The following is a 57,671-nucleotide window of genomic DNA, read 5'->3' on the forward strand; positions in this document are numbered from 1 at the left end:
ATAACAATGGCGGAGTTTGTATCAAAAGCACTTGATGACGAGCTCCATCCCAAGACAACTATCAAGGAGGAAAAATATATGGGAAATATGCGTACAATGGCTTTTCAGGTCCCGGAGGACCTCTTTAATCAGATCAAAGACTACCTTGAGAGACACAACATGACACAGAAGCAGTTCGTCCTCGGTCTTATTCAGGATGAGCTTGACCGTGATTACGAGGAACAGCAGGCAATGGCTGAAAAGCAGCAGTCCGAAAACGAGCCTGACGAAGATGAGGAAGAAGCTCTCGATGAAGACGAGGACGAAGACTTGTCCGAGGATGACGATGAGGATCTCGACGAGGATGAAGAAGAATCCGAAGATATTGAAGAATCTGAGGAAGATGAGATGTCTATGGAAATGTGAGGTGGTTGCATGAAAGGATTTCCTTCCAGAGAACAGGTTGAACGGCTGAGACAGCAGTACCCGAAAGGAACAAAGATATGCTGCGACAGCATGAACGAAGATCCCAGACCTATCCCTCCCGGTACTATCGGAGAAGTTATAGGAGTGGATGACGCCGGACAGGTCATGACGAGATGGAGCAACGGCAGTTCTCTTTCTATAATCCCAGGCGTTGACAGTTTTCATGTAGTTCAGCAGGCTGAGGACGAAGAACCTGAGATAGAAGAATCTCAGGGAATGTCGATTGACTTATAATGCCTGATATGGTATAATATAGCTCGCAGTAATATCAGAGAGTCCCACGGTAAAATGTCAATAGACAAAAAGTAGAAAAAACAGTGAGGAAACCGTATACTCTGCCTAAAAAGAGACAAAAAAGGCATCTCCTACTAAAGCCCGCACCGAAAAAATTTTTCGGCGGGCTGGAGTTGCCGGATTAATATTCCTCCGGCGGGATATACAGGCGGTTAGTCTTCAGCAGTGTATGCTCTGACCGAGATAATGGTATGCGGCGAATGTGGCTCAGCATATAGGCGGCAGACATGGAACATACACGGAAGAAAATGTCCTGTATGGCGATGTGTGAGTAGGTTCGACAACGGTAACCGTTACTGCAAGCAATCACCGTCGATTCATGAAGATAAGCTTCATAAAGCGATACTGTCAGCAATTAATGAGTACTATGACTGCAAGGATAATATAAAGGAGCTTCTGAAAAGCAATGTGGAACAAGCAATGGCAGGGGTAAGCATGAAAGAAACAAAAGAGATCCAAAAAAGGCTTCGGGAGATCGATGATGCCAGAAATGACTACATCTCCCTTATAGCAGCCGGTACTATGGATGAAGAAGCACTGGATGAGCAGTTCCAAAAGCTGTATACTGAGGAACAGGAACTTAATTCAAGACTGAAGGCTCTGGAAGAAAACAATAATATCGACAATAATAAGAGGTCTCGGATAACTCAGGCGCTCCAGAATATAGAAAGTAGCTCCTGTGAGTTGACAGAATACAATGATATGCTGGTCAGAAAGCTGATAGAGTGCATAAAGGTCAACAGTAAGACTGAAATAACGATAATATTCAAAGGTGGGATAGAGGCTACAGTAGAAGTAGAGAAATAATAACGCATAAGCCACTGACAGACGTATGTAATAGAAACCATATGGCTGTTGGTGGCTTTTCGATTTGTTTAGCGTTTTTTCTTGAAATAATAATAAATATAGTGTATAATGAAACAAATAGTGTATGAATCGACCTTATATTCCTGATTTATTTCTGAGGAAGTGACTAAATATGAATAAGCAAGAAGCCTTTATAGAGATTAATAAGCTGCAAGATGAATATGTTGACGAACTAATCGGACTGATAAATAGTCCTGCGTATTCTTCTATGAAAGCTATCAACTTTACATCGCCAACAGGAACCGGCAAGACAAAAATGATGGGTAAGCTTATTGATCGCCTTCCGAAATACTACTACATTATTACAACTCTTTCAAAAGGTCAATTGAACAGACAGGTAAGAGATAATCTGATGAAAGATTGTAATAATGACAATTTCATAGTATATGGAAGTGCAGATTATAGAATTAACAGCAGGCTTGAGGCAGATGATATATTAAATCGCATTCCCAAAGGAAATGAATGTATCTGGCTGCGGGATGAAGGACATATAAGAACAAATCGCTTTGAAGAATTGCTTGCAGATCGTTGCTACAAAGTGATAAACTTCTCGGCTACAAATACTCATAGTGATATTCAGTGTAATTTTACTCAGACTATGATGCTGAGAACGGTTAATCAGACAACAGGCACACCTGAACAAGCTATAAGGAAACTCATAGAGATAAAGAAAAAACATAAGAACGTTTTCAACTACAATCCATGTGCTATCTTCAGATGTGTTGGTAATGATGATAAACTTCTTGAAATCATCATTAAGCTCTGCAAAAAGAATAATTTGAAGTATATTGATATAACTAACGAAGACTTTATTATGGCTGAACTTTGTGAAGATGATAATGAGTATGATGTTATAATTAATAAGTTCAAGCTTATAGAAGGAATAGACATACGCAGAGCCCATGTGCTTTATATGGATAATCAACCGTCAAACAATGCTACGATTATTCAAGCAATAGGAAGATGCAGAAGAAATGCCTTGCTGTATCGTGATGATATTGATATCCTTGCACCTGAAAATGACGAATTGTTAAAAGCTACAAGAGAGTGCTATGTTTATTATAATGTTGAGAAGATGAAAGTTGCTACAGATGAAAACGGCGAGCTTCAATATGCTTTTTGCAACTATGTATCCTGTCAGGAATTAAAAGCGGATACAACAATAGATGTAATAAATGGACAGCTTTCAAATGGACTGTATGTAATAGAATTAGAAGGAAAAACAGGCAGCTATAGTATAAAAGTTGATGAGCAAACAGGATTCAATGCTATTGAGCCAGCAACAGAATTCTACGACACAGTTATCCAAGAAGTAGATAATAACTATATTTATATCGGCGGATATCCAATAATGAAGAAACTTCATACCGAAAAAATAAAATTCTTCCCGATAAAGACTACAGAACGAAGGTATGATAGAGAAACAGACAGTTTTAGTATTGTTGATTGTGAGCCGTACTATTCTATTTGTGAAAACTATGATCAGTACAATGTGTCTTGTGATATTTCCGATAGTGCTTTAAAACTTTTTAAAACTTTGGTTGAGAAATACGATAGAGAATATGTATATTCTAAAATCGCAAATAATTGTATTGACATCCTTTACCCCAACTACACTGAGCATGATACTGAGTCTTTAAAAAAAGAAATATCAGCCTATATTTCTGAAAACAGTGATAAAACCGGATTAAAGAAATTCTGCCAGATGTTGCCGGATATTCAAAACCAAAGGATTGATGTCTTCGGCATTACATACTCAATCAATGAAATCTGTTCTGAGAAGGACCTCTTACTAATACAATCGCATTGCATTAGTAAGAAAAACTCAAAAATGTCTAATGATGATATAGTAGAGTATGTAAAGCAATCTGTAAAAGTCAGATGTGCATATTACCGATACAAATATTACTCAAGGCAGCATGTCTCTTTAGTTTTGGGGAACGAAGCTGAAATGCCGGTTTCTATGAATGAAATGAGCGAGTACGTTTCTGCATATAAACGTAATAATCCGCGAAACGAAAATGATGCATTAAACATAATTATCTATAGTATAGACAATAAGTTTACTCAGGATTATCCATATTTTCAATTAAAACAATGTTGCACCAGAGACGAGCTGTTGTCGATTCAATACTTATGTGTTAAATCAAAAGACAAAAATGGAGCCGCAGATTTAATGATGAATAGTCTCCATGATATTGTTAATCTAAAGAAGCACTTTTATAGTTCAAATTATGGAAAAGAAAGCGAAATAATCATCGATTTGATTTTAGATAATAGTATACAAAGATTGTTTTCCGGAATCAATCCAGGACAATTATCATTAGAGTTAACATATCCTGAGAAGGCTATTATCAACGATGATTATATCCGCAAATATTTTGAAAGATTTGATGCGAAGCTCGATCTAATAAGTAACTCAAGAGACTATTTTATGTGCTTTGATGATGTGATGCGCTCAATTATTAATAGCATGAACTCCACTAAAGAAAACCTGACAAATGGACAAATCTATCATTTGAAGTATTCGTTTGAGCCTTTGTTTGAAACGACATCCGATGCTGAAGGGTTCCTGATACGCAACAACTATATCAGAAGAATTAGTAAGATATCTAAGAGGGCTTTTGAAGAATTGGTTTTGTATACTCCGTATAAAAAGGTAGTGAACGATAGAGAGAGCGCCATTATCGGAGTGGATCTAATGAAACAAATCAGCCTGGATAATACTACGATATGGATTGAATCTTCAAATGTTAGTTCGAAGATTGAAAGCTACAACAAGTTCAATTCTTTTCTGACTACAAGGTATAAACGAGAGTTAGAACAAGCCAAATACCAGTGCTTCAAAGGAAAAAATAATTTTGCCCTTGATAAAAAGTGTAACTCTATTGTAGGATATTGCGTTGAGTATTATTCCAAGTATTTAGTATATGGCGAATCGTATCTAGGTCATTTTATAAAACAGGCACAAGAAGAAGCGGGCTCCGAAACTATAAATGACTGTATAATTATCAGAGCTTGTATGCTCAAGTACAAGGAATTGATGATTCGAAGCTATGGAAAAGCCGTATCTAAGCTGATCAATGTAATATCCGCACAGCAAATCGTCCAGGAAAAGTACAGCTACTTCGTGAAACTGGTTGTTGAACTTGGCTCCAGAACTGCAAGTTTTGTAAAGAAAGAATTGTATAATAATGTTAAACCAGTTAATAATTATGATCCTGATTTATCTATAGAACACATCTCTGGATTGGCAGACTACATAACTGCAGATACAATATTAGATGTCAAAGTTCGTAATTATATCGATGAGAAATGCGTTCGCCAGGTTCTTGCTTATCATTACCTATCAACCAAACGCTCAGATTTAAATATAAAAAGAGTAATTGTATATGATGCAACAAGCGATAGAGCTGTTGAAGTCAATATACAGCAATAAGAAGTATTATATGAAATGCATAGTTCCTTCAGTACTTAAGTATGATTGAGGTGTATAGAAGAAGCTCCATGTATCGTAAGATGCATGGAGCAAGTATACATATTTGTTAACTGAAAAATATTTCTATGAATATTGTTTTTCTCTTGACAAAAACAATATAATATGCTATACTATATACAAGAAAAGAATAGCGCGCAGGCGCTTTAAAAAATGGTGATATTAAAATCTGCGGAAAATTGCGGAAAATCGAATGTCATCAATTTTGTTATGCCCTGCCATATCGTCATGACTAAATGTATGACAATGCAGAAATAGCCCGAAATATCGGGCTTTTTTGCTACCCGAATTTCAGAAAAGTTATTGAAAAAATGAGGGATGACATTGGGGGGTTTTAAGGCTTTTTAGGGAGTTGAACCCCCACAAAGGTAGTTTTGGAGCTCTTCAAAGGTCGATATACCAGCTAATCTCAGATTTTTCAGCTAAAAATAGTACACAAAGTTTCGGACTCGGTTTTAGTGGTTTTCACGAAATGTGAAAACGCTGGAATCGAGTCCTTTTTTATTTTCCTCCAAAAACAAATGATAGAAGGTCTACCAGTGATTTGTGAGCCTTTTTCGACGGCATCGGCAGCAGGTCGAGAAACTACACCAACGATGACAGTAAAAGGCACTGTGAACGATTTGTGAGCCTCCTGTGGCAGATACATAGAAAGCAGATCACGCCTGCTGTCTATGGAATAATAATGTCAGGAGGAAAAGATATGAATAACTACTTTATGAGCGGTAAGCTCATGCATAAGGCTTCCGACCACAACACCAAACGCTGTGAGGTTGAGAAATGGGTATTCCTGCCTCACTCAGACTTTGAAAGGCTGAAAGCAAACCCATATCAGGAGCATGAAGCGATAACTGCTGCCAGAGACCTTATGTACGAAGACAAGAATGCCTACCATTGCATAATGCTGCTTGATGAGTACGGCGAAGACGGACTGCTCATCGAAGCTGAAGGATTTGATTATCTGTACTTTCGGACAGTTCCTTGAGGGCGAGGATCGCACCACAGGCGATCAGAAATACAAGTCCGATATACAAACCTAAGAAGGTCACGATCGCACCAAGACCGACGGCACTTTCATAGATCTCCTTCTTGGTGTTAATGGAACCAATGAAATCCTCATCCGGATGCTCCTTTTCCCATTTCTCAACAGCCTGATGAAATCTTGTGCGCATTTCTGCTTCAACAGAAATCACTTCCTCATCGGTATCGGCAGTGTAATTGCCAGCCAGATATTCCATATACCTGTAGTTCGGGTCGATCATATCATCCGGCACAACAAATATGCCGAAATTCAAAGCCTGCGCTCCGATCATGATATAACCGTCCTGACACCTGTCATAACGTGCGTGCAGTGTTTTGCCGAAAATCGTCATATCCGGACTGTTTGCAAGTGCCTTATCAAACAATTGTCGCTGGTTGTTGAAATTGCAAAGAAGTACATATTCTCCGTCATCCAGTGCAATCGTATCTTTTCCATAGAGTTGGCAGAGCGCATTATAATCGCTGATCCTGATAATTTCCTGCCATGCATTGCCTTTCAGCATGGGATCCTGTTCCAATGCCTGATTTAATATATCCCCCATTACACTGCTCAGTGTAAAAGACGGGTCTGCATAGGTGATAAAATGCACATACTCCCGGAATCCGTCAGTAAGCGACAGATCCGCTGCGGCATACAGGTTGGAAAGTGCATAATCACCGTTCTCACTGTCGCACTCCATGGTGACGATCTCACAGTCAGCGGTGCAGTATTCTTTCAGGTTACTGTTGAGAGAATTGCGAATGGAAAATGCGGATGCCAGTGTACAGATCGTAACGAATAACATCAGGCAGATAATGGTCATAGACAATACCATTGTGTTGATCTTACTGCTTATCTGGCGAAACGTAAACGCATTCAGACTGCGGTAAAACAAGTTCTTCATGCTCATTACGATGCGCAGGAGCATTCCGGATACCGACCAGAAGATGAAAAATGTTGCAGCACATCCCAGTACAATGCAGAGTGTGAACCTCGCCTGGTCTAACTGTACTAAGTGCCAGCCAACCTGAATATAGGCATATGTCAGTGCTGCTGCGGAAACCAGAAAAATCAGAACACATAGCACAGGGTTTTTCAGCTTGATCTTTTCGGTTTTCTTACCGGACTGCAACAGGTCAATCAGCTTCATGCGAGTGATGACGGCACTGTTGAACAGCATTACCACAAGATACATCACTGCAAAATATACAACAGTCTTGACGATTGCTTCGCTTGAAATGGTGAATTGATAGGCAGTCATGTCTACTTCAAACAAACTCGCAGTCAATGCACTCATAAGTTGTGAAAGTCCGATACCGATCAACAATCCGACAAACAGGGAACCAATGCCAATGAGAATGGTTTCTGTCAGAAGAATAGCAGATATTTTACTCTTGCTCATTCCAAGTGTCATGTACAGAGCAAATTCCTTGTTGCGTCGTTTCATCAGAAAACGGCTTGCATATACAATGAGCAGACCAAGCACACACGCTACAAAAATACTGACACCCGAAAGCAGCGATTCCAGCAGTCGGATGATCTCATACTGGCTTTCGGAAAGTTTCAGCATTGCCGCCTGACCACCAATCGCATTAAACACATAGAACACCGAAACGCCGATGATCAGCGTAAAAAAATAGATCGCATAGTTACGCAGACTTTTGCGGATATTACTGAGGGAGAGCTTAAAGAGCATCGCTCACGTCACCTCCCAGAAGCGTCACCACGTCAATGATCTTGTCGAAAAACTGCTTGCGGCTGTCTGTTCCACGGCCGATCTCGTGGAAGATCCTGCCGTCCTTGATGAAGATGACACGTCCCGCATAGCTTGCGGTGAAGCTGTCATGCGTGACCATCATAATGGTCGCACCGCATTCCTGATTCAGATAGCGGAAGCGTTCCAGCAGCATTTTCGCCGCCTTGGAATCGAGCGCACCTGTCGGCTCGTCTGCAAGCACAAGCTTCGGGTTTGTAACGATGGCACGAGCCGAAGCGACACGCTGTTTCTGACCGCCGGACATCTGATAGGGATACTTCTGCAAGACCTCCGTGATGCCGAGCTGCTCGGCTACATTTCGGACTGCCGTGTCGATCTCACCGGCAGACTTTTTCTGTATGGAGAGTGCCAGCGCAATATTCTCGTAGGCGGTCAGCGTATCCAGCAGGTTGAAGTCCTGAAAAATGAAACCCAGCTTTTCACGCCGGAATTTGTTCAAAGCCTTGCCTTTGAGAGCAGTAATGTCCGTGTTTTCGAGGAAGATATGCCCTGCGGTCACACAATCAATGGTGGAGATGCAGTTGAGCAAGGTGGTCTTTCCGCTGCCCGAAGCACCCATAATGGCAACAAATTCGCCCCTATCCACCGAAAAAGAAATATCATCAATGGCTTTCGTCAGGCTCGACTTGTTCCCGTAATATTTTTCAATTTGCTGTATGTTCAGAAGTTCCATGTTAACAGCTCCTTTCTGTATTCTATCATACAGCATTTTTTCGTTTCTGTCGCTGTTTTAATCTTACAGGACATTACAATTTTGTAATGTCACTCACCGTACATCATGTATATCATTCTTGCCGAATGTGATGATGATCTCGGTAAACTCCCTCTGCACTGATTTTGCTGCAACACTGTGACCGAGCTTGTCACACAGCTTTTTGACGATATAAAGCCCCATTCCCGTAGACTTCCTGTGCGTCCGTCCATTCTCGCCGGTGAAGGATTTTTCAAAGATATACGGCATATCATGTTCGGGAATGCCACAGCCGTTGTCACGAAAATGCAGGACGGTCTTGTCGGGAAAGCCCTCTGCTGTGACGGTAATTTCACTCGCTTCATATTTCATACTGTTGCCCATGATCTGTCCGAGGATAAATCCCAGCCACTTACCGTCCGTCATGACATCCATATCAAGATCTTCGGTATGGAGCGTGATATTCCGTTCCTGCAATTCCTCACGGTTTTTGACCGCAATATCCGCAAAGGCACGTTTGAGCGAAACGGGCTTTATGATGTAGTCCTTTTCGGCATTTCTGCTTCGGGCGTAGTAGAGAACATTCTCGATGTAATTATCGATGCGCTTTAACTGTTCTGCGTATTTGGTGTTACCGTCATTATGGCACATGAGCTGCACACTCGCAACGGGAAGCTTGATCTCATGCACCCAAAGTTCGATATATTCCCGAAATTCCTTGTTTTCACGGCGATGCCCAGCGATATGCTCACACATGGATTTGTTGGTTTCCTGCATGACCTCGTATAAAATGCGTCCGTCCAGAAAGTCAGGATTTTCTGTCATTTCGGAGAGCAGATATTTCTTGTCCAGCTCGTCCAGACAGTGCAGGAGTTTATCATAATAGCTCTTTTTGCGGAAATATCCCCACACTTCCGCAAAAATGATCGAAAGCAGAAGTATCAGGCTGACGATCACGATCGCCTGAAAAGATATGCGGAACGCCGCCATAAAGATCTGCACAAGCAACCAAGAAATGCCGTAGATCAGGTATGCCGTGAGCCTGTCCTTCAAGTAGTCTGTCAGCTTCATTTCAGCACATACCCCTGTTTCTTGCGTGTTTCAATGGCTTCGGGGAGTCCCAGTTCTGCAAGCTTGCCCCGTAGGCGGCTGACATTGACCGAGAGCGCATTGTCATTGACAAATTCGTCATTGTCCCAAAGTGCGGTCATCAGCTCATCACGGGTAACGATCTCGCCCTGACGGTCAAGCAATTGCTGAAAGATAATCATTTCATTTTTGGTGAGTATCTGCTCCGAGCCGTTTCGTGTCAGACTACCTTTGACAGTGCTGACCTCCACATCATGGTATTTCTGTACTGCACCGACCTTTGCTGAACGTTTCAATACCGCCGAGATACGCAGAAGCAGGATCGTCGGATTGTAGGGCTTTGTGATATAATCATCTGCACCGTAGCTCATGGACAATACCTCATCTATCTCGGTGGTACGGCTCGTAAGCATAATGACGGGTGTATCGCTGCTCTTGCGGAAGTCCTGCAAAAGTGTTTCGCCGTTCACGTTCGGGAGATTGATGTCAAGCAGTATCAGGTCAGAATTGGCGGACTTCATCTGCTCCGATACATTAGAATAGTCTGTCACAGCGATAGGCTCATAGCCTGCATTTTTCAGCAAGACAGACAGCTCATCACGCAGGGTTGTTTCATCTTCTATTATCATGATTCGTTTCATTTCTTTTGCTCCTGTTCCGTGGGATACTATTATCATAGCATATACTGGGGAGTAAATCAAGTTTCAGATTTGTAACCTTGACTCCAGTACCGGAATCAAAGTCCACACTATTTCTTCCTCGGCTTCTTAATCTTAGCCACAGCCGTCACATCGAACCCATACTTATCAAAGTCCGAGAACGAACTGCTTGCTTTCAAAAATATCTTTAATGACTGGTACGCCCATGATTGCAGTAAGAAAATTCGTGCGGTATTCAGGGCAAAAGGACAGTCAGGCAAGCACCTGTGTCCGCCCGTGTATGGCTACAAGAAGTCGGATACCGACAAGAATTTGTGGGTAATTGACGAGCCTGCCGCTGAGGTGGTACGCAAGATTTTCAAGCTCTGCATTGACGGCTACGGTCCGGTGCAGATTGCCCGTATCTTAACGGATGTAAGCATTTCATATGGAGACCCAAGCCTAAAGCAGCTATTTTTCAATATATAATTGCATTTATAACAATATCGTAGTTGAAAAATTGGAGGTAACCCATATGTTAGCTATACCTGAATTAGGAATGCCACAAAGCCAAACGGTAACTACCGTGTACAACGGCAAGCGTGAGGTCTGGATGGACTACGAACAGGCAAAGGCGTATTTCCTTGAACTCATGATGTCCACTGACGGCGAGGAGCATGAACGTGCTGAATGTGTTTATATTCAGCTCTTGCATGGGCTTGACAAGTGCAGTGATGAGGACGAATAAACAAAGAAAAGAGCGAGTTGTCAGAATGTAATGACAACTCGCTTTGTTTATGTTTGAGAAAGATCGTATTTAAGCAAATCCGAATGATTCTACCGATAGTATTCAGCAGGTAAAGGCACTGCCGGGCTGTGAATAGGTGACTGCTCCCGTATATTCAAATGCGTCTTTGATAGTATTCCGAAACACAGGTGTCTGCTGCGGCGGTAAAATGTGTAAGGAACGGCAGAGACACAAGCATATTACCCTCGTGATCTTGTATTGTGATCATGAACCGACCTCCCTATTACTTACCACTTCAAATCTCCGTCACCGCCCATAGCTCTTGTCATTTCCTCGATCTTTTCTAGCGGAAAAGGCGGTGTGGCAAGCGGCTTCATGGCGATCGACATCAGCTTCATAGGGTTATCATCAGCGGCGATGCGGTTTGAGTTGAGCGCTCCACATATCCTGCACCGATGAATGATCGCCCATTCGCCGTTTTTTCTGACCCAAACGCTGACAGGCTCCATAATGCCGCCGCAGTCCGCTGATCGGTCTCCCGGCTCATTATCTAAATGCTGACTTGACAAGCAGTATGGGCAATGATTTCGGTGATCGCTGCCTGCACCTGTCGGCACGACAGTTTTGCCGCAAAACTTGCAAATAAACGTATCATTGCATGGGTGTGTTTTATAATAACCTTTTTCAAATAGTCTTTTCTTATGTTCCCTGTTCATGGGGATACCTCCTGAAAGTGTGATATATCCATACTTCCGGGAGGCTTGTGAGCTTGCAGCAAACCTCCCGGTTACACTGCAAGCTCCGTTTTTCTGTTTTTAGTCAAAAGTCATTTCTCCTTAAGATCATGTTATTACCGCTTTTTGTAAATTACAAGCTCGGGATTTTCACCACCTTTATCATAAGTGCAGACCAGGATAAACTCCATATTCGCCAGCACACCAAAGCAGCGCTCACCGCCAAATTCACATTCGAGCTGATTGCCAAGATAGGTCGTGTTGTCGTCAAGGAATTTCACAGCGTTTCCGTTTGGCAGTCTGTACGGCAGATTTACATAGCTTCCCACAAGGGCACCCAGTTTATCCAACTTCGGCATACCCTTAATCTGCAATGCATTGATCTCAGCGATCAGCGTTTGCTTGAACTTCTCAAACTCTCCGCCGTCCGAAAGCTGTTCGTATCGCTTCCAGTAGTCAAGCTGCGGCAGAGCCGACCTCAGATATTCTCTGACTTCGCTCTCGGGGTGTTCGGCACTCACCATATTTTTCACACATATTTCGATCAGATCGTCCATATTGCTGTACATATATTCACCGTCGGCATAGCACCATTTGCAGTAGTCCTCGTTGAGAGTGCCGTCTGCTTCGTGGCTTATGATACTGTCATCAAGCGGCATACCGCAGCACTGACAGATCAGCTTTCTTGGAGCGCCTAATAGTGTATTTATCGACACATCGAAAAATTCGGACAGCAATTTCAGGGTTTCCGTGTTCGGTGCGGTCTCGCCTGTCTCCCAACGGCTTACTGCCTGCCTTGTGACAAAAATCTTGCCCGCAAGCTCCTCCTGCGACATATCGTGCTTTATCCTAAGTTCCTGAATGATGTTTTTAGTTTCCATAATATCACCTCACCTATATCATAGCATATATCAAGGCATACTGCAAGCAACTGTCTGTTGCATTAAACGCTGTGTACCCTGAAAACCAGTATTCCCTTGACAATAAGCAGCAGAAACACGATCGTCACCGCATATGGCAGTCTTGCAGCGGTCAGAAATAGCACGGCAATAATGCTCAGCACAAAGGAAGCAACGGTCACTGCGCTGCGTCCCTTTTCGATATGCCTGTATTGCATCAGCACCTTGACTGCACCTACTGTGATCAGCAATATCATCAAGCCCCAACAGACACAAGCGAACGGCAATGCAATTTGTGTATACCGCAGTAAACTGACCGCTGTAAATGTGCCGCCCAGCTTCTCCGGGTAAAGTGGCAGGAGGAGCATCATCAACGCCATGATGTCGGTGCAGCCCGTCAGCAAGTCGAGCAGATCGGCAATATTTTTACGGTTATCGTCCTGTGCGGCGGTGATGAGTTCCTCCGAGGACAACAGTTCGTCGATCGTGACAGAAAAATACTTTGATATTTCTTTCAAGGAGTCAATGCTCGGGTAACCCTTGCCGGATTCCCATTTTGAGATCGCTGTGCGTGATACGAAAAGTGCCTGCGCAAGCTCTTCCTGTGTCAGACCCTTCTTCTTTCTCAAGGTCTGTAGTTTTTCGCTGAATTCCATTTGTGTTCCTCCGTCAGTCTGACAGTGCCGTGATACAGCAGATACAGCCCTGCACTCAGCAGCAATGCCCCGATAATATCCGTCAGCCAGTGTACGCCCGATACAGTCCGTCCAATGACCATAAAGAGCGTGAAAACAGCAGTGCAAGAATATACGGCCTTTCTTACAACACTGTTCTGCACCCTTCGTCGCACTTGAAAGGCAAGCGTCGGCATCACACTGACTACAAGCAGCGTTGTCGAGGACGGATAAGAGGCTTCCATTCGCCCCTCAATGAGAATCGGGCGGTAGTTGATTGGTATCATCTCAAAGATCAGATAGCCTGCGATCACAAGGATATAATATACCCCAAGCAGCAGGATATCGCTGTCTACCTTGAACAGATTTTTTCTTCTGACAAGCTGAATAAATCCGAGCACGCCAAATCCCATACAGACGGCTATCGGCACAAGTCCCAACCAATCAGTGACAGTGTAGAGTACCATATGTACGCCTGTCAACTTATGAAACCACTGATTCAGTCCAGCAAAGCCGATGTTTGTTCCGTTCTGTCCGACAGGCTGCACGTCAACAGTCTGTATCAGCATCGTCCAGACGATGAAAGCCGCCATCATCCCCAAGCCTGCAAGTAGCAGTTTTCTTCCATTCTTTTCCACTGCATCAGATCCTTTCGTTCATTGCCTTTCGGCTGATCTCAGGATACCATGGAACTGTGAAAATGTAAAGAACCGCTGCGTCACATTGGCGACACGGAGAGTGTCATCATCGGAATATCGGCGTTTTTTTGATGATACGTCTATCATCGTCCTTTACGTTTTTTCGGTGGGGTTACAATCTCTGCATTGTTGCCGAACATCTTACAAAGGTTTTTTATGATGATCGTAATTTGCCGATTTCTTCTTCCAGATTTCTTAAAAATGCACCTGCATGAGCGCCGTCCATTTGTGTGTGATGAAACTGAAATGAAAAGGGCAGTAAAGCTTTGTCACCATCAAGCCTGTATCGCCCCCAAATCATAAACGGATTATTGAAAATACCGCTGTACATTCCGACTGCACCGTCAATTTCGGTCTCTACAATGGCAGAGGTTCCGATCACCATGTAGTTTTCCGATAGATCATGATCCGAACAGGTGTCATGAACTTGTTTCGTATATTGCAAATAATCCGCATTAAACTGTTCGAGGTCATCGGTGTAAGCAATGTCACAGGAACTCACTTCGCCCTCTTTGTTTTTTACGATCGTATTGACGGCGATCTTATCGTACTGCATCAGCTTATCGCCAACAGGCATAATATAAAACTCTTTAATAGAGCTTGCCGCTTTGCCTATGCAATGATCGAGCAGCATATTGAATTTCATACCTGTCATTCTGCTCTTGTTTATTAGGGGCATCACATCAAATGTCTTAAAGAACGTAACCATAGGGTTTGGTGCTTTCATCCATAATTTATATGCTGACGCTCTTGTTGTTTCTTCAGGATTGATCTCTCTTACGCTCATTTTTTCATCTCCGCTAAATCAACATTTCCCGTTAAGTCGTTTTTCCTGCTTGAATCAGATATCCTTCATATATTGCCGCTGCTGTTGCGATAAAACAAACAAATACTGCACTGTACCTCAGATCAATAAATGTCAGCGTCAGCGGAAATAAGAAAAGCAAGCATCCGGTCACTTTGTTTATCATGGAATGAACATCAACAAACGCTTTCTGTCTGATGTATCCAACCGCGATATTCGCCACTTTAATAAATGCTATGACTAATATCCATATATAAAGCCAGACCGGAATATCCAGTACCGGAAGCAGCTTGATCAGGCATACTATCACAAACAGAATGTCTGCGAACGTATCAAGCTGCGAGCCGAACTTGCTGACGGTATCTGTTTTCCTTGCAACCGCACCGTCGATCATATCCGAGAATCCGGCAGCGATATACAGCGCATAAAATGTTGTCGATAATGTCGGAAAGAACAGCATAGCAATGCTATACATTATTCTGAACAAAGTTATGATATTTGCCATTTTACATCGGTGTTCCTACTTCAATTAAGTTTCCGTCCGGGTCGTAAAAGCGTATGACCTTCTGTTCCCAGCTATGCATCATAAGTCTGTTGACATATTTCACTTCCGGATAATACCTTTCAAGCCTTTCGATAAAGCCTTCAATGTCGGCTTCTTCAAAATATAGCTCGCAGGAATTGTTCTCCGGAATTATAGCTCTCCCGATGAACTCTTTCCAGTATTTTTCTTCCTGCAGCACGAGCCCTTCCGTCAGTATCATATTGCCGTCATTGTCAAGGATCATTTCAAAACCGAACAGATCATGGTAAAACTGTTTGGCTCTCTCTATGTCTTTAACAACTATCAGAATATTTTTTAGTCTCATGTATGTTCCTTTCTATATAAACGGCTTGGCAAACTCCGATTTGTCAGTAACGTTCTCCATTCGGTTCGCTTTTTCTTTTCCGGTAAAAGACGAATCCATCCTCAATTTTTATGATACGATAGCCTAATTTTTTATAAAAAGCATTTGTCCGCTCATTCCAACATGGGGTATCCAGATCAAACTCAGCAGCACTTGGGAAATTCTTTTCTATACATTCCATCAAACGAATTCCGTAACCTTTTCTATGATAGATGCTATCAATAAATATTCTGCCAATGTATATACTGTTTTTTATTTCATCTTGGAATATAATGGCTGCCCCAACCAGATCTTTTCCTATCATTGCTTGATACAAATGCCCCTCCCGGATCATTTGTTTATGCCATTCTACCGAATCATATTCAGGCGGACAGTCATCTTTTGTTCCGCCAACATTTACGTCTGTTTCAAAAGCACTGATAGACATATCTACGATTTTTTCTACCTGATTTTCCTCTGCTTTGACAATATACATCACACTTCTCCCAACTGTCTTATACGATATCTTAAATCACGGAAGTACAGTTCATCATCGCCCTCTGTGCTTTTCTCTTTTCTTTTGCTGTTTTATTTCAAATATCCGTCTCTTGTCTGCAAGCTTCTGTTCACGGCTCTTGACCTTGCGCTCCTGTTTATTCTGTTCAAGCTGCATTTGCAAAGCCCTCTGCGATCTTGTGCCGATGCCCGTTTGCTCCATCTGTTTTCTTGCGTTCCTTTGTCTGCGCTTGGGATTATCCGCCGCTTTGCGCTTGTCTATATTTACTTCCCGACTGAAACGCAGTTCGGTGTAATGTCTGAGTAAGAACGCATATATTTCCTGTTCCTTCGGCTCTGCACCAAATGTGATCTTACACACAGACAGCTTACCGTTATCACAGCGTTCAAATACCCCTACCCAGAACGACTCGTCAAAATATACTGTCAGCTTTCCTTCCATAACTACATCTCTTTATTGATCGTTCCGGTCATATATGACATTGCACACGCCTCTGCTTTTTCGGGATATGCGAGACCTCTATTGTCGGCAACAGTTCTCGCCAGCCTTGCAAACAACTTGTGCGTTGACAATAATGCACGCCTGCAATCATCGGTGTCGTAGTGTGCAAAACAGTCTTTAAGTTCATCAAGTATGCAGCTGTCTGCCCAACGGTCAAGAAATCTTCCATCATGCCATATATCCGTATCTCCAAAACAAAGCTGATACTGCCCGATCATTTTAAGCAGGTGCTCTTTAAGATAGCCGTCAATACACATTTTCGCCGACCAAAGTTCGCCACGGTTCAGCTTCTTGCAAGCCCATATATTGTGGAAGAAAAAGTCATTGACCGTATTTTCATATTCTTCTTTTGTCATTACGGCATGATGTACTTCAAGTTTTACAAACTGCGGTATCATTTCCGCATAACCGCCGACGTCATAAAGAAGTATCCACCCTCTGTTCATCACCCATTCGGCAACGCCCTCTTTGAGCGCATTTTCAAACTGCAAGGGGGTGAATATTATCATATCCACGTCCCTGTCTTCTTCATAAATACATCTGCGCTCTTTGCCTCCGCCGAGGGTAGGCTCTATAAATGAAATGCTCACATTCCCCAAAAGCGCAGGATATTCCCCCGAATACCACCTGTCGGGGGCATTTGTCACGATGATAAGGTCAAGGTCGGAAAAATCATCGGCAGGCACATTGGAACGTGTCGATGAGCCTATGGCTATCACCGCTTTCATATCCTTGTCCTGCTCGGCATATTTACACAGCTTTTGCTTTATGTCACGATAGCGGTCGGTCATGGTTTTATCTCCTTTCCGTCAGCCATTCTGTCAGAAACCGCATCTGCTCCTCGGTGTGAAACCAATGCTCGCCGCCGGGCATGATCGTCAGACCAGCGCCCATCCTTTCAGCAAATGCAGTTATGGTTTCAAGGCTCGTCAGACCATCATTTTCACCATAGAGTATCTCGGTGGGGATTTTCCATTTTATCTGGTGTTCTCTGACATAGCAAAGATATTCCCACGAAAGAGTTTCCCCGAAATCGGTCTTTATCTCACCACGCTGTGCAAGCTCCTTTCCGAAGGAGAACTTTCGTATTCTTCACAGAGTATTTTTACCGCTTCGTCTCCGTATTCTTTTGCCAAAAGAAGTATCTCATTAAATTGATATTCCGGATTCGGATGCTTATAAACCGGTATAGCTATCCCATCACGCGACAGAAGCCACGCTTTGAATATGGAGATACATTCATCCAAATAATCACCTTCTTATTCGCTCACAAGAAAGAATTCGGTGAGCTCCTTTTCAGCCTTTTCGAGCTGCTCCTGTAATTTGATGATTTCCTGCTGCTTCTTGATATACTTTTCACTGATCCTTTTCTGCTCAGTCATTGAACACATAGGTATCATAAGCCCTTTGAGCGCTTCAATGGGCAGATTCAGTATTGCAGTACCGACAAGGATACTGCGCAGCTGTGCCTGTCCCTGCTGGCTGTCAAGATAAGCCTTGAGATAGAACGGATCTGTCTTTGACTCATCGATCTCGATTATATACAGATTGCCGTTCACAAGATAGCGCTGACTTTCTTCAAGGCTGACTATCGCAGTCTTGACAGGGAATCCGTTCTTTGTCATAACTAATGCGCCGTCAGTTGCACAATACTTATCATAGCGCTTGTCCAGTCCTTTAAGATATGTCAAATCATTTGAAATGACGCCTTTGTTCATATCGGAGAGCATCAGAAGGCGCGTATCTGTCTCGCTTTCGCTGAAATGCGAATCCAGGTCTCCTGCCTTTATCTGCGCACCGCGTGTAACTCTTGTTATGAGTTCGGAGAACGGAACAGAATCCTTTTCGACCTTGACTTCCTCCGTATAGCTTTTGGGATAGAGGTCGTAATTGTTACCTGCGATCTCGTCATAGCCTACTGTGCGGCTGTTTCCGCATTTTTTGCCGAGAAGTCCGAGAATTTCCTCGACATTTTCATCAGAAAGTGTGTTTCTGCGGCGAACAGGCGTAAATATCTCTGTTGCATCTATCATATTCACTGAATTGTTCGATTTGCTGAACACTACCAATGATGATGATACAGATGTTTCGCTGTAAAGATTGGTCGGAAGTGCGACTATAGTCTCTATATATCCCGAGGATACGAACTTTTCCCGCCATTTGCTGTCTGACTGGTTCCATAAAGTGCTGTTCATGAATACGCATACTGCTTTTCCGTTATCAGCCATGAGCTCAATGCACTTACCTGCAAAAAGCCAGTCGGCAGAGGCGGAATGATTGCAATAAGGGTCGAAAAACTTCCATTTTACTCCCATTGGACTATGACAGAATATCTTGTCGTACTCGCCCTCGAGCTTGAGCGAATCCTCAGAAGTAACAGTTATTTTCCCACCGAGGATATCAGCTCTCATCATTGCTATCACGCGATGTTCGGCATTTATCTCGCTTTCAGTGCAGTCGTTTTCATAGCCGAGGACACGACATTCGCGGATAAATGAGGATTGACCTGCACACAGGTCAGCCAGTCTGTTGTCGGGAGATATCTCCAGCAGCCGTGCAGACAGCCTTGAAAGCCCTGCAGGCGTTTCACTGTATTCTCTCGGATGAGTACAGAACGATTCAAACAGCAGATATGCCGCATAGTCCTCACATTTGCAGTTGCTTACAAGCGAGTGTAAGACCTCCCACTTATTTCCGAGCGTGTTCATCAACACGGGGGATACCTGTGGTCTGACAGGGTACTCTTCAAGAAAAGCGTCAAAATCCTTCGGTATATTGCCTCGCGTCTTAGCTATTACGTATGCCGCCGAGTAATTCGATCTCAGCGTATTATCCTTGAATGTCCTTTGCAGAAGAACGGCAGCTTTTGAGGTGTCTCTCTTTTTTAGTACAGTTACATTATATGAATCCACAGGGAAGCCTCCTTTGTTTGATATTATCAATCCTTATTTTTATTCTATCACGAAACAACGGATTTGTCAATACCCGAGATATAATATTAAATATTATGATAGCTGAAACAGTTAGATTTAAGCGTGAAAAGTGGCTGATTTGATATTTCCTTAACATGGATTGACAATACCATGAGCATATAGTATAATAGTATAAAATAATAATTTTCAGTCGTTTATACACTATACATTCCCGAAACGAGGCGAAATTATGAGAGAAACTATTATACTGGCTCCAGGAGCAAATGGGACTGAGCTCCTGAGGAGCCTTGCGCGTCACGGCGTGAATACGCTGTGTATGCGCGTCATGAGCAGCACTGAGCTCGCAGAGACAGCCTTGATGAGAAGCGGAAAGACTACCGCAGAGACATTCATCAGGTCAGCAGACGAGCCTGCGCTTATCTTCAGCTTTTTGAACGATATCAGCTATTTCTCGTCAGCTTCCTTTGCAGATGCACAGAACATTGCTGTGGCTCTCGATACGCTGCGTAAGCTTATCATTTCCGACGAGAGCACGGCACTGCACGACAAGCTCTCACATGGTGAGTTCCGCGAGAACAGCATGGCTCTTGGTGAAGTCTACGACAGGTACATAGCCGAGCTGAAGGCGCACGGACTGATCGACGGGATACAGCTCATAAGGCGTGCAGTTGAAAATGCCGAGCCCATCAATTCTGACTTCATAACACTCAGCGAGTACCCGATAACGCCGCTTGAAGCTGTTCTCACAGGCGTAGTCTCTGACGGCAGATACAGGCAGGTCAGTCTCCGTGAGCTGTTCAATGTCGAGACAGGTATCGTGGACTATTGCGATATAACAGAGGCATACGGTGCTGCGAACGAGGTCGAGCACATAATAGATATGATACTCAGAAACGGTACTCCCTTCGACGAATGTGTTGTTGCTGTTACAGATACAGCGCAGTATTCCCAGCTTTTCTACGACTTAGCCGGCAGATACGGTATCCCGATAACATTTGGCTGTGGGATACCGCTGACTAATACGACGGCTGCCGGTCTGCTGAGAGACCTTATGAAATGGGAAACAAGCGGAGCACACGGCCGTGACGCTCTGTTTGACGTCATTTTCAGCGAATGCTTCGACCGTCAGGGGCTCATTGAGGACCTCGCCGTAAACGATGAAAGACAGCTCCGAACACTCGTTGATTTTGCGGGCACTATGCGCCTTTCCGGCAGCAAGGCCAAGAACGACAGCCGTCTTTCGGCTTATCTGAACAGCTTTCCACAAAACAGTGAGTTCGCAGAGTCAGCAAGGCTGATCGCGGCACAGTTCGAGCGAGGTATATCATATATCGTCAAAAACTATGCGGTTATACGCGACGGCGCAAGCGGACGAATTGACCGTTCGGCGGTCAAGGCGGTCTGCGACGAAATTGACGCGTATACCATGCTGTCAGGCGGAAATGCGGTCGATATAATACCTCAGCTTTTGCGCAAAAGCGTGTGCAGCGAGAACAGCCGTGAAGGAGCGCTTCATGTGACCGGCATCAAACAGGCGATGTGCAGTCTCAGGAGCAAACTTTTCATTGCGGGGCTGTCCGCCGACATTTTCCCCGGCTCACCGGCTGAGAACTACCTTGTCCCCGACGGCGATTTTCTGCTGTATGACAGTGCTGCGCCGACTTCTGAGGCTGTCATAAACAACAGAAAAAAATCACTCAACGACCTTATAACAATAGCCTCGGCACTCAAAAATACTGTTCATCTTTCCTATTCAGGTTATGATACAGCAGAGCTAAAGGAGTCGAACGCTTCGTCTCAGCTCTTCGAGATATTCAGGGCGAAAAACGGCGATACTTCAACTCTCGATGATCTCAGGAACAGCGTAAGTCGTGTCGGCTTCTTCGATGACAGCTTTTCGGCTCAAAGGCTGATAGGAAGAGCGTATAATAACGGAGATAAGATCATCGGAACGGCGACCGAAGAAAAGGCAGAGACGGCGGCTTCTGTCAGCCTTGACAAGACTTTCTCGCCGAGTTCTGTCGAGGCTTATTTATCCTGCCCGAGAAAATACTATTTCTCAAAGATCCTTAGGCTTGAGGAGCCCGAGGAGGATGACGTTTTCACTGTTATTGGTGCGCTTGACCGCGGTATCCTCATCCATGACCTGATGAAGGATTCAGCTGAGCAGAAATGGTCGAGAGAGGAACTGCTTTCCGAGGCAAAACGTCGCTTTGACGCTTTTCTGACGTCACGTCCTCCTGTGAACGCACCTGATGTTGTCCGCGAACGTGAAGAAATAATGCAAATGGTCGAAAACGGCTTCGACAGCAGAAAAGAGAATACTGTGGAGGAGTCTGAGTGCGATATTGAGCCCGTTGAGTTTGGGGGCATAAAACTCCAGGGCAGGCTCGACAGGCTGGAGAAAACACCTGACGGTCAACACGTTATTGTCGACTTCAAGACGAGCCGCAAGATCTCCCATGTAGAGAATGACACTGCTTCGTGTATGCAGGTGCTCCTCTACGCGGCCATGCTCGAAAAGTCAAAAGGTATTACGGTAAGCGGCGGCGAATACCGCTATCTGCGTGACAAAAGGTCAGTTAAATGCGAATATAACGAACAGATCAGAAATGAACTGGAGCATATGATAGAGAGCTTTGCTTACGGAGTTGGCAACGCCGATTTCAGAAGGACTGAAGTGAAGGATAATTGCCGATACTGCGGATTCGCAGGGATCTGCAAGGAGGTGAAGAACGATGACTGATATGGACAAGCTCGCAAGAGAACGTATTTCAACTGAGATAGACACCAATTTCTTCGTTGAAGCAGGTGCAGGCTCCGGCAAGACCACTCAGCTCGTTCAGCGCATGACTGCTATGGTCAGAGCCGGTATCCCTGTTGGGAAAATATCCGCTATCACCTTCACAAAAGCTGCTGCAAGGGAGTTTTACCAGCGCTTCCAGAAGGAACTGATACGCCTTTCGGCTGATGAAAAAGTCGAACTCGCAGAAAGAGTGAGATGCGCTGAGGCGCTCCGTGACATCGACCTATGCTTTATGGGTACGATAGATTCCTTCTCGCACCTGATACTTCACGAGCACCCTGTTGAGGGCGGTATCCCCTCCGATTCGGCGGTCAAGAGCGAGAATGAGATGAGAACGGTCTACCGCCGGGAATATTCAACTATACTCAGGCGCGAATACGGCGATGAGCTTTTTGCGAAGTACGAGCGTTTCAGGTCAGTCCAGAATCGCCCCAGCGAGGTTTTTGCCGCGTTTATTCCCGAAATAATAGAAGCGAGAGCATCGCGTTTCATTTATGAAATGCCTGATGATACAGACATCGAGAGCGTTTTCAGCAATGAGATAACTGCTGTGAGAAATGCACTGCGCTGCCTTTACAGCCACCCGGAAGCCATCAGTGAGGGAACTGGAGACTGCCGCGAGAGCAAGAAACTGCTTATGCAGAAATACGATATGCTGAGCCGCCCTTGGAACGGCAATATCGACAACGTGTGCTACGTCCTCGGCAAGCTGGACGGGCTCAGGTTGACGTGCTCACCAAGTGAGATAGGCGTGCTCGACGAGTCGCTATTTGAATTCACAGGAAAAAGAGTGACATACTATCAGTTCATGATAAAGGAAACAGACCTGTTCAGAGCGCTGACAGAGCTGAGGTACTCGTTCACAATGGACTTCCTCGTTTCGGCTGCAAGAGCGATAGCTGAGAAACTTCGCAAAAACGGCGAGCTGACATTTTTTGATTACAAGCTGTACCTCCGGGATATGCTGAAAAAGGACACGGAGAACGGCGGCAAGCTCATACGCCACATCTTCGACCGTCACAGCTATTTCCTCATCGATGAGTTTCAGGACACTGACCCTATGCAGGCAGAGATATTCTTCTATCTCACAGCGGAAGAGCCTGTTGCGAACTGGCGTGAATGCGTTCCGCGCAAGGGCTCGCTGTTCATTGTCGGAGACCCCAAGCAGTCGATATACCGCTTCCGTTCGGCAGACGTAGCCGCTTTCAAGGAGGTACGTCATCTGTTTGAGAACGGTGTTGGCGAGGTAGTGCAGCTGACGCGTAATTTCCGTTCAACTGCAAAACTCAGAAACTGGTTCAACGACACATTCAAGCGGCTGCTTCCCGAAGATACGCCACATCAAAGCAGATTCAGTCCAATTCCGATAGAGGATACGGACGACAGCTCCCTTATCGGAGGCGTTTGGACGTATAATGTGGAGATGAATCGCAATTCGATAGTCGATGACGAAGTACAGGTCGCTAAGATAATACGCGGTCTTGTCAGTGACAAGGATAAGCTTATAAAGAGCAGTAATGAAGCTCCTGCACGGAATGTGCGATTTAGCGACTTCATGGTCATAGTCAATAACAAGAATCACATCACCAAGTTTTTGCGTGAATTCGAGCGCTGCAATATCCCTGTAATGGTCGAGGGCAAGATAGAGTTCAGCGATTGTCCTGCACTGTGCGCAATGGTGCCTGTTATGGAGGCGGCTGCTGATCCGTATAATAAAACGGCTGTATACAGCGCTCTGATCGGCATGGTGTTCAACATTAGCGACAGCGAGCTCATCGAGCTGAGGAACAGCGGCGGCAGGCTTACGCTTTTCGGATCAGATCAGAACGAGGCACCCGAGTGTGAGAAGATAAAGGCTGCCAAAGATAAGCTTGCAAAGCTGGCTGTCAAGGCTCGCACGATGACACCGGCTGCGCTGTTCTGCGCTGCTATGGACGAGCTGCGTATCATCGAGAAGACGGGAGCGGCTTATCTCGAATACCTGTACTATGCGCTTGAACTGCTAAGGTCAGCGGAAGTACAGGGCGAGGTCGTAAGCGTTCGTGACGGAGCGGCGTTCCTGCGTGATCTGCTCGACGAATCCGCGCAGGAGCGTTGTATCAGCCTGCAGCGTGACAGCGACCGTGTACACATTGCAAATCTGCACAAGGTCAAGGGTCTTGAAGCTCCCGTTGTGATACTGGCAGATCCTCACACAACAGATCATTCACCCGACAAGCGCACGGAGCATAATGCTGACGGAAGTGACTGCTACATATTCTCGCTCTCTCAGAAGAAGCCGAAAATAGCCGAAACAGAGCGCTATCCGGCTGCATTTATCGACGAGGAGGAATCAATGACTGCCGAAAAGCTGCGCCTGCTGTACGTTGCGGCGACGCGAGCGCGTAATCTGCTGATAATAAGCAACGCTGTAAAATCTTCGGGAGAACCTGCAAACGGAAATCCGTGGGAACCGCTGTTGTACGATACCGATGGTGACATATTCAGCCTTATAAATCAAGCTGACGATACGGATATGGCGCAGCGTACGGAGGCTAATGCTGCTGAGCTCTATGACGAAGCAGAAAAAACATCGCTCTTTAATGAAACGGAGCCAGGAAAACCGACGTATGCTATCATTCGTCCGAGCCAGATAAAGCTGAAGTCAGTTATAGACTCCGAGGATGATTTCGAGGATAACGCCGATGCTGAGGTGCGTGCAAAGGAGATACGCACGAATGCAGCTCTTGTGGGGACTATGGTACACAGGCTTATGGAGTGCTTAGTCTCTGCGAAAAGCCAAACGGATCCCGTAAAGCTCGCCGCTGAGATAGTGGGGAAATATAATGCTTCGGACGAATACGTGGATATGCTGAAAAAAGTGTATGAGTGCATGAACAGCGGCGGATATCCGCAGAGCAACGGTATTGGCAGCGATCTGCTGGCGGAGCTGAGCGGAGCAGAGGAAGTCCACTGCGAGGTGCCGTTTTGCCATAGAGCCGAAGAGGCTGACGGGACGTTTGCGCTGTGGAACGGCGTTATTGACCTGCTTTATAAGAAGGACGGCAAATGGCACATCATCGACTACAAGACGAATGCCGAGGCGAACTCACTCGACCACAAGTACGAGGACCAGCTCAGCGCTTATAGGGCGGCAGTTCTTGCAATAACTGGCGAGGAGGCGGACGCTTCGATCTATCACATAGACGTATGAACTATAATAGTATACTCTGAAAGACAGCCACAGGTACTATCCTGTGGCTGTTTCTTTATTCACAATTCTTATAAGATATGCCAAATCCTAAAATGTGAAAAATAATATTTGTTAATCGAAAATTCGCAGAATCAGACAAACAAATCTGTAAATACCTCTTGACAAACAAGCTTTGATATGTTATAATCAAATCGATGAAACAAAGGATTTGCAATATCAAGCTTTTGGAGAAGGTTATGACAGTATTTGTTGGAGGTTCAAAAACCATAAGCGGGCTGAATGCTGAAACGATATCTGCTCTTAATGCGATCTGCAAGGCAGAAGACAAGATTGTTATTGGCGACTGCTTCGGAGCAGATAAGCTCGTTCAGGAATACCTTGCTAAGCGGCAATACGCCAATGTTGAGATCTATATCAGCGGAGAGAATACAAGGAATAATCTTGGCGGTTTTCCTGAGAAGCATATCCCTGCGGAAGGAATGTCAGGATTCCAATTCTATAGGCGGAAGGATATAGCGATGGCAAAAGATGCTGATATTGGGCTTATGCTATGGGACGGCAAGACGAGAGGAACGTTTTGCAATATAGAAGATATGAGGACAATGGGAAAAGAAGTCCGCGTTATTATGTACAAGGGTGAATAGTATGAAAAGAGGCATATTCTGGCTTATAGGCGACAAACTTCAATGCTATCCTTTTGACGGCAGCATTCCAGAGGGAATCGCGAAATCCGGGAATACCTACAACCACAAAAAGCTGTGGGAGCATATCCTCCCCTGCGGCAGAAAAGTAGGATTCGACTACTATCCGAGAGGACGCGTGGAGATAACCCCCAAGGGCAAGGCTGTGATATATATGAGCCCGCATATCGGGAGCGAATATCTCGCTGAGATATGCACGGCTTTTGAACTGGAATCTGAGCCGATAGTGAAATATGACCACAGCGAGCATTATCATTGTTACCTTGATAGATGAACACGATAGACTTGAGAAGATTGATGAGGGAGAAATAAGAAATGAAAACATCTGTACTTGATTTTATTGACTCGAAAACGCTCCGCCAGCACCTGAGCGGTCAGACACTCGCTCCGGCGGTTGAATGTATTCTTATCGCGCAGAGCCGCAGTCGTTCTTTCAATGATAAACTTGCAGCTTTGCAGGAGAGATATGAACATTACTCAACAGAAGACTTTAAAAGAGGGGCATATAACAGCTTCGCTGAAGATTTTAAATGGGCTTTGAAGGAGTATATTGAATTTAAGCAGGGATTACTTGAAAACATAAATGATGCCTCGTTCTATGGTGAACATTACAGAGTATTTACGATAGAAGCGGACGATTATGAAATAAATGGTACTATATGCTTTGAATTGAATAGAGCTATTGCAATCGCAAAAATGTTGGAGGGCGAAGATTGTAAAATAATCATGCGCGAATTTAACTATGTTGATACTGAACCTTTTACCATTGAACTGAATTCTCATAAAGAGATTATTGACATTTTTATTTCCAAATATGTAGACGCCGAGTACAATGTCCAAAACGCATATGCAGAGATACCGCATAAATACGAGATAGGAGATATCGTCAAATCGGGCGATAATTATGCAGTTGTCGCAGACGTTAAGCATTATAAAGTGTTGCCGGATTACATGAAACACAGCGATGATACAGATATGTGCCTGTACTGCCTTGGATACTATAAAGATCAACTCCATTCATGTAAAGGAGCCTTCGGGCATCTTCATTTTCTTATCCTCAAGACAGAGTTGTGTCCGGAAGAAGAACTGCCGGAGAGTAAAAAGGAACTTATCGTATTAAGCAGGCTGCTAAAGGGCGAGATACGAATAGCAGACTTTTTGGAAATGTACAGTAACGGAGATATTGACAGTTTGATGAAGATAAAGGGGCTGATAAAATGAAAAAGCCGAGAATACTTGTCACTTCCGCAAGAAATGCGCTGCGTTATGTTATGAGGCATTTCTGCGAGCCAGGACTTACAGAAGTTCCCGAAAAGACTGATAAATACGCTGCAATATCCATACAGGATACTATCGGGGGAGGCTTTGGCTTTGAACTAAAGACAAATAAATACTGCAAGGACGTTCTCACGCTTTACTTTGATGATATCGAAGAGCCCGAGCACGGTCTGAAGCTGATAACACCGAATCAGGCTAAAGACATTGTAATGTTCATTAAAAAGCATGAAAATGATGTTGATACGCTGCTCATTCACTGTTTTGCCGGCGTTTCACGTTCAAAAGCAGTCGGAGCTTTTGCCAGCGAACTACTCAATATCCCGTCAAATAATGAGCAGGGATACAATGAATATGTGTACGCCCTCCTTCAAAGGGTATGGCTTGAAATGAGTAAATAACAGGATTATAGCATTAAGGAGGGAGTATTATGAGAAATACAATTGACAAGAATATGCTCGAATTCCTTCATCAGTCTCAAAAATCGGTTGTTTATATAAACAGCAGGGATAGAGAACTGACAGATAATACACTGGAAAGATTCATTTATGAAAAAGAGCGTGAGAATATATTTGGAGACTGTTATAATGATATGTTTTCAGCCGTTAGTTTTGTTCAGCGTAATTATGATTATTATCGTTATATTGCAAAGTCGTGTATAGGAGACTTAAGCGGAGATGAAACTCTTGATGAACTCTTTGAAAAGATATATCATTCGGTAGGCTGGGTCACCCTTATAATCAGAAATATTGACCTCGTTGCTGATAAAAAGGAACAGCTTGATGAAATGATACAATACTTGTACCGATTTGCCGGAAGAAAGGCTCATATCATCATAAGCGGCAGCGGAAGCATCGAAGAGGTATTCGGAAATACAGATGCCGCATTGGATACTGTTTCTTTTTCAGCCTTTGAAGCTGATGACGAATGCGTCAGAACAGTAATATATGAACAGGAAGAGAAACCTGAGACTGAAGAGATCATATATGCAGAACCTATGGAAGAAAATGAAGAATTGATCTATAATTGGGAAATGATGAATTATTATTTATCTGAATATAACTGCTTTGATTTTTCATATTTCAAAAGGCTGTATTTTCAGACATGGCAGTACTTTGGTTCTCGAATTAAAGAAGAGTATTGTTACAGAAAGGATATTTTGCTGATAAGAGAAATGAGTTATTTTAAGAGATCTGATGGTCAGGAAATATATGGCTGCAAAAACTGGGAATATGATGCGGCATATCAGCTGACAAAAGGATTGACGTATGGTATAGCTGGTGAATATCATAACGTTTTGGACGAAAAGTCACTTCTGATAAACGTAATGATTTATGACCAGGAGTATAACGGTTCCGGTATACATATTACAGGATATATGGAAAGACCTATCAGACTTACAAGAAGACATTATGAGATGGCGATTGATGCTTTGACAGAAGAAATACACAGAATCACATACGATGGAGAATAGGATCATAATTGATTCAATTGAAAAAGGATAAAGCTGTGGATATTTTCAATTACCTTTAGCCGTTATTTGATGAGCTTGATACGTTCTTATCAAGCACTATTACTGCGTACAGGAGGAGTTATAAATGAACAAGGAATTATCAGCAATCTTAAAAGAATTACTCGCTTATTTTGGCGATGAGTATTACAGGAACTGGCTCTACGATAACCGCGAGCAGTATATCAGCGATTATGACTGCTTTAAAATTGTGCCCTGTCTGCCAATTGATCTGAGAAAAAAGCTTGAATTAATTGAAAGGATCAGACCGCACCTGAGCGACAAACAGGATGAAATAGTTCTTGCAACAGTAAAAGCCTATGAGCTCGGGCTGCAATTGCTTCATGAGGAGTCCCCCGACATTCTTTTCCAGGTCACTGAAAGAGGACGGTATACCATAAATGGTATCGAATTCTATGAAGACCATACATGGCCCTGCCATTCATATAAGGAGTTTGTCTGGTACCATGAAAGCTTTTTTGCTGAAGGAGAGGATTATAAAAACAAAAAATATGATGATTTCTGGTATGTCATCGAACGTTATCGCCTTGTGGACAATGAATACAAATATGAGGCTAATTATGTTATCACAGGAAACCTTGACATTATAAATGTTTATTACCCTTGGGAAAATGACAGAAGCGAATGCGTTCTTGATTCGGAATCTCAAATGTGGTATCGTCCTGATATGGGTAGGTTGTACCTTCCAATGCCTTATAAAGAGGGCGATATCCTGACCGTGGACTGCCAGCCTTTCCATAGGCCTCATCACGCGGTGGTTGTTTATACGCATGATAATAACCTGGATTGCTGTACTCCCGGATGCCTGCATTATATGGAAGACGGCTACATGTGCGGAGAACGCTGGCGATATGTTGACTGCCATTCTATCAAGCACTATTACTGCGGACAGGAGGAGTTGTCTCCCCTGATAAACGTCGGTCTGTATGAGGGTGAGCTTCCCGAAGATGAGGCGCTTATCGGTGCCGTGAGCAAATACATCAAAACACACGAAAACGGCGCAAGGGAGATAGATGAATTCCTCGACAAGGAAGATGAAGAAAAGCTGTGGGAGTTCATCTCCAAATAACAGATAATCAAGAAAAAACGATAGGAGAAATATCACTATGTACAAATCCGCTTGTTTTACAGGTCACAGAGAAATATCCGAAAACCCGAAAAAGCTTTCTGAGCGGCTGTATAATGTGCTCGAGAAGCTTATAGCTGAGGAAGGGATAACAGATTTTTATGCAGGAGGTGCCTGCGGCTTCGATACGATAGCTGCGATGGATGTACTGAAGCTGCGCAGTAAATATCCAGAGGTCAAGCTGCATCTTGTACTCCCGTGTTCAAACGAGGAACAGACAAGAAACTGGACACCTACTCAGAAATACGACTTCAAGAGCGTTCTGAGCCGTGCAGACAGTATCGAGTATACATCTGAGCGCTTTTTCAAGGGCTGCATGGGAAAGAGAAATGCACGGCTCGTTGAGTGCGCTGCGGACTACTGCATCTGCTACTATGACAAGCAGAAGCAGGGCGGAACTGCGCAAACTGTGAGAATGTCGCAAGAAAAAGGGCTGAAGGTTGTGAATCTATATGAGTGTAAGAAAAGCAATCGATAATGAGAAAGAGTTTACGATAGTTGCCGGCGTAAACGGTGCAGGAAAAAGCACTTTTATCGAGTGGTACACATCTGATGAAAACAAGCTCGGACGCATTATCGACGCGGACAAGCTCGCGCGTGAGCATGGCAGTCTCATCGCCGGAGGGCGTAAAGCTCTCGAGGAGATAGACTTCTGTATCGAGAACGGTATAAATTTCTGTCAGGAGACCACTCTTTCAGGAAAACAGATCATAAGAACTATCAAAAAAGCGAAAGCTCATGGATATAGAGTCGAAATAATCTATCTTGGATTGGATACGATCGAGGAACATATAGCTCGCGTTGCGAAACGAGTTTCCGAGGGCGGACACGATATTCCCGAGGACGTAATACGCCGCAGGTTTGCTTCGCGTTTCGAGTGTCTATGCAGGATCCTACCATTATGCGACGGAGGAACGCTTGGCAGATTTGAGAATTCATTTGATTATGTGGCATTATATTTTGGCGGGAAATTATACGATTTTAATTTGAATGACCGCAGGTGGATTAAGGAATTCTATTCGTACTACATAGAATACGGCGGTGAAATGTGGAATTCGCCTGATGTTGGTGAATTATAAAAGAAACGAAGCTCCGACTTTTACTCTTATGGAGGAATATGATTGATGAAAGAAAATCTTGCCAAGCTGTATGCTGGAATAAATACTATAATATATGTCAACGATGCCAGAGAGTATAAATATTACGGAGACGATGGCTCGTCATCGAAATGTACTGTAGATATCCTTGATGTCGAAAACGTAGTCGGCGACCTTAATGCCTGCAACAATGAATATGAAACGCTGACGAAAGGAGATAGGATATCAATAGGCTGGATGGATTCTGAGGACTATGTTGAAAGTACACCCAAGCTCTTGAACGGCTATCGCGGCGATAATATGCTGATATTCCTCAAAAAAGTGTGGTATTATAATGGTACGGAGTACAAAGCCGGCTATTATATGATGTATGTTCGTATAATTATTCCTGATTTGCCGGAGAAATGTACTATCGCTATAGTATCATTACATAAAGCCAGCGAAAACGATAATAAATATCTATATATCAATACTAAAGGAGATATTCTTAAAAAACAGGTCAATCTCTCAGATCTGTATGATGGGATTCTAGACATTGATGTTTGCAAAGATGTTTTCGATAAAGCCGTCAATTTGGTTTATAATAAAGAGTATCGTCAGATATATGATGATGAGTATTATGGTTGGTGCCTGCCGCATAAGCAACTCGTTAGCGAGTTCCGAAACAGTTGCAAAAAGTATAACAATAGTCATTATAATTCAGCTGATAATCTTCCACCTTGGGTATGTAAACAGATATATCAATTCACACCTGAACTCCTTACTCCTTTTCAAAGGCAATATGTTGAAAAATACAGCCGGCTTGGTATTGACAAATATTCTGTCGATAAGGGTTCAGCTGAAGAACTGATTAAAAGAATTTTTATGTTTCTAGAAGAAAGTGAGAGAAGAAACTATTATTTGCGGACATATGAATTGGATTGGCTCTCAGAATATGAAGGCGTAGACAATAATATCATATTCTATGAATTGCTGAAGAAAATAAAAGCAGAGGATTTCATGGGGTTAAAGCCAGTAATGAATAAGGGACGTACTAAAGGTTATATCCTAATTTTCCACGATTCTGATAGATATGTATTGTATGAGAAGAAAAACGGTATAATGAGACGCTATGAATTGCATATATTTGTCGATGCTTGGGGAGAACTAAGTAATGGTGAAGCAATAATGTATGTATCTCTTCATTTTATAGATCAAAACTGATTTTACACCGTCCTTTCGTTTACAGTTCAGTTACATTTTGCGGAAACACTTGACAACCGAGCTGTACACAGCTATAATAAAGCCATATTCTACGAAAGGACGGTGAACACCATGACTAAAAGCTATAACTCATATCCGACATCAAAACTGAATAATAAAACAAGAAAGCATGGAGTTTGCCATATGTGTACAGCCGTGTGCTGAGCTTTTGCGCGCACAAATATGTCAGGCACTCCTGCGGGAGTGCTTTTTTTGTACCCATTTGCAGACTCGGAAAGGGAAACTATGATTGAATTAACAGGAAAATACAACACCGCCAAGGTGTTTACAGATGTTATCGAAAAGACCGCTATGTCGCAGATTACCGAGATATGCAATCAGCCTATGACTGAAGGAGCAAAGATACGCATAATGCCTGATGTTCACGCAGGCGCAGGCTGCACTATCGGTACGACTATGACCGTTACCGATAAGGTCGTGCCCAATTTTGTCGGCGTGGATATCGGCTGCGGAATGGAGACAATTCGCATCAAGGAGAAGCACATCGAGCTTCAGAAGCTCGACAAGCTCATCCACGAAAAGATTCCCTCGGGCTTCAAGGTCCGCGAAGAGGCGCACCGCTATGCGGAGCAGATAGATCTCACTGAACTCTACTGCTACGATAAGATAAAGTCGGCACGCGCTGAGTTGAGCATAGGTACTCTCGGCGGCGGCAACCACTTCATCGAGGCTGACAAGGGCGAGGACGGCTGTATTTACATCATTATCCACTCGGGCTCGCGTCATCTCGGAGTCGAGACTGCAAGCTATTATCAGGAAAAGGCTTTCTTCAACCTTGCGCGGAACAGGGAGGATGTAAAGGCTCTCATAGAGATGTACAAGGAAATGGGCAAGGAGAAGAAGATAGAGGAAGCTATAAAGCGCCTTAAAAATACCGGAAAGGTCGGTATCCCCAAGCATCTTTCTTACTGTGAAGGCGAGCTTTTTGACCAGTATGTCCACGATATGAAGATAGTTCAGAGATTTGCCATGATAAACCGTCAGGCGATGATGGACGAGATCATCAAGGGTATGCACCTCCACGTAGAAGAGCAGTTCACAACTATCCACAACTACATAGATACAGATACGATGATACTCCGCAAAGGCGCAGTTTCTGCTCAGGCAGGCGAAAAGCTCCTGATACCGATAAATATGCGTGACGGCAGCCTTATCTGCACAGGCAAGGGCAACCCTGACTGGAACTGTTCTGCTCCTCACGGTGCCGGACGTCTTATGTCGCGCTCGGAGGCAAAGCAGAGCTTCACTGTTTCGGAGTTCAAGAAGCAGATGGACGGTATCTATACGACTTCCGTAAACGCCGGAACGCTTGACGAGTGCCCTATGGCGTACAAGTCGCTGAACGACATCGTTGACAATATCGGCGATACCGTCGAGATAAACGAGATTATCAAGCCTATCTACAACTTCAAGGCAGGTGAAGAATAATGGAGAAATTCGTTCCTTTTGACAAAATGAGCAAGAAGGAGCAGAAAAAGCTGAATGACAGCAAGCGCCGTGACTGGAACGGGCTCAACCCTGTCACGCGCGTCGCTCCCGAAAATAAGAAGGCATATAAACGCAAGCCGAAACATCCTAACAAAATCGAAGAATGATATCAACATTAGACGAAAAGAAAACGACCTTGGCATCCTCGCCAAGGTCGTTTTGATTCTGCAGTCGATGAATTGCGGCTTTTTTGTATTTCAACTGGCATTGATCTTGTCAGTTACCGAGCGGCAGGCGGAATGAGCTATTAGTATACATTCAACAGCCGGAGGCAGCGTTTTATTCTCGAGCATTCTCCTGAGAGTCTGTGAATCAATAAAAGAAGTGATCTGTTCCATATTTATTCCTTTCATATTCTTTGATAAGCCTGCGTTTTTCATAAATGTCACCTATCCCTGCTGTTTTGTAGTATTCTTCAAGATAATCCCAGCCGGGAAATGTCCTTTTCATAGCGATTTCGTTCTGAACAGCTTCATAAGCTATGATCAGCATAGAATCGTCAATTCTTCTCTGTTTGCAAGCACTCAGTGCGGTGAGAATACGTTCCCTTCCTGTAAGTTCATCTTTGCAGTAAGCAAGATTATGGTAATCATGGACACATTCATCGTACAAGTGACCTGTGTCATCGACCCAGCAGCCATAAGCTGTCATATCTGTTACATCCCAATAGCTTGTACGCCGTTTCATTTCCTCTTCATCCCTGTTCCAGTAGCAGACTGATGTAAGAACCATTTTGTCTCTGTGAGTATATGATTTATTGGCTTCTACAAGGATATCTCCCTCCTTGAACGGAACAGGGATATGTACCCAGCACCAGTCAAAGATCTCGTTTTCCTCGCTGTATTCGAGTTCATATGAACCGTATATCCGTATGATACTTCCGTTCTTGTCGAAATCAGCAACAATATGCTTGCCTGTATCGAGCTCGCGCATTGTCATTTCTCCAAAGTATTCAAGGTCAGGCTCAGATTCCATTTCACACTTGATATCCTTATACATTGATCTTAAAGCGGTATCATAAGTAGAAAAAATAGTATTTTCTTCAAAGTAATCGTTCATTTTTTCGTTTCGATATTTGTATGTATAGACCATATTGCTGCCACTGTGTTTCAGCAGTTCAAGATAATGCTCCTCTGCTTCGATAGTCTTTTTGAGAGCAGTATAGAAGCTGTTGTAACCAAGAGCATTAGTCATTCTGTCAGAAAGAGCAGAGTCAGGCATAGTTTCCATGATCTCACGGAAAATGCGGTGCTTTTCCTGAACGCTGATACGGCAGCAGTCGTTGATAATAAAGCAGCTTTCGAGCGAGTTGAACTTATGGTCTATACTACGGCAGTGTTCCTCAACATCCTTTGAGTTGAGATAGCTGTAGATATCATTCATATTTGACCTCACTTTCTCCGAGCTCGTCTGCAACGTGTTTAAGCATAAAATAAACATAATCATTGAAGACGATGTCTTTAGTTGGCTGTATTCCAAGGTATTCCCGTGCAAATACTCCAACGGCTTTGGAACGTGATACCCCTGCATAGCAGTGTATGAGAAGCGTATCAACATTCTTGTGTTCTTTTATGAAGTAGATAATATCAAGTGCCTGTTCTTTCTTAAATAGCTTGAAACCGTGGTCGGGTTCTTCAATGTCATCAAAATAAAGTGTAAGTACGCCTTTGCAGTAACGATTCTCAGTGAGCCGGAAACCAAATCCACCGTTCCATGTGTCCTGTATCGAAATTGCAGCGTAGGTATCATTCTGGTCGGGATGGTCGATATGCGTCATAACATATCTCAATGCTTCACGGGCTGATGTTACAAGAATTCTTGGCTTTTTCATAATTATTCGCCTCCTTCTGATAGAAGTATAACACAGTCAATGTCTTCTTATTAAGACATTGACTGTGTTATTATACTAATAGAGAAACGTGTTCACATCCTGATAGATTTGAGTGGGAGGTATAACTATGACTAAAAAAGAGCGCAAAGCAGCACGCAAGGAGTACTTCCGCGAGCATTATGATGACTACGTATACAATGCACCTGTTGATCCGAGAGATGAGCCTATGTAGGATCACTTTTCAGAGTTGGTTGATATGTACGGTACTTTTTATCCGACTAACGTTATCAATAGCTATCCGCCGAACAGGGAATACACGAATAAGAAGAAGTAATGACTCCAATAATCAGGAAGGGGAAGTGTATGAGATATTATGAATGTAAGATCAAGCTTGTGAATTCAATTGATACGAGGAGTGATGAAGGCAGAGATCTCTGTGATGATCTTGCAGTGAAGTGTGATGATTACTGTGAAAAAAACATGGGAAAGTTTTGCGGTTGTATTACATACCTAAGAAGGACAGAGTGCGTTTTCATCATCGGAGGAAACGGCAGTAATAAGGACTTTGAGACTGAAACTGACAATTTCTGGAATTTGCTTGGACTTGAGGGCGAAATATGTAAAAAGAAAGAAGTATCTGCTGAAAATGTAAAAAAATCACTGAGAAATCGTTGCGCAGTTGATACTCCTGATGATATAGAAGAATTCATGAAAATCGACGCATTGAGATATGCACGTCTTGATGAGCACATTGTTTCAGTGGAAAACGCTGTTGATCTTGAGGAATATGCTAATAAGATATATATGCCTGATCTTGCTGAAGAAGCTTCCCGTATAGCAAAATCACCGCTTGACAGATTTATCGGTCACCCTGTACACTATCTTATTGAAGGAAATGATACTGAAAGAACAATAACAACGATTGATAATCTTGTTTCTGCACTTATGAAAGAAAACAGATTAGAATCGGGTAGAATTATATTTATAGATGAGAAGCTATATTGCAAATGTCACGGCGATCTTATTGAGCAGGCTTATGATAATATTAGTGGTGGAACAGTCATGATAAGTGTTAACTCATCACGTAAGGAAAGCGAATTTGCTGATTATTCGGAAAAGATGATCGAAGATGCTTGCAGATACGCACTGAAACACAAAAACGATACACTGACTGTTTTTAACCTCAGAAGGCATGATGTCAAGACAGAGGAGAAGATCGCCGTGCATCTGAAAAATGAGATCATGCTTGTAAACTTCCGGGAGAAGGCTGTTGGTTTAGATGATTGTAAGAATTATCTGACCAGGCTTGCAGAGGAAAAACAGATAAAAGTGACCGATAAGCTTTTTGAGCGTCTTGACGGCTCGGTAGATGCGTATTACATAAACGAGCTTGACGAAATATTCAATGATCACTATAACGAGTACATCAGGACGAACATTTTTCCAGCCTATGCTTCGTGTGCAAGAACAGAGCGAAAAATAGACGAGGCGGAAGGTGAAGCAGCTGATGAGCTTGCTGAAATGATAGGGCTCGACAACGTCAAGAGCGTTATTAGCAAGACAGTATCCTTTTTCAAGCTCGATAAGGTTTATAAGGAGCACGGGATAAACATCGGGAATCCAGCAAGGAGCATGATATTCACCGGTAACCCAGGAACAGCCAAGACGACAGTTGCAAGGCTCGTTGCAAGGATATACCGTGATAACGGATTGCTTCCGAAGGGCTGGCTCGTTGAAGTCGGACGTTCTGAGCTCGTTGGTAAGTATGTAGGCTGGACAGCCCCCACTATCAAAGCTGCTTTCAAGAGAGCTAAAGGCTCAGTGCTATTTATTGACGAGGCGTATTCACTGGTCGATGACCGCGACGGTCTTTACGGTGATGAAGCAATAAATACGATAGTTCAGGAAATGGAAAACAACCGTGATGATACTGTTGTAATATTTGCTGGCTATCCTGATAAAATGGAGAAATTCCTTAATAAGAACCCTGGGCTCCGCAGCCGTATAGCGTTTCACGTTGATTTCCCTGACTATAATGAGAACGAGTTGCTGGATATACTGAGACTTATGTTGAAAAACAAGAGTATGCAGCTCACAGACGAAGCGGCTGAAAAGGCTATGAGCATTTTCAAGGATGCAGTGAAGATACACGATTTCGGCAACGGACGCTTTGTGCGCAACCTGCTTGAATCAGCTATTATGAATATGTCACAGAGACTGACTGAAAAGGACCTCTCTCATATAAGTGATACACTGCTTACCACGCTTGAAGCAGAAGATATTACTATGCCGCAGATGATAAATGCAGCTGAGAATAAACAGTGCCGTATAGGTTTTTAGGAGGAATGATCATGAATGCAAAAGAACTGATACTTAAAGCTGATATTGATGAACTTGTCGAATGGATTTGGCTGCACGATAAAAGAAAAGGTTCTGTTACACCCGAATTTCGTCAAGCCCTGAGCAAGCTTATCCTGGATATAAGCAAGATCGAGCCTATAAAAACTGATAATTCTATAGCTGCAAAAGAATTTGAGGATCATCACCTTGATGTGTTCGCTGTTGAGCCTGACGGTCAGAATTTCAGCCTTTTATTCGTCAAGTGGGGGGAAGTGCTCGGCTATTCTGTGCCTGACGAGCTCATAGCCAAGCTTGGGATTATCAAACTTGCAGCTGGTCTGCTCTATGAGTTGACATGGTTCGGCAGCACGGACGAGGAGAATAACAAGGCGATAGCTGAGTTTGATGAGGAGTGCCAAATGATTGACGAAGAATTAAAAGAGATTCCACCTTGTTGAATGTATTGTTACTAAGACAAAAAGACCGCTTCTGATATTTTGAAATGATAGTTGTCCATAGTCAGATTAGGCGTTATATGTTTTGTTATAATTAGTTTTGAGTAGTTATTCCAAGAACGTCTTAAAAATATGACGTTAAATAAGTTATACTTGAATTACAGGCTTGACAGCACGCTGTCCGGCTGATATAATCAAAGTAAAGGAGATATTATGAAAACACGTTATTCTGAGATTCATAATGTGTATGGGATAAAGGTCAAGCACTTTGAGCCTGAAATCCAGATAAAAGGCTATATTCTTGCACTTCACGGGTTCTGCGGAGACATGGAGAGCAGCGTAATCGCTCGTCTTGCCAAGCAAATGACAGCTCACGGCTTTGCCGTTGTTGCGTTCAATTTTCCCGGACACGGTTCAAGTGAGGCTGACGAATATTTCAGCGTACACAACTGCCGGCGTGATATGATAGAGGTCATGAGATACGCAGACAGCTGCTATGACGTATCCTGCCCGTCAGCTATATTTGCCACCAGCTTCGGCGGATACATAACGCTCCTGAACATGGACGAGATACCGCAGGAAACAGCTATTGTTCTGCGAGCACCAGCGGTGAATATGAAGCGTTCATTCGAGAAATTCACTGACGATATGGAGGCTTACCGCAAAACAGGCTGGCAGGAAATGGGTTTCGACCGTAAAATCAAGGTCTCATACAGTTTCTATAATGAACTGGACAAAAACTATATCCTTAAACGCGATCTGAAGCGAAAAATGCTTATTATCCACGGAGATTCTGATGATATCGTACTGCCCGAGGATATGCAGCTATTTTGCAGCAATAATCCAAAAGCGGAATTGAATATCATCATTGGTGCAGACCACAGATTCAAGGGCAACGGACATCTGAGACAGGTCATCGATATGGCAGAGGAATACATACTGGAGGTGTGTTTATGAAGCCTCAAAAGAAGCCTGACATTACAAAAAAGGACAATGAAACTGAAAAAAAGAAAAGGAATAAACCTGTCAGAGGCGACGGAGACAGAGCGTTCCTTATAGAATCGATACTTGAAATATTTAAGGGCTCAAGTCCTGAAAAGCCAGTCAAAAAAGTAGAGATAATCAAACACCTTAAGGAGAAGGGACACTATAATCTTAACAGATCTACACTTGACAAAAAATTTAAAGAACTCGAAAAAAAGGGCTATACTCTTGTAAAGCTTGAGGGAAAACGAGGCTTTTATCTTGAAGATAGCAACAGATCCTTTGAGGACTACGAGCTGCGCCTGCTTGCGGACAGCATACTTTATTCCCATATCGCACCCGAAAAGTACACTGCTGGAATAATTGAGAAGCTTGGCGCAATGGGCTCGGATGAATTCTCGGAGCAGATGTCCAAAAGAGCACTGACAGCCAAATTTACGTCGCGTTCAAATAATAAGAATATATTTCTGTACATTGAAGACATCCAGGAGGCAATATTCAAAAATAAGCAGATATCGTGCAATGTGATCGATCATGACTATGATTTTGAACCTGTTAAGAGGTATAAAGACGATATAGTTGTTAATCCGTATGAGCTTGCATTTTCAAACGGAAAATACTATCTGGTCTGCGCACTTGATGGCAGTGACGAGCTAACAATATTTCGTGTTGACAGACTTACAGATGTTCAGCTTCTTGATTCCGCTTGCGTAGAAGTCAGTCAGCTGAAGAAGATAAAGAGTGACAAGGGCTTACAAAAATATATAAGCTCGCAGCCTGAGCTTAAAGGCGGTCAGAGGGAGGTTTTCACTCTCATATGCTACCGTGATTCATTAAATGATGTTTATGACGCATTTGACGGTGATCTGCGTATCGCAAATGTTGATGAAGAAAACTATGATGATCCTGAAACTGTAAGGGTATCCGTAGAAACAACTCGTGACGCAATGGTAGCATGGGCAATAACGCACGCTGACAGCGTAGTTGTAATCTATCCGAAGTCCGTCCGTAATGAGATAGAGCAGGCAATAAAGAACGCACAACACACATATTTCAAAACGGGTAAACCAGCAAGAATACGTTCAAGGTTAGCGTATTCTTTTGAGGAAGCTTTGCGTGAGATGAGAATTGCTGGAATAGACCACATTCATTATACAGGCAGAACCCAAAAAGGAGCAATGGAGCAGGTCGATTTTGGAAAGCATGATATTTCAGGCATAAAAAGTATAACACTATGGCATTGTGATTTGAGTGAATGCATTCTCAATAATGATTTAACTAATGTTGAATTCTTAATGCTTGTTGATGTTAACGTAACAGTGGATTTTTTGAAGCGTTTTCCTAAACTAATCAAACTTGTTCTTAATCGGACAAACATAGATGATCTTTCATTTTTGAATAATTGCAATGAATTAAGACAGTTTACATTAATTGGTAATGATTATCTTTCCGATTTTTCTCCAATATGCAAATTGAGCAATCTTCGCTTGTTTAGAACTGACAGCGAGACTATTACAAAATCTGAAATATCAAAGCTTCGTGCTTCTATTACGAATTGTGAGGTTAAGATATTTGAACCAAGTAGAAAGGATTATAAAATGGCTTTACGCCCTTCATACACCTTAATAAATGGTAAGGTAAACTCGATCGATTATGAATTCAAATGGTATGCAGGCTTTTCGCCTGCGCAAAAGCATCGCTCGATAAAAGAACTGCATGAAGCTATCACAGGACTTGAAACAAATGCAAAACCAATTGAGATAAGCACAAAAAGCACCAATGAGCTCGGAGTAAAGCTCAGCGCATTCAACCTGAAGCTGAACGGCTATACACTTGAAAATATCTTTCAGAGCTCCAAGGTCTTCAGGCTTGGCGGACCGTTCCGCGACCTTCTTGAAGTCGAGCCAAAGGAAGCCAAAAAGGACGAGAGACTGCGCCGCCATGGTCCAATTATCAGCTTCAATTATGACGGCCATGATTTCCCGACAGAGCCCAAGACAGTGTTCTACGACTACATCTACATCGAGGCTGTCAAGCAGTCGATAAGTGCTGATGAGATTCGCAGAATCGCTGATTTCACCCACTTCACAGATATTGAGTTCAATCCCCAGAAAAGCATCAATACTCAGGCAAGAACAGTTGCTATAATAAAGCTCATGCTTGAAAAATTCGGTGAGCTGCCTGATATGACCGTTGAAGAATTCATCGAGTTCCATAAGGCGAACGTTATCGAATGAAAACACAGCCCTCAGATGAGGGCTGTGTTTATATTCAGATCAGACAATGAAAATGTATATTTGCGAGTTTCAGAGCCTCATTTCCGCGTATCCGAATGATCCTCTCAGCGGTCAGTTTTTGCACTGGTGTTCCGGGGATAAGCTCGCCGTACACATACTCGTGCCGTTCAAGCTCAACAGAGATGTTGATCCATTCATCGGGAGTACCTTCATAATAAATATCCGTAAGAGCTGTACAGCCCGCAAATGCTCCCTTATCAATATGTTTCAGTTTTTTTGGCAGAACTATCCTTTCAAGCGCAGTACAGCTTGAAAATGCATTGTTTCCGATATAGGAAATGTTAGGAGAAAGAATTATATCTGTAACAACGGAATTGTCTTTGAAAGCATTTTTGCCTATACTAATAACAGGTACACTTTTTCCATATCTGTTTACCGCTTCATTGGGAAGTTTAATAATCTTATCTGTACATCCATTCAATGACGCCAATTTTAGAGGCAGACGTTCGGGATGTAGCCATGTGACAGCGAGATTGTATTCAAGTCCGTATGTTTCCGGAGAATTCTCAATGATTATTCTGTACTCGTTATAATTCATTTTCTTCTCCTTTTTCCACGGCTTTTTTCAGCAGCTTGTATACATGATTGTTGAAATACTTATCATCTGTCGGCGGTATTCCGAGGTATTCGCGTGCAAATACTCCGACTGCTCTTGAACGCGAGAAGCCTGCAAAGCAATGAATGAGCAGCGTGTCAGCATTTTTGTTTGCCTCTATAAAATCAACTATCTGCTTTGCCTGCGCGGGAGTCATGCGCTTCAGTCCACGCTCTGGTTTCTCGATATCGTCGAAATACAGCGTCAGGACAGCCTTACAGTATTCGTTCTCTTTCAGCTCAAATCCGAAGCCTCCGCTTATAGTATCCTGAATGGATATCGCAGCGTAGGTATCGGTGTTTTCAGGATATTCTGTCATTCCCGGCTCGCAGAAATGGCTCATAACGTATCTCAGAGCCTCTCTTGCAGACATGACAATTACATTCGGTCTATTCATCAATATATCTCCTTTTCTCAGAAATAAGCCATATATAGTCGTTTACACTTTCTACCTCTGTGCTTGTACAGATTCAGTATCAGAGCGTATCCCTTATATACCTTCTCGGTCAGTGGCATGAGCGCATATTCAAGCTCTGATTCCGGAAGAAATATTGCTGTACTATTATTTGAAAAGCTAACAAAATTGTTGTGAGAGTATTCGCAGATATCAAAATGAAACGTTTCAATATCTTGAAAAGAAGGTTTGATTCCGTCCGGAAAAATGATTATTGTTCCGGATAACAGATCTGCTTTCTGCTTCAGCATAGCGTTCATTATTAGCATATACTCTTTGCAGCTGCCGTCAGTGTGCAGGTGTTTAAGCATTACCTGACGATCCTTCACCCCCTTTCTGCCAGACGGAACAAATATCAGCCTGTCGCATAGCTTTTCATAATTGTGCATACTGACCTCCTTATCAGAATCTCTGGCAGTAAACGCCTGCAAAGGCTCCTGCCATAATTACAGCATTATTCAGTTCAGTGCGTCCTTCAGTCAGCTCATAAGCCTTATCAAGGCATTTCTCGTAAAGCTCTCCCGGCACCCGTCTTCCGTTGTATGGACGTACTGTCTCAATAAGAGCGTATACAGCAAGGCACAGCATATTCACGGGATCGTTTTCAGTCGTTGGTATGTATTTGTCAATATTCCAAAGCTTCTCTAATTCAGGCAGCACCTCTTTGTTCGGATAATTCTCAAACAAACAATGCAGTACCGTCATATTCTCACAATGTCCCCAGTTTATCAGCGAACCGGTATAAAGGTAAGCAGTATATATGCAGGCTTTTTCAAGCTCGTTGCCGTTCCAGAGATCGTTTTCTCTCATCATTTCGATGAACTGTGCTAAATGGTCGATATATTCCTTGTCAATTATACTTATGTAATCGTAGATAAAACGTCTTGGAAGCTGATAAAACTTCGGTACATATCCGTTTTTTTCGGCAAGGTATTCCTCGGCTTTCTTCATTCCGAGAAATGCCCCTTTCATACCGGGATCATAGTATTCCTGACCTTTAGTATCGGGCTTATAAAACTCGTAATACTCACGCTGTATTGTCCGATAGTTTTTATATTTTTCAGGTATAGGCTTTTCACCGACAGTTATTCCGTCAATGCTGTTATATCCAAATTTGTTTCCGTAATAATCATACATTTCGTAATTACAATGTTCTATGTAATTCCTGTTGCTGCCAGAATGACCATACATCTCATAATAACAGTCTTCTATGTGACCACCTCCGAAATATCCCTCATCGTTTCCTTTAAAACTTGACGGATCAGCTATTTCCGGAACTGCATAGAACTGTACATATTCTATATCGTCAATATCGGGAAAAACAACGTTTTCAAGATTGGTCTCAAGGGGGAATTCAAGTCTTATACCACTCTTTAGTATAACTGTACACTGACGATCCGAGAAAAAGTCCACGTTGCCAAAATCGTCCAAGCGCTTTCTTGTGATAATATCTGTGATCTGATCAAACATAATTTTGAGCATTCTTTTACAGTAGTCCATAGGTTCAAGTATATGGAGCAATGAATTGCTTATCTGGGTATATTTTGCCCTTACCTGTCTGCGAATATATTCGTTCTCAGGCTCTGTATCACATTCAAAAAACAGACCATAGCACTGAGCTATCTCATATGCAATGTTGAGAGCCGCATTGTATCTGTCATTGTGAACAACAAGAATTGTATCAATGTTGAAGCTTCGCTCGCATAAACGTATGATGCTGTCAGCCTGACTTATATTGAAGTCTAAGCACTCTTCGTCTACTGCAAGATTAAGTATCTCTTTACGTTTTTCATTTCTGCTTAATGATTCGGGGATGTCCCTGGTCTTTTCGGATAAGTAAATGACAGCATATTCTCCTGTTATCCTATTAAGCTCAGTTTCAGCCTCGTTGATATCTATTACTCTGATCTCTTTCATAACAATACCTCCGTGTCTTTTTTTACATTATAGCATGAGCAACGTCTTAAAAATAAGACATTACATCGCAGGTTATTTCTGTCAGCAAATTTGCCGGTAGCCCTTATATTTATCGGGAAGTTCCGAGCGCCTTTCTGTTAATCCGTCAATACTGTTATAGCTGAAATGAAAGCCGTAGTAGTCGTAGATACCATAGCTGCATAAAACTATACTATAATCATAATTATAGAAAAGACCGTTATCGTTCATCTCAAAGCTTGACGGGTCAGCTATTTCTGGGACACCATAGAACTGTACGTATTCGATATCGTCCATATTCGGGATAATAATACTTTCCAATTCTGTTTCTGTGTCAAAATGTAGTATTGTTCCATTATTTAGGCATATATAGCAGCATCGGTTGATAAAGAAATCATATGCGTTGTATTCTTCTATTCTTTTGCCTGCAATTACATCGCTTAACTGCCTGAACATTATTTCGAGCATCATTTTGCAGTAATCCATAGGTTTAAGAACATGGAGCAGCGAGTAGCTTATCTGAGTGTGTTTTGCTCTTATCGCTGTTCGGATCTCTTCATCATCAGGCTCTGGTTCGTTGTTAAGGTCAAAACCAATGCCATAGCAAAGAGATAGTTCGTATGCTATATTTCTTGCAATTTGATATGTTGTATCATAGACGATATAGACTGTATCCGTATGTATATTACGCTCACAGAAACGAATTATCATATCTGCCTGCCATATATGAAAATTTGGGTCGTCTTTATCCATAGGCATCTCGAAGCATTCTTTTCCATGGTAATATGAAGAGACCCACACATCCCAGCTGTTTTCCTCTTGAAATAAACATACAACCGAAAAGCTTTTAGTTAGGTTATTCTTCAGTATTGCGCTTTCGTTTACTCCGATAATCTTTATACACTTCATAGCAACCTTCCTTCCATATATCTATTATATCATGAGCAATGTCTTCACATTAAGACAAATCAATATAAAAAGGCGCCTATCAATAATAATCGATGGGCGCAGAATGAATGCTTTAGTCAGAAACAGAAATCTCCGTTTTCCCTATATTCCTCACAGGCATTATTAAACCACAAATCAAATATCTCAATCGAGATACTGGCAAAATCCAAACATCCTGCGTGATGAGTCAATGGTACTGTAACTTATACAACTGTCGAGTACACGTAAGTAAACGAGAGTATTAAGTTTTTCAAAAAAAAACTTTTTATCGCCGAAAACACATGAAACTACGCCATTGATAACGGAGTAATACGGCAAGAATGGGGATAAAAAACTGAGTTTTTTACCTTTGGGACGATCATGCTTAAAGCAAGTGAACAAGACAAAAGAGTGATTTGATGTATGACAAAAAAAGAAGCTCGCCTACGCAAATATAGGCGAGCTTTCTTTAGTATATATCCTTACACCATTCTTTAAACTGCTTTCCTTTTTCTGTAAGCTGATAAGTTGTATTGCGATTGGAAGCGTTGGAAACAACTTGATACAATTCAGTATCTCTATATAAATCACTGTAATATGAACTGTTATAGCTGGATTTGACTGTCTCTTCTGTAAAATTGGCAATTGTTCGAGAGAGTTCACCATAATAAGATCCATATGGATTGCTGCCATATCCTCTTCTGTACGATTCATGAAAAACACGATAATCCATCCATTTTAGAATCTCTTTTTTATCAAGTTTCCTGATATCAAAATTAGTATTAGGATTGGCACGAATCATTTCAAAGCAAAACGCAGGCGGTACATATTTAAAGAATCTATCAACTTGTAAACCGAATTCATAAACCTTAAACACGCCCTTATCTTCTGTATACTTAAAAGGGATCTTTCGGAGCGAACTCATTATTCCTTCGTACCACTCCATACGTTTCTGAGATGCCATATTCCAATTATCTGCATTATAAATTCTCAGAAGCATTATGAATTCTTTCAGTTCAGGGGTTAATCGCAACGTGTTTATAATATTGATCTGCTCATCATTGAACATAAAGAACGGAAAATTGGGGTAATTCTCGCCGTCATCATAAAAAACAGCTTCGAGTTCGCTGTAATCCACTTTTAGTACTTCAGCCAATTTAGAAAGCCGTTCCTTCTTTATAGAGGTTCTGCCTGATTCCCAATTTTGAACGGTATTAAGAGAAACTTCCATTAACTCGGATAAATCATCCTGAGTTAATCCTACTTCCGTTCGCTTCTGTTTTATGTATTCGCTAAACTTAATCATAAGCCCTTGTTATCATCGGTTATACGATGATGTACTCCTTCATAATTATTTGAATTGCAACTCATATCGTTCCATCAACAAGACTATAATATCATAGAATTAATATGATGAAAACTAAGAATAGGGACTCTTTCTCTATGTTTTTATAAGAATTTTTAGTGAGCAAATCCTGATTTTTATATTAACACCAAGCGTTTTTACAAATTAAACATGAGGCGCGTTTTGTCAAGCACCTAGATATTGACATATTTTGAACCAAGTGAGAAGTTCAGTTCTGCTTGGTCTTTGTAAACAGTATATCACAACATTGAAAATAAAGCAATAGTTGAATCATAAAATATTTTTCCTATAATATTGACAAGTAGCCCAAGTGTGTGATATTATAATGGAACACCTAAAAAGATGAATACTAAAGAAAGGCAGGAGAAATGATATGGTATATATAACTGGTGATATCCACGGTTCACTTGAGACAATATATGATCTCTTTGATAAACACAGTCCGGCAAAAGACGATATTGTGGTTATCCTTGGTGATGTCGGTGTAAACTATACCGGAACGCTACAAGATATAGGAATCAAAAGAGCAATGAACAGATTTGGATCAACATTCTTCTGCATTCATGGCAATCATGAAAATCGTCCTCAGAATATTGCCTCTTACAAAGAAAAGGAGTGGAACGGCGGTCGAGTTCTCTATGAGGAAGACTTTCCAAATATACTCTTCCCGATAGACGGAGATATTTTCACGCTTGAAGGAAAGAGATGCATAGTAATAGGCGGAGCATACAGCGTAGACAAGTTCTATCGTCTGAGCCGAGGAATGAAATGGTGGCCTGACGAACAACCGTCGCCTGTTATAAAAGAATACTTGGAACAGCAGCTCGCAGATAACACTGTTGATATAGTTTTCTCTCATACCTGTCCTGCGAAGTATATTCCGACCGAATGCTTCATTTCGTGCATTGATCAGTCGAAGGTAGATAACAGTACAGAACAATGGTTGGACACCATCGAAGATAAGATAAATTATGAAGCATGGTACCTTGGTCACTGGCATACGGATAAGAGGATTGATCGGATGCACTTCCTGTTCCACGGGATAGAGGTACTGGAATGATCATGATGAGCCGAAGCTGAAGTCAAAGTGCAAAGAGCCAACTTCAAAGTGCCAAATTTACACTTTGGAAAGTAGAAAAAGCTCCATGTGTCACAAACACTTGGAGCAATCATACATATTTGAAGCACAAGTTTTTTCTTGACAAATGCTATAGAATATGCTATGCTTATATGTAAGAAAAGAACTGTGCTGAAGCACTTGATATATGATGATATAAAATACGCTTAAAATTGCGAAAAAATGAATGTCATCAATTTTGTTATGCCTAGACAGCGGGGAGCCCCCGCGGGCAGTTTCGCGTCTCAGTTTTTCCGGGACGCGAATTATTTTCCACGCATTAAAGGCGTCTGTTATGTACAGCTAACATATATGGCATAACAAAATTGATGGCACGCCAAAAAAGCCCGAAATATCGAGCTTTTTTGTTTTCCCGAAATACAGGTAATAGAAAACCTATCAGTGATTTATGTGTCTTTCCATAGATTACAGTTTAACAAAGACTGTTCAATCTCTTATAATCAGAGTGATATGTGGACTGCCGCTGTGACGTGTACCATTACAGGCAATAATGGATTCAAACAATGAAGATCTCTATAATTGCTTTATTTTTACTTAGTATATGCTAACAATTTGTACAGATATACAAATTGTGCATAATCGCCTCAAAATGCATTGACAATTAAAAGTTAGTATGATATAATATCATCGTTAGAAAATGCTAACTATTTTTGGCGTTGTCTTATCAAAAGCTAACACTCCTAAATAGAGATCAGATAATGATGCCGCATAGTTCGGCTGAGCACGAAAAAGAGCTTGCTATAATGAAAAAGTACCAAAAGCAAGGCAAAGACTTCATGTGTATGCGGTTGTCAGAACTTTGCAATGCATGGGACGTGCCACAAAAACATAAACACAACGGGGCGATACTCATATCGCCCCATACATTGAAACATATGTTAGTATCAGCTAATAAAAGGAGGTAAAAATGAGTATAGTTATCGTAGGCGGAAACGACCGCATGGCTACACGCTATCAGGACATTTGCAAGAAATTCAACCACAAATCCAAGGTATTCACTCAGATGCCTGCGGACTTTGAAAATAAACTTGGAACTCCCGATCTTATGGTAGTTTTCACGGGGACCTGTTCCCATAAGATGCTGGGTACGGTGAAGAAAAGTTCTGAGAAAAAAGGAGTACCTGTTGAGCACGTTCACAGCTCCAGTGTGAGCGCATTGAAGCAGCTGTTATCCGATATCAAGGGGAGAAAATATGTCCGAAGTTGAACGCAAAAGCATAGACAGTGTCCTTGCATTTCACGGTGCACCGACGCTGCTTGGAGTGAAGTGTGCAAATCTCATTTCATTTGACCGTAATGAATGTACTATGTCGGAGTATCTTTGTGAATTTACGGATAAACTTTACGGCAGCGGACTTTGTGCAAAACAGCTCTGCAAATGCAGAAAGCGCACACTTGTATATATCTACAATGAGAAAATGCTTGAAGCATGGTTGAAAATGCAGCAGGTGAGGGAATTCCTTTCTGAGTACGGTTATACCGCCGATATAACGATTTCGGAAATGCTCGATAAGCTTGCAAGCCGTATGAACTGCGAAAGTTTTCCTCATGAGATAGGCGTATTTCTCGGTTATCCGATAGGTGACATCAAGGGTTTTATCAGCAACAGTGGGAAAAACTGTCTGCTTTGCGGCTATTGGAAAGTGTACGAAAATGCCGAAAAAGCAAAGCAGACATTTGAAATTTACGATCGTTGCAGGGACACCCTGTTCGATAGATTAAATCAAGGCATGAACTTGTTTCAGGCTGTAAAATAGGAGGAATTTTTTATGAAAACAGCAGTAATTTATTGGAGCGGTACAGGCAACACCGAAGCTATGGCAAAGGCTGTGGCTGAGGGTGCAAACGCCGAACTTTTCGAGGTATCGGGGTTCAGCGGAAATATCGCTGATTATGACGCGATCGCATTCGGCTGCCCTGCAATGGGCGCAGAGGTGCTTGAGGAAGATACATTCGAACCGTTCTTCACAGATATCGAGGGTTCTCTCGGCGGCAAGAAGGTACTTCTTTTCGGCTCCTACGGCTGGGGCGACGGCGAGTGGATGCGCAACTGGTACGACCGCACAAAGGCAGCAGGCGCAGAGCTTATCGGCGACGAGGGCTTCATCGTTAACGAAGCTGCTTCCGACGACGACCTTGCAAAGCTGAAAGAGCTTGCTTCGCAGCTTGCGTAAGGAGGAAATATGAAAAAGACGATTTCACTTATAAGCGCAGCGGCTCTCGCTGCATTTACCACTGCTTCGCTCCCTGTCAGTGCAGCTGACGGCGACAAGGTATACGGCACAATGAATATCCCATACGCCGATTTCTATGCGGCTGAGATAGACAACGCATACGACGTTGACGCAGTTTCATCCGCGACGGAGAAAAAGTGGTCGATGAACGAAGCAGGTCAGCTTGTTGCGGGTACATATAATGACGGAAAAGGAACGATTCTTGGTGTAAACTATCCTGTTGAAGTTGATTCCGCAGACGTTGACAAGCTTACAGAATACGGATTCACTAAGCTTGACAGCAAGCCTGCCGCATACAAGGAAGTAGCGGTTACACGAGATTCGCTGTCAGTTTCAAAGCTCGTTGATACGAACGGTGAGCAGAACGTAAGCGGTTCGGCGACTGTTATGACATCAACAAGATACGGAGACTATCAGCTCAACGTCAACGGATATCCCGAGGAGACTGACCTTTACGGCGTTATTGTGAATACGAAGGAGGGCGACAAGTACGCGCTCCGCCACCTTGAAAACATCTGGCGTGCAGGACAGCTTTCATGGTCGGCAGGAATCACCACCGAGGAAGGTCACGGCAACGAGCTGAAATACGATAACTACAAGAACTCTATGGGCAAGACTGTAACGTCCGTGACGTTCATCACGCTTGACGGCTACACGACTGTTGACGTCGGCGAGAACTATCTTCCCGTCAAGTTTGCGGGCGAGGTCAAGGCTGAGGATTCGACCGCGGGAACAGGAAAGACCGCTCTCACGCTGACAGGTTTCCCCGATGATTACAAGAAGAATATCAGCGTTGGCAACGGCTTTACTGCAACTGACAGCGAAATAAGCTATACCGATGCAAAGCCTGGAAAGTACACTGTAACGGTTACTGATGAGAGCGGCAGGTATGCATCGATGACAGGTGATTTCACGCTTACTGCTGACGAGATACCTGTAAAATATGCTGAGGGTAAGCTTGTTAAGGCTGACGGATTCTCAGACGATGACGCGGCGAACTTTATCAAGAATATCGCAAGCTTTGAGGTGAACGGCACTTCCTACAATGCCGCGGGCAAGCGCTCCGTGAAGTTAGTCGGCGATGACGGAGCTCTCGACTTTGCCGTAAAGTCCGGCGAGAACAATGTGTTCGACGGAAGCGGGAATTACACAGTGAAGGTCACGGCTACAGGCTATACAAAGCCGCTTGAATTCGAGATAAAGTCAGAGGCTGAGACTACAGCGACGGCGTCAAAGACCACGACAGCGACCATCTCTGCGACTACCTCAGGATCCACATCATCGGGAGCGACAACGAATCCGAAAACGGGCGTCCCGAGTGCGGCTGTCCCTGTGGCAGTCCTTGCACTTGCGGGCACTGCGGCATTTGCATTAAGAAAAAAGAATTCCTGATTTTTCCTTTCTCCTATAAAAATGACCTCCGCGGCAGTTTACTGCGGAGGTCAATTACTGTAAAGAGGTAATTTTATGCTGTTTCTTATATCACTTGCAATAGCGCTTACAGTAGCATTTTTGCTTGATAAGCCGCTGAAAAAACGCCCTGCCGTGTTCTATATCACAGCTGGGGTGCTTACTGTTGTTACAATTATTATTGAACAGTCGGACATTGAGATCACGAGCAGATTCATCCGTGATTATGTCCTCGGAATCTTCACACGCGGAGCTCTCGGAGCAGCGTTCTGGGCAGTCGTTATGTGGGCAGGTGCATTGCCGAACGGCTCTGCTCCGATAAAAAAGCTAATGCCAATTCGCGGCGAGCTTTCAATCACTGCGGCTATACTTACTTTTTCTCATATTATCACCTACGGCATGATATACATCACAAATCTGATCAAAGGCAGAACAGGCTCTGACTTCATTTTGACAAGTGCAGTATGCCTGATAATGGTGTTGATAATGATACCGCTCACTGTGATGTCATTCAAAACTATACGCAAGAAAATGAATGCAAGAACATGGAAGAAGATACAGCGTTTAGCATATATTTTCTATGCATTCATCTATATTCACATCATTGTGCTTTTCGTACCGAAGGCACAGAAGGGCAGGGAAGGCTATTTTCTCAGTGTTCTTGTATACAGTCTTGTATTCATCGGCTATGCGGTCATGCGGATCCGCAAGGCATATATTGCAGAAAAAAAGCCCGAAAACAGGACTTTGCCGAATATTATCTGTACTTGTGCGATGATAATACCGTTGTCATTAGTCGGAGTTGTGTCACGTAATAAGAATAATGACTCTGCAAAAGTAGTTAACGGATCCGAAGATAGTTCGGTGGTATACACTTTTACAAATTCAGCAGCATCCGAAACCGCAACGACCACCACAGAAGCAAACATTGGAAAGACAACATCGGAAACTGCTGAATCTACCGAAACATCCGCAGCTATAACAACTGTGGAAACCACATCTACCGAGGAAAAAACAGAGGAAGAAACAACCACCGCAGATGAAACAAGTGCGGAAGAACAGCATGACGAACCTGAACAGGAACAGCATGAAGAAACACAGCCCGAAACGGAACCGCAGGTCACATATAAATACAGAAACGGCGAATACGAAGCCGAGGCTGAAGGTTATGCGGGAACCGTTCACGTTAAACTGACCATAGAAAATGACACGATAACAAGCATTTCCGCATGGGCAGACGACGATGATCCCGAATACTTCAATGATGCAATGAATACGATCATACCGCAGATAGCGTCAAAAGTAAGTGCAGACGGCATTGATGCTTGTTCAGGAGCGACATACAGCTCAAATGGCGTAATTGAGGCAGCAAGGAAGGCATTGGAACAGGCGAAGAATTGATATGAAGAATGGATTTCGGATTTAAACATTTCCCCTGTGCATTCGCAATGACTATATGAAGATAACGTATCGGGCAAGATTTCTGATGAACGCTTTTCTGTGATGTCAGCAGGATATGAGCGGTTACGCAACCTCATCTTAAAATCTTAAATACTTCTTTATCGGCGCTCCTCTAAAACCGCGGCGCGATTTCTTTATCAGCCATATTTCAGACACCATTATGGAATAAAAAACGGCGCGGAAAACAAAAAAAGGCTGCCAAACGGGAACTATTGGCAGCCTTTACTTATGTATCAAAGAATTACTTGAAGTATCTCTTGAGCAGACCCTCAAAAGCCTTGCCGTGACGAGCCTCATCGCGAGCCATCTCGTGAACGGTGTCATGGATAGCGTCGAGGTTGAGTTCCTTAGCCTTCTTAGCGAGCTTGAGCTTGCCCTCGGTAGCGCCGTGCTCGGCAGCAACGCGCTTCTCGAGGTTCTCCTTAGTAGAGTCGGAGAGCACTTCACCGAGGAGCTCAGCGAACTTTGCAGCGTGCTCAGCCTCTTCAAAAGCAGCCTTCTCCCAGTATGCGCCTATTTCCGCATAGCCTTCTCTGTAGGCAACGCGAGCCATAGCGAGGTACATACCGACCTCGGTACATTCGCCGTTGAAGTTAGAGCGAAGCCCCTCGATTATCTCGGGATCGGTGACGTCCTTAGCGACGCCGAGAACGTGCTCGCAAGCGAAAACGAGCTCTTTGCTCTCGTCCATGACCTTGAATTTAGCGCCGGGAACGCCGCACTGAGGGCACTTCTCGGGGGGAGCATCTCCCTCGTGAACGTATCCGCAAACTGGACAAACATATTTAGCCATAATAAAAAACCTCCGTGAAAAAATATATAAAGCCCGAAAAGGCGCATAGCGCCTCGGACTTTGAAACATTAGACCGTGTGCTTAACTCGGTCGTGCTCCTCAGCACGTTTGCCGTCGTTGAAGCGGTCGAGCGTGCCTACGAGGTAGCCTGTGATGCGCCTGATCCTGTCGAACGGGATATCCGCGAAATTGTATTTGAGGTCCACGAAATCTCCGTCAGCGGTCACAGTCATTTCGGTGATCTCTCTGCCGCGGTATTTTTTCTTGCCGTACTCGATATACGCGTCGATCTCCTGCTGAGGGAGCTGTTCACCGATAACATTAACCTTCATTGCGAAACGCCTCCGTAAAAAATATAGAAATTAGCCAAAAATCGTCTTGACTTTTGTCTGAATATATTGTATCATAATAAAAGCAAAAAATCTGTTGCATTTGCAACAAAGGAGAAAAAATATGTTACCCGAGCAAAACATTTTATTCAGAGGAGTATGCGAATCCGACTCCCGCCGCATGATGACGTGCTTCAACACCGAGGTAAAGAAGTACCGTGCGGGGAGCCGTATCGCTGATTTTTCCCACAATGCTGACAAGGTAGGCATAATCCTGAGCGGCAGGGCAGTAATGGTGCGCTACGACATAAACGGCATCCGCACCATAGTCGAGACCCTTGACGAGCAGGGGATATTCGGGGAATTTTTCACATTCACGGGAAGTCACCGCAGCTCGGTCGAGATAGATGCCGACAGTGACTGCGAGGTGATGTTTTTCCGCCGCAGCGAGATACTGAAGCGCTGCGAGAACGCGTGCAAATGCCATTCAATGGTAGTTGAGAACCTGCTGATGCTGATGTCGGAGAAGGCGATAGCCCTGAGCGAGCGCATCGAGGTACTCAGCCAGCGCTCGATAGAGGACAAGCTCATCAGCTTCCTGCAAATAACCGAGGACAACACGCCGAAAGGCGACACACCGCAGATACCGTTCTCAACGACAGTGCTCTCCGACTATCTCTGCGTGAACCGCAGCTCGCTCCAGCGCGAGATGACGCGGCTGAAGGAGGCGGGAGTGCTGACCATCTCCAAGCGGAAATTCCGTCTTATACGCGGCGGAGAGCCGTGAGCATTCAGCCGATATACATAACGTAGACCTGACATGGATTAGCCTCGTCCCAGAGCGGGAGCACCTCAAGCTCCTTGAAGCCGAGGCTGAGATAGAATCTGTTTGTCCTGTCGTAGTCTTCATACATACCCATTTTAACGGTCTTTACCTGCATGAAGCTGTAGCCGTTTTGTGCAGCGAAGCTTCGTGCGGCATCAAAGAGCTCCCTGCCCGCGCCGCAGCGGTGGAGCTCTTTTTTCACGCCCATCACAGCGAGCTCAACGGTATCCCTGCCTGTTTCTTTGAGGCAAAGGAAACCCGCGGGGGCACCGTCTGCGAAAGCGGCGAAGAACGGCTGACTGGGGCAGTCATTGATGTATTTTTCACGGCTCTCATCCACCTCGAACCACTCTTTGAGCCCTTCGAGTATAACGCGTGCGATCCGCTGTTTTTCGGCGATATCGGTTACTTGTTCTATATGCATGAGTTACTCCTTTGGAAAATGGCAGATGAAAGACATCTGCCAATTACATTATAAACTGTAGTGACGTTCCGAGAGCTTGTACTCGAACTTTTCGACTGGCAGGGGCTTATCGAACAGGAATCCCTGAGCATACCTGCAATTATTCTCGCGCAGGATCTGCACCTGATGAACTGTCTCGACGCCCTCGGCGATACATTCCATACCGAGCTTCTGCGCCATAGATACGACATGAGTGAACAGAACGGCGCGGCAGCTCTTGTCGTTGTCCTCGTCCACGGGGAGGAAACTTTTGTCGACCTTGAGCACATCCCACGGTATGTCGGTGAGGAGCTTCAGTGACGAATAGCCGACGCCGAAGTCATCGACGGAAGTGCCGATGCCCTCCCACTGCAAACCGCTCACGAGCTTCTTGAGGTCGCGGAACTCGACGTCGGTATAGGTCTCGGTGAGTTCGACCTCAATGAAACTATGAGGGATCCTGTACTTGTCTATGATCTCGACAATTTGTTCCTGCAAGTCAACGTCAGCCATATGCTTTCGTGAGAAGTTGACGGAAACGGGCACAACGTGCCTTCCCTCGTCGAGCCAGCGTCTGATATCGCGGCAAACGTGCTCCAGCATATAGAAGTCGAGCTTGCATACGTCGCTGTTCTGCTCGAAAATGGGTATGAAATCGGCAGGCGGGACGATACAGCCGTCGCGCAGCCAGCGGCAGAGAGCCTCTGCGCCCGAAATCTCGCCTGTATCGATATCCACCTTCGGCTGATAGTACACGAGGAATTCCTCATTTTGTATCGCATAAGGGAAAAGCTGCTGTAAATGGACGATCCTTTCCTTATTTGCGACCATGACTTCGTTGAAGTAAACAACGTCGTCATTTTGCGGCTGACGCGCAGACTGCGACGCGGAAATGACCTTATCGATGATATCGCCGGGCGAGTTTAGCTCGAAGCCCTCGGGGATAATAAAGACGCCGGTGCAGGCAGACACCATAACTCTGTCGCCCGTGTCCCTGTCATAGATAACAGCAGCGCCCGAGAGGTAGCGCAGCACGCGGTCAAGCTCGGAACGGCTGCATATCATGATGAAGTTATCGCCGCCGCATCTGCAAACGGTACTCTCGTCGTCGAGGTCATCGTTGAGTGTATTGTAGTAGCCCTTCATAGCGATGGAGCCGGCGTTTCTGCCGACCTGCTGATTGACGAGCGAGAAGTGCTTGAGATTGAAGTGCAGAGCGACCTTGCCGACGAGTCTGTCCTCCAGAGCGAGCTTTTCCATGTGACCGATAAAGTACCTGAGATTATGGAAGCCGTCGGGGTCGTAGAAAGTGAGTTTGTCGGTAACGTGCTTCAGTCTGAGGCGGCTGATAAAGGTCATGGTAGTTTTGAGAGCGAGCGTGATGCGTTCACGTTCGGTGTAGCTCCACGGCTCTGCGTCCTTGGCGATAGACACCTCACAGACAGCGACGCTGTTTATCTCGGTAACGAGCCTGTCGGAGATGGCGACGACGCATTCCTCACCCGTATTGAAAACACAGGTCGAGCGTCCTTTGCCCGTAGCCTCGTCCTTGAGCGAGTCATAGAAAAAGACAACGACCTTCGAGATGCGCAGTATTTTGCATAGCCCTGTGATATACGAGCGGATAGCCATAGGGTCGG

General features: G+C 43.5%; 58 protein-coding genes and 3 pseudogenes (1 of these 61 running past the window's edge). 32 read left to right on the forward strand and 29 right to left on the reverse strand.

Translation table 11 applies throughout. From position 1 onward, the window contains the following. From BMX22_RS16540 to BMX22_RS12600, 6 genes and pseudogenes are all read left to right on the forward strand, one after another. A partial coding sequence (locus BMX22_RS16540; protein WP_177173030.1) for a hypothetical protein occupies positions 1 to 405 on the forward strand: 405 nt, incomplete at its 5' end. Between the two features lie 9 nt (positions 406 to 414). Beyond that, entirely contained in the window at positions 415 to 699 is a 285-nt protein-coding gene (locus BMX22_RS12585; protein ID WP_031563615.1) for a DUF4314 domain-containing protein, read from the forward strand. Positions 700 to 945: 246 nt separating this feature from the next. Beyond that, positions 946 to 1,059, forward strand: a pseudogene (locus BMX22_RS16920) (recombinase zinc beta ribbon domain-containing protein); the annotation flags it as partial. Positions 1,060 to 1,194: 135 nt separating this feature from the next. Further along, positions 1,195 to 1,566 (forward strand): hypothetical protein, encoded by a 372-nt coding sequence (locus BMX22_RS16925; protein WP_318259748.1) that lies wholly within the window; start codon positions 1,195 to 1,197, stop codon positions 1,564 to 1,566. Between the two features lie 172 nt (positions 1,567 to 1,738). Continuing rightward, complete coding sequence (locus BMX22_RS12595) at positions 1,739 to 5,065, forward strand: hypothetical protein (RefSeq protein WP_074742781.1); 3,327 nt, start codon at positions 1,739 to 1,741, stop codon at positions 5,063 to 5,065. A gap of 760 nt (positions 5,066 to 5,825) precedes the next feature. Further along, positions 5,826 to 6,107: a hypothetical protein gene (locus BMX22_RS12600; RefSeq protein ID WP_074742782.1), complete on the forward strand. Its 282-nt coding sequence runs from the start codon at positions 5,826 to 5,828 to the stop codon at positions 6,105 to 6,107. Here BMX22_RS12600 and BMX22_RS12605 read toward each other — a convergent pair. The 4 genes from BMX22_RS12605 to BMX22_RS12620 form a co-directional block, all read right to left on the reverse strand. Further along, entirely contained in the window at positions 6,058 to 7,839 is a 1,782-nt protein-coding gene (locus tag BMX22_RS12605) for an ABC transporter permease (protein ID WP_074742783.1), read from the reverse strand. The genes BMX22_RS12600 and BMX22_RS12605 overlap by 50 nt on opposite strands. Then, positions 7,829 to 8,593 (reverse strand): ABC transporter ATP-binding protein, encoded by a 765-nt coding sequence (locus tag BMX22_RS12610; protein ID WP_074742784.1) that lies wholly within the window; start codon positions 8,591 to 8,593, stop codon positions 7,829 to 7,831. Before BMX22_RS12610 ends, BMX22_RS12605 begins: the two co-directional genes overlap by 11 nt. 93 nt (positions 8,594 to 8,686) lie before the next feature. After that, positions 8,687 to 9,682, reverse strand: coding sequence for a sensor histidine kinase (locus BMX22_RS12615; protein ID WP_074742785.1), 996 nt, complete (start codon positions 9,680 to 9,682; stop codon positions 8,687 to 8,689). Further along, complete coding sequence (locus BMX22_RS12620) at positions 9,679 to 10,341, reverse strand: response regulator transcription factor (RefSeq protein ID WP_074742786.1); 663 nt, start codon at positions 10,339 to 10,341, stop codon at positions 9,679 to 9,681. Before BMX22_RS12620 ends, BMX22_RS12615 begins: the two co-directional genes overlap by 4 nt. Before the next feature lie 162 nt (positions 10,342 to 10,503). Between BMX22_RS12620 and BMX22_RS16930 the strand changes: the two are divergent. After that, positions 10,504 to 10,782, forward strand: a pseudogene (locus BMX22_RS16930) (recombinase); the annotation flags it as partial. 91 nt (positions 10,783 to 10,873) lie between these two features. After that, on the forward strand, positions 10,874 to 11,086 hold the full coding sequence (locus tag BMX22_RS12630) for a hypothetical protein (RefSeq protein WP_074742787.1): 213 nt from the start codon (positions 10,874 to 10,876) through the stop codon (positions 11,084 to 11,086). A 287-nt stretch (positions 11,087 to 11,373) separates the two neighbouring features. Here BMX22_RS12630 and BMX22_RS12635 read toward each other — a convergent pair whose 3' ends face one another. The 13 genes and pseudogenes from BMX22_RS12635 to BMX22_RS12690 form a co-directional block, all read right to left on the reverse strand. After that, on the reverse strand, positions 11,374 to 11,802 hold the full coding sequence (locus BMX22_RS12635; protein ID WP_074742788.1) for an RNHCP domain-containing protein: 429 nt from the start codon (positions 11,800 to 11,802) through the stop codon (positions 11,374 to 11,376). A 134-nt stretch (positions 11,803 to 11,936) separates the two neighbouring features. Then, positions 11,937 to 12,701 carry a zinc ribbon domain-containing protein gene (locus BMX22_RS12640; protein WP_074742789.1) on the reverse strand — a complete coding sequence of 255 codons (765 nt, stop codon included), beginning with the start codon at positions 12,699 to 12,701 and terminating at the stop codon, positions 11,937 to 11,939. A 62-nt stretch (positions 12,702 to 12,763) separates the two neighbouring features. Further along, positions 12,764 to 13,375, reverse strand: coding sequence for a helix-turn-helix domain-containing protein (locus BMX22_RS12645; RefSeq protein WP_074742790.1), 612 nt, complete (start codon positions 13,373 to 13,375; stop codon positions 12,764 to 12,766). Beyond that, a complete protein-coding gene (locus tag BMX22_RS12650) occupies positions 13,345 to 14,031 on the reverse strand; it encodes a phosphatase PAP2 family protein (RefSeq protein WP_318259743.1) in 687 nt (228 codons plus the stop codon). The genes BMX22_RS12645 and BMX22_RS12650 overlap by 31 nt, the downstream gene beginning before the upstream one ends. Positions 14,032 to 14,245: 214 nt before the next feature. Next, entirely contained in the window at positions 14,246 to 14,878 is a 633-nt protein-coding gene (locus tag BMX22_RS12655; protein ID WP_074742791.1) for a CatA-like O-acetyltransferase, family 2, read from the reverse strand. 31 nt (positions 14,879 to 14,909) lie between these two features. Beyond that, positions 14,910 to 15,401 carry a CDP-alcohol phosphatidyltransferase family protein gene (locus BMX22_RS12660; RefSeq protein WP_074742792.1) on the reverse strand — a complete coding sequence of 164 codons (492 nt, stop codon included), beginning with the start codon at positions 15,399 to 15,401 and terminating at the stop codon, positions 14,910 to 14,912. A 1-nt stretch (position 15,402) separates the two neighbouring features. Then, the gene (locus BMX22_RS12665; RefSeq protein ID WP_074742793.1) at positions 15,403 to 15,765 is read right to left on the reverse strand and encodes a VOC family protein; all 363 of its coding nucleotides are present in this window, start codon (positions 15,763 to 15,765) and stop codon (positions 15,403 to 15,405) included. 43 nt (positions 15,766 to 15,808) lie between these two features. Beyond that, entirely contained in the window at positions 15,809 to 16,279 is a 471-nt protein-coding gene (locus tag BMX22_RS12670; RefSeq protein ID WP_074742794.1) for a GNAT family N-acetyltransferase, read from the reverse strand. Positions 16,280 to 16,333: 54 nt separating this feature from the next. Next, entirely contained in the window at positions 16,334 to 16,741 is a 408-nt protein-coding gene (locus BMX22_RS12675; RefSeq protein ID WP_074742795.1) for a YjdF family protein, read from the reverse strand. 2 nt (positions 16,742 to 16,743) lie between these two features. After that, positions 16,744 to 17,592, reverse strand: coding sequence for an aminoglycoside 6-adenylyltransferase (locus BMX22_RS12680; RefSeq protein ID WP_074742796.1), 849 nt, complete (start codon positions 17,590 to 17,592; stop codon positions 16,744 to 16,746). 4 nt (positions 17,593 to 17,596) lie between these two features. Beyond that, positions 17,597 to 17,866 (reverse strand): annotated as a pseudogene (locus BMX22_RS17070) (alpha/beta hydrolase); the annotation flags it as partial. Beyond that, positions 17,842 to 18,048 (reverse strand): hypothetical protein, encoded by a 207-nt coding sequence (locus tag BMX22_RS16180; RefSeq protein ID WP_143055533.1) that lies wholly within the window; start codon positions 18,046 to 18,048, stop codon positions 17,842 to 17,844. The pseudogene BMX22_RS17070 and the gene BMX22_RS16180, both read right to left, overlap by 25 nt. Positions 18,049 to 18,060: 12 nt before the next feature. After that, positions 18,061 to 19,713: an N-6 DNA methylase gene (locus BMX22_RS12690; protein WP_074742798.1), complete on the reverse strand. Its 1,653-nt coding sequence runs from the start codon at positions 19,711 to 19,713 to the stop codon at positions 18,061 to 18,063. Positions 19,714 to 19,963: 250 nt separating this feature from the next. On the opposite strand from BMX22_RS12690, the gene BMX22_RS12695 reads away from it, so the two are divergent. The 13 genes from BMX22_RS12695 (at position 19,964) to BMX22_RS16545 (ending at position 34,321) form a co-directional block, all read left to right on the forward strand. Beyond that, positions 19,964 to 22,480, forward strand: coding sequence for a PD-(D/E)XK nuclease family protein (locus BMX22_RS12695; RefSeq protein ID WP_074742799.1), 2,517 nt, complete (start codon positions 19,964 to 19,966; stop codon positions 22,478 to 22,480). Then, entirely contained in the window at positions 22,473 to 25,733 is a 3,261-nt protein-coding gene (locus BMX22_RS12700; protein ID WP_074742800.1) for a UvrD-helicase domain-containing protein, read from the forward strand. The genes BMX22_RS12695 and BMX22_RS12700 overlap by 8 nt, the downstream gene beginning before the upstream one ends. Positions 25,734 to 25,969: 236 nt before the next feature. Further along, the gene (locus tag BMX22_RS12705; protein WP_074742801.1) at positions 25,970 to 26,377 is read left to right on the forward strand and encodes a hypothetical protein; all 408 of its coding nucleotides are present in this window, start codon (positions 25,970 to 25,972) and stop codon (positions 26,375 to 26,377) included. 1 nt (position 26,378) lies between these two features. Further along, the gene (locus BMX22_RS12710) at positions 26,379 to 26,708 is read left to right on the forward strand and encodes a hypothetical protein (protein ID WP_074742802.1); all 330 of its coding nucleotides are present in this window, start codon (positions 26,379 to 26,381) and stop codon (positions 26,706 to 26,708) included. Between the two features lie 41 nt (positions 26,709 to 26,749). Beyond that, positions 26,750 to 27,655 (forward strand): hypothetical protein, encoded by a 906-nt coding sequence (locus BMX22_RS12715; RefSeq protein WP_074742803.1) that lies wholly within the window; start codon positions 26,750 to 26,752, stop codon positions 27,653 to 27,655. Beyond that, positions 27,652 to 28,110, forward strand: coding sequence for a hypothetical protein (locus tag BMX22_RS12720; protein WP_074742804.1), 459 nt, complete (start codon positions 27,652 to 27,654; stop codon positions 28,108 to 28,110). Before BMX22_RS12715 ends, BMX22_RS12720 begins: the two co-directional genes overlap by 4 nt. A 29-nt stretch (positions 28,111 to 28,139) precedes the next feature. Further along, entirely contained in the window at positions 28,140 to 29,183 is a 1,044-nt protein-coding gene (locus BMX22_RS12725; protein ID WP_074742805.1) for a hypothetical protein, read from the forward strand. A gap of 124 nt (positions 29,184 to 29,307) precedes the next feature. Next, the gene (locus BMX22_RS12730; RefSeq protein ID WP_074742806.1) at positions 29,308 to 30,309 is read left to right on the forward strand and encodes a hypothetical protein; all 1,002 of its coding nucleotides are present in this window, start codon (positions 29,308 to 29,310) and stop codon (positions 30,307 to 30,309) included. Between the two features lie 37 nt (positions 30,310 to 30,346). After that, positions 30,347 to 30,844: an SLOG family protein gene (locus BMX22_RS12735; RefSeq protein ID WP_074742807.1), complete on the forward strand. Its 498-nt coding sequence runs from the start codon at positions 30,347 to 30,349 to the stop codon at positions 30,842 to 30,844. Beyond that, positions 30,819 to 31,445 carry a zeta toxin family protein gene (locus BMX22_RS12740; protein ID WP_074742808.1) on the forward strand — a complete coding sequence of 209 codons (627 nt, stop codon included), beginning with the start codon at positions 30,819 to 30,821 and terminating at the stop codon, positions 31,443 to 31,445. Before BMX22_RS12735 ends, BMX22_RS12740 begins: the two co-directional genes overlap by 26 nt. A 45-nt stretch (positions 31,446 to 31,490) precedes the next feature. Then, positions 31,491 to 32,666, forward strand: a complete 1,176-nt coding sequence (locus BMX22_RS12745; protein WP_074742809.1) for a hypothetical protein — start codon at positions 31,491 to 31,493, stop codon at positions 32,664 to 32,666. A 285-nt stretch (positions 32,667 to 32,951) separates the two neighbouring features. Then, positions 32,952 to 34,154 carry an RtcB family protein gene (locus tag BMX22_RS12750; protein WP_074742810.1) on the forward strand — a complete coding sequence of 401 codons (1,203 nt, stop codon included), beginning with the start codon at positions 32,952 to 32,954 and terminating at the stop codon, positions 34,152 to 34,154. Further along, a complete protein-coding gene (locus tag BMX22_RS16545; RefSeq protein WP_177173031.1) occupies positions 34,154 to 34,321 on the forward strand; it encodes a hypothetical protein in 168 nt (55 codons plus the stop codon). Before BMX22_RS12750 ends, BMX22_RS16545 begins: the two co-directional genes overlap by 1 nt. Before the next feature lie 205 nt (positions 34,322 to 34,526). Here BMX22_RS16545 and BMX22_RS12755 read toward each other — a convergent pair whose 3' ends face one another. Beyond that, complete coding sequence (locus BMX22_RS12755; RefSeq protein WP_074742811.1) at positions 34,527 to 35,597, reverse strand: hypothetical protein; 1,071 nt, start codon at positions 35,595 to 35,597, stop codon at positions 34,527 to 34,529. Then, positions 35,590 to 36,045, reverse strand: a complete 456-nt coding sequence (locus tag BMX22_RS12760; RefSeq protein WP_074742812.1) for a hypothetical protein — start codon at positions 36,043 to 36,045, stop codon at positions 35,590 to 35,592. Before BMX22_RS12760 ends, BMX22_RS12755 begins: the two co-directional genes overlap by 8 nt. Positions 36,046 to 36,408: 363 nt before the next feature. Here BMX22_RS12760 and BMX22_RS12765 point away from each other — a divergent pair, with 363 nt between their 5' ends. From BMX22_RS12765 to BMX22_RS15915, 4 genes are all read left to right on the forward strand, one after another. After that, positions 36,409 to 38,385: an AAA family ATPase gene (locus BMX22_RS12765; protein WP_074742813.1), complete on the forward strand. Its 1,977-nt coding sequence runs from the start codon at positions 36,409 to 36,411 to the stop codon at positions 38,383 to 38,385. An 11-nt stretch (positions 38,386 to 38,396) separates the two neighbouring features. Continuing rightward, the gene (locus BMX22_RS12770; protein WP_074742814.1) at positions 38,397 to 38,843 is read left to right on the forward strand and encodes a DUF6557 family protein; all 447 of its coding nucleotides are present in this window, start codon (positions 38,397 to 38,399) and stop codon (positions 38,841 to 38,843) included. Positions 38,844 to 39,053: 210 nt separating this feature from the next. Continuing rightward, on the forward strand, positions 39,054 to 39,797 hold the full coding sequence (locus tag BMX22_RS12775; protein WP_074742815.1) for an alpha/beta hydrolase family protein: 744 nt from the start codon (positions 39,054 to 39,056) through the stop codon (positions 39,795 to 39,797). Next, positions 39,794 to 42,061 (forward strand): WYL domain-containing protein, encoded by a 2,268-nt coding sequence (locus tag BMX22_RS15915; RefSeq protein ID WP_081349210.1) that lies wholly within the window; start codon positions 39,794 to 39,796, stop codon positions 42,059 to 42,061. The genes BMX22_RS12775 and BMX22_RS15915 overlap by 4 nt, the downstream gene beginning before the upstream one ends. 34 nt (positions 42,062 to 42,095) lie before the next feature. Here BMX22_RS15915 and BMX22_RS12790 read toward each other — a convergent pair whose 3' ends face one another. The 6 genes from BMX22_RS12790 to BMX22_RS12815 all read right to left on the reverse strand — a co-directional run bounded on the left by BMX22_RS12790 (position 42,096) and on the right by BMX22_RS12815 (position 47,338). Then, a complete protein-coding gene (locus BMX22_RS12790; protein ID WP_074742816.1) occupies positions 42,096 to 42,659 on the reverse strand; it encodes a leucine-rich repeat domain-containing protein in 564 nt (187 codons plus the stop codon). Next, the gene (locus tag BMX22_RS12795) at positions 42,649 to 43,113 is read right to left on the reverse strand and encodes a hypothetical protein (protein ID WP_074742817.1); all 465 of its coding nucleotides are present in this window, start codon (positions 43,111 to 43,113) and stop codon (positions 42,649 to 42,651) included. The genes BMX22_RS12790 and BMX22_RS12795 overlap by 11 nt, the downstream gene beginning before the upstream one ends. A gap of 17 nt (positions 43,114 to 43,130) precedes the next feature. Continuing rightward, positions 43,131 to 43,559 carry a hypothetical protein gene (locus tag BMX22_RS12800; RefSeq protein ID WP_074742818.1) on the reverse strand — a complete coding sequence of 143 codons (429 nt, stop codon included), beginning with the start codon at positions 43,557 to 43,559 and terminating at the stop codon, positions 43,131 to 43,133. Between the two features lie 13 nt (positions 43,560 to 43,572). Next, on the reverse strand, positions 43,573 to 45,087 hold the full coding sequence (locus tag BMX22_RS12805; protein WP_074742819.1) for a hypothetical protein: 1,515 nt from the start codon (positions 45,085 to 45,087) through the stop codon (positions 43,573 to 43,575). Between the two features lie 81 nt (positions 45,088 to 45,168). Further along, positions 45,169 to 46,014, reverse strand: a complete 846-nt coding sequence (locus BMX22_RS12810; protein ID WP_074742820.1) for a hypothetical protein — start codon at positions 46,012 to 46,014, stop codon at positions 45,169 to 45,171. A gap of 487 nt (positions 46,015 to 46,501) precedes the next feature. Then, positions 46,502 to 47,338, reverse strand: coding sequence for a helix-turn-helix domain-containing protein (locus BMX22_RS12815; RefSeq protein WP_074742821.1), 837 nt, complete (start codon positions 47,336 to 47,338; stop codon positions 46,502 to 46,504). Positions 47,339 to 47,771: 433 nt separating this feature from the next. Here BMX22_RS12815 and BMX22_RS12820 point away from each other — a divergent pair, with 433 nt between their 5' ends. The 6 genes from BMX22_RS12820 to BMX22_RS12850 all read left to right on the forward strand — a co-directional run bounded on the left by BMX22_RS12820 (position 47,772) and on the right by BMX22_RS12850 (position 53,581). After that, the gene (locus BMX22_RS12820) at positions 47,772 to 48,458 is read left to right on the forward strand and encodes a metallophosphoesterase (protein WP_074742822.1); all 687 of its coding nucleotides are present in this window, start codon (positions 47,772 to 47,774) and stop codon (positions 48,456 to 48,458) included. Positions 48,459 to 49,443: 985 nt separating this feature from the next. Then, a complete protein-coding gene (locus BMX22_RS12830; protein WP_074742824.1) occupies positions 49,444 to 49,743 on the forward strand; it encodes a DUF2325 domain-containing protein in 300 nt (99 codons plus the stop codon). Then, positions 49,730 to 50,293: a DUF3793 family protein gene (locus tag BMX22_RS12835; RefSeq protein ID WP_074742825.1), complete on the forward strand. Its 564-nt coding sequence runs from the start codon at positions 49,730 to 49,732 to the stop codon at positions 50,291 to 50,293. Before BMX22_RS12830 ends, BMX22_RS12835 begins: the two co-directional genes overlap by 14 nt. Positions 50,294 to 50,305: 12 nt before the next feature. Continuing rightward, complete coding sequence (locus BMX22_RS12840; protein ID WP_074742826.1) at positions 50,306 to 50,710, forward strand: flavodoxin; 405 nt, start codon at positions 50,306 to 50,308, stop codon at positions 50,708 to 50,710. Positions 50,711 to 50,719: 9 nt separating this feature from the next. Continuing rightward, complete coding sequence (locus BMX22_RS12845; protein WP_074742827.1) at positions 50,720 to 52,162, forward strand: hemoblobin-interacting domain-containing protein; 1,443 nt, start codon at positions 50,720 to 50,722, stop codon at positions 52,160 to 52,162. A gap of 75 nt (positions 52,163 to 52,237) precedes the next feature. Further along, complete coding sequence (locus tag BMX22_RS12850) at positions 52,238 to 53,581, forward strand: FMN-binding protein (protein ID WP_074742828.1); 1,344 nt, start codon at positions 52,238 to 52,240, stop codon at positions 53,579 to 53,581. A 301-nt stretch (positions 53,582 to 53,882) separates the two neighbouring features. On the opposite strand, the gene BMX22_RS12855 is transcribed toward BMX22_RS12850, so the two are convergent. Together BMX22_RS12855 and nrdD are read right to left on the reverse strand one after the other, a co-directional pair. Beyond that, positions 53,883 to 54,434, reverse strand: coding sequence for an NADH peroxidase (locus tag BMX22_RS12855; RefSeq protein WP_074742829.1), 552 nt, complete (start codon positions 54,432 to 54,434; stop codon positions 53,883 to 53,885). A 68-nt stretch (positions 54,435 to 54,502) separates the two neighbouring features. Continuing rightward, positions 54,503 to 54,766 carry an anaerobic ribonucleoside-triphosphate reductase gene (gene nrdD, locus BMX22_RS12860; protein WP_074742830.1) on the reverse strand — a complete coding sequence of 88 codons (264 nt, stop codon included), beginning with the start codon at positions 54,764 to 54,766 and terminating at the stop codon, positions 54,503 to 54,505. Positions 54,767 to 54,887: 121 nt separating this feature from the next. Between nrdD and BMX22_RS12865 the strand changes: the two genes are divergently transcribed. Then, positions 54,888 to 55,550 carry a Crp/Fnr family transcriptional regulator gene (locus BMX22_RS12865; protein WP_074742831.1) on the forward strand — a complete coding sequence of 221 codons (663 nt, stop codon included), beginning with the start codon at positions 54,888 to 54,890 and terminating at the stop codon, positions 55,548 to 55,550. A gap of 4 nt (positions 55,551 to 55,554) precedes the next feature. On the opposite strand, the gene BMX22_RS12870 is transcribed toward BMX22_RS12865, so the two are convergent. Both BMX22_RS12870 and BMX22_RS12875 read right to left on the reverse strand, forming a co-directional pair. Next, on the reverse strand, positions 55,555 to 56,013 hold the full coding sequence (locus BMX22_RS12870) for a GNAT family N-acetyltransferase (RefSeq protein WP_074742832.1): 459 nt from the start codon (positions 56,011 to 56,013) through the stop codon (positions 55,555 to 55,557). A gap of 48 nt (positions 56,014 to 56,061) precedes the next feature. After that, positions 56,062 to 57,671, reverse strand: partial view of a GGDEF domain-containing phosphodiesterase gene (locus BMX22_RS12875; RefSeq protein WP_074742833.1) — the 3' portion only. Its footprint extends 58 nt past the window's final position; only the last 1,610 of its 1,668 coding nucleotides appear in the window; its start codon lies off the right edge, out of view; its stop codon occupies positions 56,062 to 56,064.

The organism is Ruminococcus sp. YRD2003 (assembly GCA_900109435.1).
GTDB classification, from domain to species: Bacteria; Bacillota; Clostridia; order Oscillospirales; family Ruminococcaceae; genus Ruminococcus; species Ruminococcus flavefaciens_G.

What these genes read in the sequence shown, in the direction of transcription:
- BMX22_RS12585 (WP_031563615.1), top strand. Translation starts at nt 415, where the DNA reads ATGAAAGGATTTCCTTCCAGAGAACAGGTTGAACGGCTGAGACAGCAG.
- BMX22_RS16925 (WP_318259748.1), top strand. Translation starts at nt 1,195, where the DNA reads ATGAAAGAAACAAAAGAGATCCAAAAAAGGCTTCGGGAGATCGATGAT.
- BMX22_RS12595 (WP_074742781.1), top strand. Translation starts at nt 1,739, where the DNA reads ATGAATAAGCAAGAAGCCTTTATAGAGATTAATAAGCTGCAAGATGAA.
- BMX22_RS12600 (WP_074742782.1), top strand. Translation starts at nt 5,826, where the DNA reads ATGAATAACTACTTTATGAGCGGTAAGCTCATGCATAAGGCTTCCGAC.
- BMX22_RS12605 (WP_074742783.1), bottom strand. Translation starts at nt 7,839, where the DNA reads ATGCTCTTTAAGCTCTCCCTCAGTAATATCCGCAAAAGTCTGCGTAAC.
- BMX22_RS12610 (WP_074742784.1), bottom strand. Translation starts at nt 8,593, where the DNA reads ATGGAACTTCTGAACATACAGCAAATTGAAAAATATTACGGGAACAAG.
- BMX22_RS12615 (WP_074742785.1), bottom strand. Translation starts at nt 9,682, where the DNA reads ATGAAGCTGACAGACTACTTGAAGGACAGGCTCACGGCATACCTGATC.
- BMX22_RS12620 (WP_074742786.1), bottom strand. Translation starts at nt 10,341, where the DNA reads ATGAAACGAATCATGATAATAGAAGATGAAACAACCCTGCGTGATGAG.
- BMX22_RS12630 (WP_074742787.1), top strand. Translation starts at nt 10,874, where the DNA reads ATGTTAGCTATACCTGAATTAGGAATGCCACAAAGCCAAACGGTAACT.
- BMX22_RS12635 (WP_074742788.1), bottom strand. Translation starts at nt 11,802, where the DNA reads ATGAACAGGGAACATAAGAAAAGACTATTTGAAAAAGGTTATTATAAA.
- BMX22_RS12640 (WP_074742789.1), bottom strand. Translation starts at nt 12,701, where the DNA reads ATGGAAACTAAAAACATCATTCAGGAACTTAGGATAAAGCACGATATG.
- BMX22_RS12645 (WP_074742790.1), bottom strand. Translation starts at nt 13,375, where the DNA reads ATGGAATTCAGCGAAAAACTACAGACCTTGAGAAAGAAGAAGGGTCTG.
- BMX22_RS12655 (WP_074742791.1), bottom strand. Translation starts at nt 14,878, where the DNA reads ATGAGCGTAAGAGAGATCAATCCTGAAGAAACAACAAGAGCGTCAGCA.
- BMX22_RS12660 (WP_074742792.1), bottom strand. Translation starts at nt 15,401, where the DNA reads ATGGCAAATATCATAACTTTGTTCAGAATAATGTATAGCATTGCTATG.
- BMX22_RS12665 (WP_074742793.1), bottom strand. Translation starts at nt 15,765, where the DNA reads ATGAGACTAAAAAATATTCTGATAGTTGTTAAAGACATAGAGAGAGCC.
- BMX22_RS12670 (WP_074742794.1), bottom strand. Translation starts at nt 16,279, where the DNA reads ATGTATATTGTCAAAGCAGAGGAAAATCAGGTAGAAAAAATCGTAGAT.
- BMX22_RS12675 (WP_074742795.1), bottom strand. Translation starts at nt 16,741, where the DNA reads ATGGAAGGAAAGCTGACAGTATATTTTGACGAGTCGTTCTGGGTAGGG.
- BMX22_RS12680 (WP_074742796.1), bottom strand. Translation starts at nt 17,592, where the DNA reads ATGACCGACCGCTATCGTGACATAAAGCAAAAGCTGTGTAAATATGCC.
- BMX22_RS12695 (WP_074742799.1), top strand. Translation starts at nt 19,964, where the DNA reads ATGAGAGAAACTATTATACTGGCTCCAGGAGCAAATGGGACTGAGCTC.
- BMX22_RS12700 (WP_074742800.1), top strand. Translation starts at nt 22,473, where the DNA reads ATGACTGATATGGACAAGCTCGCAAGAGAACGTATTTCAACTGAGATA.
- BMX22_RS12705 (WP_074742801.1), top strand. Translation starts at nt 25,970, where the DNA reads ATGACAGTATTTGTTGGAGGTTCAAAAACCATAAGCGGGCTGAATGCT.
- BMX22_RS12710 (WP_074742802.1), top strand. Translation starts at nt 26,379, where the DNA reads ATGAAAAGAGGCATATTCTGGCTTATAGGCGACAAACTTCAATGCTAT.
- BMX22_RS12715 (WP_074742803.1), top strand. Translation starts at nt 26,750, where the DNA reads ATGAAAACATCTGTACTTGATTTTATTGACTCGAAAACGCTCCGCCAG.
- BMX22_RS12720 (WP_074742804.1), top strand. Translation starts at nt 27,652, where the DNA reads ATGAAAAAGCCGAGAATACTTGTCACTTCCGCAAGAAATGCGCTGCGT.
- BMX22_RS12725 (WP_074742805.1), top strand. Translation starts at nt 28,140, where the DNA reads ATGAGAAATACAATTGACAAGAATATGCTCGAATTCCTTCATCAGTCT.
- BMX22_RS12730 (WP_074742806.1), top strand. Translation starts at nt 29,308, where the DNA reads ATGAACAAGGAATTATCAGCAATCTTAAAAGAATTACTCGCTTATTTT.
- BMX22_RS12735 (WP_074742807.1), top strand. Translation starts at nt 30,347, where the DNA reads ATGTACAAATCCGCTTGTTTTACAGGTCACAGAGAAATATCCGAAAAC.
- BMX22_RS12740 (WP_074742808.1), top strand. Translation starts at nt 30,819, where the DNA reads ATGAGTGTAAGAAAAGCAATCGATAATGAGAAAGAGTTTACGATAGTT.
- BMX22_RS12745 (WP_074742809.1), top strand. Translation starts at nt 31,491, where the DNA reads ATGAAAGAAAATCTTGCCAAGCTGTATGCTGGAATAAATACTATAATA.
- BMX22_RS12750 (WP_074742810.1), top strand. Translation starts at nt 32,952, where the DNA reads ATGATTGAATTAACAGGAAAATACAACACCGCCAAGGTGTTTACAGAT.
- BMX22_RS16545 (WP_177173031.1), top strand. Translation starts at nt 34,154, where the DNA reads ATGGAGAAATTCGTTCCTTTTGACAAAATGAGCAAGAAGGAGCAGAAA.
- BMX22_RS12755 (WP_074742811.1), bottom strand. Translation starts at nt 35,597, where the DNA reads ATGAATGATATCTACAGCTATCTCAACTCAAAGGATGTTGAGGAACAC.
- BMX22_RS12760 (WP_074742812.1), bottom strand. Translation starts at nt 36,045, where the DNA reads ATGAAAAAGCCAAGAATTCTTGTAACATCAGCCCGTGAAGCATTGAGA.
- BMX22_RS12765 (WP_074742813.1), top strand. Translation starts at nt 36,409, where the DNA reads ATGAGATATTATGAATGTAAGATCAAGCTTGTGAATTCAATTGATACG.
- BMX22_RS12770 (WP_074742814.1), top strand. Translation starts at nt 38,397, where the DNA reads ATGAATGCAAAAGAACTGATACTTAAAGCTGATATTGATGAACTTGTC.
- BMX22_RS12775 (WP_074742815.1), top strand. Translation starts at nt 39,054, where the DNA reads ATGAAAACACGTTATTCTGAGATTCATAATGTGTATGGGATAAAGGTC.
- BMX22_RS15915 (WP_081349210.1), top strand. Translation starts at nt 39,794, where the DNA reads ATGAAGCCTCAAAAGAAGCCTGACATTACAAAAAAGGACAATGAAACT.
- BMX22_RS12790 (WP_074742816.1), bottom strand. Translation starts at nt 42,659, where the DNA reads ATGAATTATAACGAGTACAGAATAATCATTGAGAATTCTCCGGAAACA.
- BMX22_RS12795 (WP_074742817.1), bottom strand. Translation starts at nt 43,113, where the DNA reads ATGAATAGACCGAATGTAATTGTCATGTCTGCAAGAGAGGCTCTGAGA.
- BMX22_RS12800 (WP_074742818.1), bottom strand. Translation starts at nt 43,559, where the DNA reads ATGCACAATTATGAAAAGCTATGCGACAGGCTGATATTTGTTCCGTCT.
- BMX22_RS12805 (WP_074742819.1), bottom strand. Translation starts at nt 45,087, where the DNA reads ATGAAAGAGATCAGAGTAATAGATATCAACGAGGCTGAAACTGAGCTT.
- BMX22_RS12810 (WP_074742820.1), bottom strand. Translation starts at nt 46,014, where the DNA reads ATGAAGTGTATAAAGATTATCGGAGTAAACGAAAGCGCAATACTGAAG.
- BMX22_RS12815 (WP_074742821.1), bottom strand. Translation starts at nt 47,338, where the DNA reads ATGATTAAGTTTAGCGAATACATAAAACAGAAGCGAACGGAAGTAGGA.
- BMX22_RS12820 (WP_074742822.1), top strand. Translation starts at nt 47,772, where the DNA reads ATGGTATATATAACTGGTGATATCCACGGTTCACTTGAGACAATATAT.
- BMX22_RS12830 (WP_074742824.1), top strand. Translation starts at nt 49,444, where the DNA reads ATGAGTATAGTTATCGTAGGCGGAAACGACCGCATGGCTACACGCTAT.
- BMX22_RS12835 (WP_074742825.1), top strand. Translation starts at nt 49,730, where the DNA reads ATGTCCGAAGTTGAACGCAAAAGCATAGACAGTGTCCTTGCATTTCAC.
- BMX22_RS12840 (WP_074742826.1), top strand. Translation starts at nt 50,306, where the DNA reads ATGAAAACAGCAGTAATTTATTGGAGCGGTACAGGCAACACCGAAGCT.
- BMX22_RS12845 (WP_074742827.1), top strand. Translation starts at nt 50,720, where the DNA reads ATGAAAAAGACGATTTCACTTATAAGCGCAGCGGCTCTCGCTGCATTT.
- BMX22_RS12850 (WP_074742828.1), top strand. Translation starts at nt 52,238, where the DNA reads ATGCTGTTTCTTATATCACTTGCAATAGCGCTTACAGTAGCATTTTTG.
- BMX22_RS12855 (WP_074742829.1), bottom strand. Translation starts at nt 54,434, where the DNA reads ATGGCTAAATATGTTTGTCCAGTTTGCGGATACGTTCACGAGGGAGAT.
- nrdD (WP_074742830.1), bottom strand. Translation starts at nt 54,766, where the DNA reads ATGAAGGTTAATGTTATCGGTGAACAGCTCCCTCAGCAGGAGATCGAC.
- BMX22_RS12865 (WP_074742831.1), top strand. Translation starts at nt 54,888, where the DNA reads ATGTTACCCGAGCAAAACATTTTATTCAGAGGAGTATGCGAATCCGAC.
- BMX22_RS12870 (WP_074742832.1), bottom strand. Translation starts at nt 56,013, where the DNA reads ATGCATATAGAACAAGTAACCGATATCGCCGAAAAACAGCGGATCGCA.